This is a genomic window from Alteromonas sp. KUL106, from assembly GCF_009811415.1.
Lineage (GTDB): Bacteria > Pseudomonadota > Gammaproteobacteria > Enterobacterales > Alteromonadaceae > Alteromonas.
In genome coordinates, this window is the sequence record NZ_BLIG01000050.1 from 1 (window position 1) to 57,671 (window position 57,671).

Below are 57,671 nucleotides of genomic sequence, written 5' to 3' on the forward strand. Positions count from 1 at the left end.
TTTGCTAGCTGCCTCTCCCGAAGCGGATGCGTATCTTACAGCGCATCATTTTTTTGTCAACAACTTTTGTTCATTTATTTTAAACTCTGTTTTTTGACATCCTCTACAGTGTTTAGCTTTTGCTGTTCCCTGTTGAGGAGGCGCGCATTCTACGCATTCTTTCTGTGCCGTCAACAGCCTTTTTAGAATAATTATAAAAAAAGCGACCGTTTGGTCGCTTTTTAATCCATCAGCTCATTATGCGTTCAAATACGTTGAAAATTGCTTTATGTAACGCTCAAGAAAGGCAGTTATTCTTTATTATCGCGCTTGAGCATTTGAACATTGCCGCGAAGTTATTCCCGGGTTTTGTCTACCTCTTCACCATGTTGCTTTTTGTCAGCCTTAAAATCTGCATCTTCTTCGTGATCGCCTACCACGTCATCCAACGTTACTTTTTCAACGGTGCGGAAAGTGTTAATAGGTCCCGCCAAAGCATACAAAGCAAATACTAAGAACAGTACTAGTGCAGGTTCTGTTGCTACAACAACAAATATAAGTAGCACTAAGAGAAGGCCAACAAACGGGACTTTGCCGTGCCAGTTAACTTCTTTAAAAGAATTGTATTTAAAGTTACTGACCATAAGCAGGCCAGCTAATCCCGTCACCGCAGCAACTATTAGACCGTAGTCGGTCCCTACGGCATCATACTCAACACCAACCCACACAAGTCCAGATACCACTGCCGCCGCTGCCGGACTTGCAAGACCTTGGAAAAAACGTTTATCAGCAATACCCACTTGTGTATTAAAGCGGGCTAGTCGAAGTGCTGCACCCGCTACATATATAAAAGCGGCTAACCAACCCAACTTACCGAGCTCTGTTAAACCCCAATTATAAGCGACAAGCGCCGGCGCCATTCCAAAAGAAACCATATCGGCCATTGAGTCATACTCGGCACCAAAGTCGCTTTGCGTATTTGTCATTCGCGCCACACGCCCATCTAGGCCATCAAAAATCATAGCTACGAAAATAGCTACCGCCGCAGCTTCAAACCGACCGTTCATTGATGAAACCACAGCAAAGAAACCAGAAAACAACCCTGCTGTTGTTAATAAGTTGGGAAGTAAGTATATCCCTTTACGTTTTTGATCAGACATATGTCCTCGTACTTCTACATATAATTGCGTTAATTATTTCATAGATATGTAAGAACGCATAGCAAAGTAAAAAGTAGCATGCTTCCTTACATACATTCCCTACACACCATCACTCAAAGCGCTGTTAAATATATTCATTCAGACACGTGTGTTTTCTTAAACTAAGTCGGCATACAGCCATCGTTAGATTCGACGTAGGTTTCGATAGCAATTGATCAAGCGCTAATAACTAGGTATACGCCAAGATACCTTAAACAGCTCACCGTTCAGATATCATACAAATCCATGTTGAAATTAAGTACTACTTAAAAGTATTGCATATCAAGATACGCATAGCTTATTAGGTAAGTACTCGAAGCGCAAAGCGCTTCTTATAGAGGAAAGTAGTTATGCGATCACTTCATAAATCGTTTTCTTTACAATCTGTGATGATTCTTTCTACCGCTTTGCTATCAAGTCTGAACGCAAGCACTGCATTTGCCACGTACTTTTATACACAGCAAAGCTATTCTCACTGCGGCTCGTCAACCCAAACCACTGAGCAGACTAATGTGTGTAACTCACCACTGGGTGAGTACAATTATGATTTAGTGGGCGATAAAGTAACACAGCACTCCTTCACAAATAATTCCATCGTTCAAATTGATGGCCTGAATATTAACATGTCTGCCTTTTCTGATACTCACGGTATTACGGGGGAAACTGTCGTTGGTGCCAAGTTAGAAAAAATATCTGATAAATGGGCTTATGGCGTAACAAATAATGACGAGGCGAATTACAAAGGTTATTCCGACCACGCGATTGATAATTTAAATTACTTCTCAAGCGGTAGCAGTAATTCTGAATATTACAGATTTACAAACGTTGAACGGGACTATGATTTTGTTTTGCTATCGTTTGATTCTGCGGTAACGCTAACCGGTGCTAGTTTTTCTTGGTTACACAGCAGTAGTGATAGTCAGGTGTCTGTGGCGGCGCTTAGCAATACCTCGAAATTAACTTCAGGAATAAATACTTGGAGTGATATCGTCGCGGATGCCTTAACGTCAGCTTCGTTTGATATTGAGAGCTGTGAATATTTAGACCATCGTGCAGATTTTTCCTTTACTGAGTCAGCTCAATATTGGTTGGTGGGTGCCTACAACACAGTATTTGGCAATATTGGCGGGAGAGTGGGTAACGATGCGTTTAAACTCGCCAACATTGGTTTCTCTGTTACAGAAACAACGGGCACGCCCGATACAACGGAAGTGTCAGAACCTGGGACTTTTGGCCTACTCATGGCCTGCTCACTCATCGTCATGTGGCGCCGCAAGAAACTTATTTAATAAAATTAGACTTTAGATCACTGACAGGTGGTACAACCTGTCAGTTTTTTTTACTATTATTCATCGCTTCATATCACAAATATAACTTCCACAACAAAAACAACACCTTAAAATTCAGGCATGAATTATGCTTATAGTGAAACATCCAGTTGTAAGGACGTTGAGTATAAATATGCGTAATCTAAGATCATTAATTCCTTTATCGTCACTCTTAATAATACAAAGCTTTACTGTGAATGCTACCAGCCACGATACTTCTTTGAAAGAGAGTTCATACGAGCTTGTATTAAAAAAGTATAGTCAATCTGCTTTGTTATCTCATTCTGGTGTAACTGTTAACGATATCAATGTATCGCTTAGCGGATGGTCTGATACAGGCGACTCCCTAGACCCTGAATCTAAAGATATGATAGTCAAAAGTGCAAACGCCTATAAAGTCGTTGACAAATATGGTTATTACTATGGTTACGGTGTCCTTAATCAAGATGGAGAAGGGAGTACTTCTCCAAATCATTCAGCCGACAACTACTTTTACAATGGCGAAGACAATGCAGATGGTAGAAAGTACGCTGACTTCGATTTCATATTGTTCAGCTTCGACGAAAAAGTCACCCTTGATGCGGTGGGATTTGGTTGGGTCAACAAACAAGGTTATGATCAACAAGTTTCTATTGCAGGTATTAATGATAATCAATTGTTTTCGTTGAAATCGCAAAACAGTACTTGGACTGAGATTATCGATGGAGCGGTATCGAACTCTTTCAATATTACTAAGAAAAACGGCAACTACCAATCGTCAGATTTTGGGTTTACTGAAGGCGCAAAATATTGGTTAGTTGGGGCATATAACGCGGTTTTTGGAACCGTCAACGGCGCCAGTATGTATAATGATGGCCTGAAGATTACATCTATCAACTTCACTAAAGCACTCAATGAAAACACAGAAGTAAGCGAACCAGGTGCCCTTGCACTAATGAGCTTAGGTTTGGGTCTTGTTCTTTATAGACGTAAGCGTCGCGTTTAATGGTTTAAAAACGCTCAGAAAACACGTATCTTTAGAAGGTGGCTTAGGCCACCTTTTTTTTGCTATTTTTAAGCCAGTGGCTAGGCTAAATTTTGAAGGTTTATATGGATTTTTTTTATAATAAAAAGCGTGTTGTGCATCGCGCTATTATCTCTGCAGTTGCTTCATCATTTTTCGCTTTTAACAGTTTCGCTACGACGTCGGAAGACTATGAAAAAGCCCTCACGGCATTTAATCAAAACGAGTATGACGAAGCCTATATTCACCTTAAAAATAGCTTACAAAAAGACCCTGAAAATCTAGCTGCGAAAATACTCATGGGCGAAATACTGCTTATAAACGGCTACCTAACCGCGGCTGAAATGGAGTTTGTAGAAGCACTTGAAATGGGTGCTGACATTAACCTTCTGGCAGAACCGCTGGGTAACACTTGGCTGTTCTTGAACAGATATAAAGAGATTGTCGACTTTGCCGATTTAAACAAACTGTCAGGAGAGGCAGAGCGCGAGTGGCTAATGATTCGTGCAACCGCGTGCATTAGACTGGAAGACGAAGCGTGCGCTTTTCGTGATTACAACACTATTGTTTCACGCACACCTAACTTCGTGCCCGCTATAAATGGCTTAGCCTCTATTGCCCTTCAAAATGAAGACTTATCTAAAGCAACGTCTCTTATCGACAAAGCCATGTCGTTAGAACCAGAAAACGCAATCACATGGCGATTAAAGGGCCAGCTTGCCTATCGACAAGGTGATACCGACGGTGCAACCGCCCATTTACAGAAAGCGCTAACGTTTAACCGCGACGATCCTATTGCCCTGCGTAATCTTGTAGATTTGTACTTAGAAGCGAAAGACTACGATACTGCAAAGCTTTTTGTTGATGAAATTATTGAAGATACGCCCAACGACCCTCTGGCCATACTGCTTAACAGCTGGCTGCAAAGCAGAGATAACCAGCAAGCTATTGATAACGAAAAGCTAAAAGAGCTCAACGATTTCATGTCGCAGCTTGATCCCGAACTGATAACCTCTCAGCCCATGTTGCTGTACATAAGCGGTTTAACCAACTTCTTCAATAACAATATGGAGACAGCAGCAAAAGATTTTAACGCTTATTTGCAACGTGAACCGGAAGACTTGCAAGCTGTATTAATGCTGAGCCAGGTTTATATGGCAACACAGCAAGATAAACAAGCGCTTGCGCTTCTTGAACGTCATCAAGATGCTTTAATGGAAGACCCCGATTCAGCCCTACTTTTGGGTGATTTATTTATTCGCCAAAACAAAGCGTTTAAGGCTGAACGTCTTCTACAAAACCTCGAATATAAGTACCCCAATGAAAACAAGCTGCAGCTTTTCAAAATTAAATTAATGGCAGCTAGAGGTAGGCAGGACGAAGCCCTATCAATTCTCGAAAAGAACTTGCCTACCTACAAAGATAACGCGGGTTTTCTTTTCACTTATTCATTAATGAACTTACAGGCACAGCAGTTTGATAGTGCTTTGAAAGGCGCAAATTTACTAAGTGGGCTTTTTCCTGACGAAGCTGAAGTGTACAACCTGAAAGCAGGTATTTTGATTAGACAGGGTCAATTAGCAGAAGCTAAAGACAATATTGAGAAAGCACTGGCGCAAAATCCTACCCTCTTCCCTGCAAAATTCAATTTGGCAGCTACAGAGAGTCGTTTAGGAAATGTAGATAAGTCTAACCTGCTTGTGGAAGAACTTCTTGCTTTGTCGCCTCAGCATAATGAAACACTAATGCTGAAAGCGTTTAATTTGACCAAAGCAGGCAATGTAGAAGACGCGAAGCAAATTTACCTTGATATATTAACGCTAACCCCGTCGAACGTTGGGGCAAGAGAGCGAGTTTCGTCTTTGTATCAGCAACAAGGCGATGTAAAGAACGCGCTATATCATTTAGACCTGTTAATTAAAGATGATTTTGACAATGCCGATTATCTGCTGCGAAAGGCTGCACTTCAGTTAGGCAATAATCAACGCGCAGATGCAGAGAAAACACTCAGCATTGTAAGAAACTTTATTAACGACGACGCGGGTAAGTTAATTGCGTTTGCTGATCAAGCCCGAAATATTGGCGATAACGACAGCGCTTTAGACGCCATGGCTCGCGCACACGACATAGCCAACACAAGCACATTTGTTACCCTGCGCTATACAAGCCTACTGTTAGATTTGCAGAAGAACGATAAAGCACAGTCACTCTTAGCAACCATTCCTGCAAACCAGCAAGATAACCCCGTCTATCACTTTTTGAAGGGAAGATTAGCTGCAAATAAAGGCAATAATGAAAGCGCAATTAATGCTTTCGAAAAAGCGCTAGACGTAGACTCAACATTTGCACAGGCATTTATTGCGATATACAACTACGCATTGAATGAACAGTTTGTTGATGTATTTTTAAATACCGCACGTGAATTGATTGCTAAGAATGAGAGTGACCTGCTAGCAAAAAACCTACTGGCCCAGTATTTATTCTTTATTCAAGAATTTGACGAATCGACAGCGCTATATAAAGAACTTATCGAAGAGCCCAACTTGCTCAACCCTGCCGAAGCTCTCAACCGCTTGGCAATCATGCACATTGAAACATCGCTGGATACCGCAAAAAACTATGCACGCCAGGCTTACGAATTACAGCCTAATTCGGCCAAAATACTAGACACTTTCGGGTTTATCAAAGCCCTGCAGGGAGATTATGAGGGTAGCTTAAAGATGTTGCGAGACGCGTTTGCTAGGGACGCTAACGACCCCAACATTCGCTATCATTTGGGATACACGCTAGCTAAACTCAATAGAATTGAGGAAGCGAAGAAAGAACTAGAATATGCCGTAAATGTAGAGCGCCCTTTCTTTAAACGCCCTCAAGCTAGAACACTGTTAGAGAGCCTATAAGGCTCTCACGCTCATTGCTAAAGACAGCACGAACAATTGCGTTTGTGCTTTTCCATCTTACCGATACCTGGGTTAAAGGTATTGGTAGGATCTAGCTCTCTGTAAAATCGCTGCAAAGCACTCTCAGCTTCATATAAATGCCCAACATTATGCTCCGCAGGATATTTGGCGCCACGACTATCTAAAAGCGCTAACATGTCGGCTTTGACTTTTTTAGCGTCACTGCCCTTTTTGAGAATGTAATCTTGATGAAAAACATGACAAAAGAAATGCCCGTAATAAAGCGGTTTTTCAACATGTTTAGCAATATGTTCAGGCAACTTTTCTACCCAAAAATCATCATTGCGGCGTAAGGCAATATCTAATGCTAAGATGCCCCCTACTTGATCATGGTGCAGCATTTGATAGCGCACCGCGGCACCCGCAGCGGCGAAACGCAACAAAAACGCCTTAGATGCTTCTTCTTCATTACACGTAATGTAGTCACCATCTAGCTTCTCTTCGTTAAAAAGATTGGCCAAAAATGCTTTTGCCTCTTCAATACCACCATCACTCATTTTAAGGATAAGATGGTGCTCGTATTTGTCGCGGTAGACTCTTAAACTTGGTGGGATCTGGTCAGAAAAAAACTTACTTCCAAACTGCATGATTCTGTCACTTAAATAGCGAGGCATAAAAGGCAGTTTATTCAGTACAGCGTCCGCTCGCCCTTTAAGCGCAAACATTTTAGGTAGTGAATCTGTGCCCAACCGCTGAATACTCAATATCGTATCTTTACCGTACAGATCAGCAATGTCAAACATCTCTCTATGCAGGTATTCGCCCACTTCAGGAACATTTTTAAAGGTCGTCAAGATGTCTTTGCGAATACGGGTAAGCACAGCCGCATCATTTGTACCGATATAAAACGTCTGCTCTCTCTCAGGTACTTCAAAGGTATCTAACCGCACGGCAAAAACAGCGACTTTACCTGCGCACCCGCTGGCTTCAAAAAGCCTTGTTGGATCGGCGTTAAAGCGACTCGGCGTATCGGCTTTCACATCTCGAACTATCTGCTCGTAATCGCTGGCCGACGCTTTCTTACTGGTTTCAGGTAGTGATATTGAAAAGTTACCTGAAGCGAGATTATTGATCATTTCTTCAGGTGTTTCGCCTAAGTCTATCCCCAAATGATTGACCAACTTAAGTTCGCCATTTTTATCTACCTGGGCAAACAGCGATAGCTCGGTATAGGCGGGGCCCCTCTTCACCAAGGCACCACCTGAATTATTTGCAACACCGCCAACAATTGACGCCCCTAAACAAGATGAGCCAATCACCGAATGCGGAGCGCGACCGATAGGCTTCAACATTTTTTCAAGCTTGAACAAGGTTGCCCCTGGGAAACTAAGCACTTGTTTCCCTTTGTTGAGTAATACAATATCGTTCATGGCTAGGGTGTTAATAACCACCACCGGCCTATCGTAATCATCGCCGTTTGGGGTAGAGCCCTCAGTAAGCCCTGTCTTCGCCGCCTGCATAATGATAATACAGTCATGCTCAACGCAAACCTTCAGCACTTCCCAATATTGCAGTAGCGTCTGAGGAAAAAGTACAGCCAGCGCTTCCCCCTCACCAGAACGCCACCCTTTTCTATAGTGCTCAGTTTGACGTTTTCCTATGGCAAGATTGCTTTCCCCGAGTACGCGTTTAAATGCGCTGATAATTGGGGCTGATTGCATGCATAACTCCTAACACTGACACTGAAAATTGCTCTAGAAAGTAAACTAATGGAAAAGACAACGATAAAGCAACAAAAAGGCAATAAAAAGGCACTGCTCCCAGTGCCTTTGATGTAGTTGGATTTAATAGAGATAAATTCCCTTTTTAATTAGCTACTCACCACAAAGAGCCCGCTCTCATCAGCGTCAATGCGAATGGTGGACTCTGGTATCAACTCACCAGCGAGTAATTGGTGCGCGAGTGGGTTTTCCACCTGCACCTGTATCGCCCTTTTAAGCGGACGTGCACCAAACACAGGGTCAAAACCTGCATCCGCCAATTTATCCATGGCTGCAGCGGAAAGCGTGAGCTTATACCCTTTTTCTGCAAGCCTTGCCCGAAGCGAGGCAAGCTGAATTTTTGCGATAGACTTGATTTGCTCTTTCCCTAACGGATGAAATACTACGATATCATCAACGCGGTTGATGAACTCTGGCCTGAAATGCTGCCCAACCACATTCATTACCAGTGATTTCATCTCGTCATACTGATTTTCATTGTGCTTATCCTGAATGATGTCTGAGCCTAGGTTCGACGTCATGATAACCACGGTATTTTTGAAATCTACGGTGCGCCCTTGCCCATCGGTCAGTCTTCCGTCATCTAACACCTGCAGCAGAATGTTAAACACATCAGGGTGGGCCTTCTCAACTTCATCTAACAGGATCACTGAGTATGGTTTGCGACGGACCGCTTCCGTTAGGTAACCGCCTTCCTCATAACCAACGTAGCCGGGAGGCGCCCCCACTAAACGCGCCACAGAATGTTTCTCCATAAATTCGGACATATCAATTCGAATCATGGCGTCTTCGGTATCAAACATAAAACCGGCTAATGCTTTACATAACTCCGTTTTCCCTACCCCGGTTGGGCCTAAGAAAAGAAAGGAGCCAATGGGACGATTAGGGTCAGCGAGTCCCGCTCTGCTACGGCGGATTGCGTTCGATACCGATTGAACCGCTTCTTCTTGACCAACGACACGCTTGTGAAGCACATCTTCCATGCGGAGTAACTTTTCACGCTCGCCTTCCAGCATTCTAGCCACGGGAATCCCCGTCCATCGTGACAATACATCAGCAATTTCTGCGTCAGTCACTTTGTTTTTAAGTAACGTAGTTTCACGAGTTTCATTTTCAGCCGCTTGTTCCAATTTCGCTTCAAGCTCAGGAATACGGCCGTATTGTAGCTCTGACATACGGTTAAGGTCAGACGCTCTTCGGGCAATTTCCAAGTCTAGCTTTGCTTGCTCAAGTTCCCCCTTAATGGTCTGAGTACCCTGCATGGCGTCTTTTTCATCCAGCCAAACTTTTTCAAGCTCTGAATACTTGGTTTCCGCTTGCTCACGCTCTAACTCGATCATCTCAAGACGTTTGTGGCTGGCATCATCCGTTTCTTTAGCTAGCGCCTGCTCTTCAAGCTTTAGTTGAATAATACGGCGTTCTAAGCGGTCCATCTCTTCCGGCTTTGAGTCTATCTGCAAACGAATGCTAGAGGCCGCTTCATCAATAAGGTCAATCGCCTTATCTGGAAGTTGACGGTCGCTGATATAGCGGTGTGACAAACTGGCTGCGGCTACAATTGCTGGGTCAGTTATGTCTACTGAGTGATGAAGTTCGTAACGCTCTTTGAGCCCCCGTAAAATGGCAATGGTGTCTTCCACACTTGGCTCTTCAACCAAAACTTTTTGGAAACGGCGCTCAAGCGCTGCGTCTTTTTCAATATACTGACGATATTCGTCTAGCGTAGTCGCACCCACACAATGAAGCTCGCCGCGGGCTAACGCCGGTTTTAACATATTCCCTGCGTCCATCGCTCCGTCGCCTTTCCCTGCCCCCACCATGGTGTGGAGTTCATCAACGAATAAAATGACACGGCCTTCTTCTTTCGCGAGCTCGTTCAACACCGCTTTCAGACGCTCTTCGAACTCTCCGCGATATTTAGCGCCGGCTACCAACGCGCCCATATCAAGAGCAAGCACGCGTTTGTTTTTAAGACCTTCTGGCACTTCACCGTTAATGATTCGCTGCGCTAAGCCTTCAACAATGGCTGTTTTGCCCACGCCCGGCTCGCCAATAAGCACCGGGTTGTTTTTAGTTCTGCGCTGCAACACTTGAACGGTTCTGCGTATTTCTTCATCACGACCAATAACGGGATCAAGCTTGCCTTGTTCAGCCCGTTCGGTTAAATCTGTGGTGTACTTCTCGAGCGCTTGACGAACATCTTCAGCATTAGGATCTGTAACTTTCTGACCACCACGCATATCATCGATGGCGCTTTCAATCGTGTCTTTGTTTATATTAAGGCTTTTAAGTATTTCACCCAATCGCCCCTTATCTTGAAGCGCCGCCAGTACAAAGATTTCAGATGTGATGTATTCGTCTTTTCTCTGCTGCGCTATTTTGTCGCAAAGGTTAAGTAGCACAACACTATCTTTGCTTAACTGAACGTCACCGCCAATTCCTTCTATACGAGGAATTCTTTCAATTGCCTGGCTTAATGCTGAGCGCAGAGCGTTCACATTGATGTTTGCCTGATCTAGCAGCGGGCGCACTGAGCCTCCCTGCTGATTAAGCATGGCCGTCATTAAATGAACAGGTTCTATATATTGGTGATCTCGTCCTAATGCGAGTGATTGAGCGTCGGATATAGCGATCTGAAATTTACTGGTAAATCTATCTAGTCTCATAATCTCAACCTAAAAGATGAACAATTATTTATGAACTAGTTATGTAGGCAGTGGAATAATGATTCAAGTATTAGCGTCAAAAGTTCGCTAAAAAGATGTAAAAGACTGATGGGAGTTTGATTTAGCGCAATAGTTTAGCGTTTCTTAGTCTGTGATGACCAAGACAAATAAACATTAGCGCATGCCAATAACACTGACCATTCTACCTGTGGTCCGTTTTTGTTGATGCGTCGCTCTTCGGTGAGAGTAAAAGCGGTGCTCGTTTGAGTACGTGCATAAATGACTTTGTGTTATATTTTCTACGCCCGCTTGCTCTAGCTGTGCCTGCGCTATACCGGGTAAGTTCAGTAAATATTTACCGTGGTTGCTACTTGGCGTTACTGCCCCACGAATATGACGAAACAAACCAGCCACGTCTGTGTCGACTTCATAGCACGTTTGACTGATAGCGGGTCCAATCCACGCGATAATTTCTTTCGATGGGCAGTTGAAATATGAAACAGCATTTTTAATGATGTTTGTCTCAAGCCCTTTCCAGCCGGCGTGAACTGCCGCTACTGCTCGCCCTTGCTTGTCACATAATAAGATAGGCACACAGTCAGCGGTCATAACTGCACAGAATTGTGATTTTGACGTCGAAAAAGCAGCATCTGCAGTAGTATCTACAGTTGGCAGAGAAACTACACGGTTGCTGTGAGTTTGCTCTAGCCATGTGATCTTTTCGCTATGAGGCAAAATCTGTCGATTAGCGTTCACCAACAGCAAATCATCGCCCACATGTGCGCCAACGTTTAAGCCCGCAAAATCGCCTATGCTAACGCCACCCGCTCGCGTCGTTGTATAAGCCACCACATTTGGCGGACACGACCACTCGGGAATAACAAGATCAAGCTCCACTGATGTTAATGGTTCTGATTGTGAGTTTTGCATAGGCTAAGCGATCCGTTACAGCATATCCTGTGGATTTTCCTCAGTATCTTTCTTGACTGCTCTCAGCATGTCCTGCATATCCTGAGGTAAAGGCGCTTTCCATGTCATCCATTCCTCTGTTTCAGGATGGAACAGAGAAAGCTGAGCAGCGTGAAGTGCCTGACGTTTAAAACCACGAAGTGCAGTGATAAATTCTTCTGACGCCCCTTTTGGTAAACGAGGTCGGCCACCGTAAACCTGGTCACCCAATAGCGGATGCTTAATGTGGGCCATGTGCACACGAATTTGATGAGTACGGCCAGTCTCAAGCTTCAGACGTAAGTGCGTATACGCTCTAAACTTTTCAATCACGCGGAAATGCGTTACTGCGGGCTTGCCCATTTCGCGAACAGCCATATGCGTGCGTTTTGTCGCGTGTCTTCCTATCGGTTCATCAACGATACCGCCGGCTACCATTGTGCCTAGTGCTATCGCTTCATATTCACGGCTCATTTCTCGACGCTGCAGTTGGTCTACAAGGTGTGTTTGCGCCGGAATAGTTTTCGCAACGACCATTAAGCCAGTTGTATCTTTATCAAGGCGATGCACGATACCTGCGCGAGGAACTTTGTCAATGTCAGGCACATGATTTAAAAGTGCGTTAAGCACGGTACCACTCGGGTTACCTGCACCGGGGTGCACAACCAGGTCGGCGGGTTTATTTATCACTAAGATATGCTCGTCTTCATAAACGATATTTAACGCAATATCTTGCGCTTCGCTTGTGACTTGCACCTCCATTTCGGCACTAACAGTAACGAGCTCGTCCATTTGCATTTTGTGGCGAGGGACGGTGATTACCTCACCATTTACCGCAACATTCCCATCTTGAATCCACGTTTTTAGCTTAGAACGAGAATATTCAGGGAACAAATCAGCCAAAACCTGATCTAACCGTAAACCAAAATGCGTAGCTTCCGTTGAAGCTTCTAGTTGTATTGTGTTCAGCGACTTTGTCATAACACCATTGATTACGTCTAAAAAAGGGTATTATAACAAGGATTCACGCTGTACACTGCCTTGTTTACGTTTTTGTATGGTTTTTCTCACCGTTAGTACGTTAGAATGCAACTAGAGTGTTGTTGTTTAACACATGAGCTTAGACAGCGAAGTACTAAAACTGTTTAGCAGGAAAATAGAATTATTATGAAATCATTTCGTCTACTGGCTCCCGTTTTATTGGGTGCTATGGTGTCTGTCGCAGGATGTAGTTCTTCAGACAATGAAGAAAAAGCCGTTTTAGCTAACATGGGTGCGCAGCAACTGTACGATAGAGCGAAGCAAAGCATGGAAGTGGGTAACTTCAGTGCAGCAGCGCAAACCTTAAGTGCACTAGACTCGCGTTATCCATTCGGTCCGCTTTCTCACCAGGTACAACTCGACTTGATTTATAGCTATTATAAATCAGGTAAGAATGAGGAAACCCTTGCAACTATCGATAGGTTTATTCGTCTAAACCCGAATCATTCAGACGTGGACTACGCTTACTACATGCGCGGATTAACAAACATGGAATCCGACAGTAACTTGTTTCAAGAATTGATGAATATCGACCGCACTGACAGAGATCCCTCTAAATCTCGTCAAGCTTTTGAAGATTTCCGTAGGCTGATTCAGCAATACCCCGATAGTAAGTATGCTGCAGATGCAAAGCAACGTATGGTTCACATTAAAGACCGCTTAGCGCGTTATGAGATTGCCATTGCCCGTTTCTACATGAGACGCCAAGCTTACGTTGCAGCAGCAAATCGAGGACGGTATGTCATTGAGCACTTCCCTAACACAACACAGGTTCAGCAAGCGCTTGAAATTATGGTTTCAAGTTATGAACAACTTGGCCTTGAGGAATTGCGTAATAATGCAATGAAGACGCTTAAACTCAACTACCCAGATAGTGAGTTTATTGGCTAGACGTTATCTTGCCCAAAGAGTGAAACAAAAAACGCACAAAATGTGCGTTTTTTTGTTTCAAGCCATACTGTTAGCGTTCGTCGTTTACTTATCAGGACATGCGAAAATAAAGTAACGATTTACCTGAAAAACAAATGACTGAATGGATTTAATAGACGTGCTAAACCGGAAGTGAAATGTAGTGGTTGATCGACAATACTAAACACCAGGCATCCCTCTTTACCCTCAGCTTTGGGTGTGTGAGTTTTCTCACCGTTCATAAAGATAAAGTCGCCAGTGTCGTAACGGCTAAGACCATCGCTAAATTCACCATCAATAACCAACGTATACTCAGTTCCTCGATGGGTGTGCTCTGGAACGCTGCCACCGCTTCCCATAAATATAAAGTTCGCGACGCCTTGGTTACCTAAATCAACAGGCGCTTGCCAAAGTTTGCCAACCAAACTCGACCAGTTGCCTGTTTTATCGATATACCGGTGTAACGTTCTAGGCAACGTGAACGTTCTGCCGTCTAACTCAATGGTACTCGCGCCAGGTTTCGAATGATGACTCACCGAGGCCGTTACAACGCTCTCAGGCTGTTTATCTGAGGGCAGTGCCGTAATCTGCGCCAGCATATCACCAAATTGAAAAGCCATATCACCGCTGTCATCCAATTTAGCACTCGCCGAGGAAACCATTTGTGCGGCAAGGCTTTCCGTTTCAATCTCGACAAAGCGCTGACATTTTTCACACATGTCACAATGCGCGGATACCATCAGCGATATAGCAGGTGTCAGTGTGCCCTCAACAAAATCAGACAACTGTCGGGCACTAGGGTGAAACTTAATCATTGTCGTTCAGCATAACCTTTAAACGTTGAAGCGCTAGGCGTGTTCTCGACTTTACCGTGCCAAGAGGAATGGAAAGCTCATCAGCGACTTCTTGTTGCGACTTGCCATCAATGTAAATGGCTTCAACTACCGCTTTTTGCTTAGCGGGTAGCGATTCAAACATAAACCCTATTTGCTCAAGTGTAACCTGCTCATCAAGCGACGTTTCATTAGCATCAGCAGTCTGTTCGCAAAGTACCGGCCATAAGTCATCAGAGCATACATCTTCTTTTCTATTCTGAAGCTTACGTAACATATCGAAGCGGATGTTTCTCGCTATCGTGAAAATCCATGTAGAAGGTGAACCTTTTTCAGAATTAAATAAGTGCGCTTTCTGCCACACATTCGACATCGTATCTTGCACCAATTCCATCGCTAGTGCCTCATTGCCCATTTGTTTCAAAGCATAGGAGCGTAGACGCGGCGCAAAGTAGTTAAATACTCTGGCAAATGAACGTTTGCATCGAGCTTCTGCAACCGCTACCAAGTAATCAGACATTTCGGTAGCACACTCTTTTGGTTTGATTGTGCTGTTACTTTGTTCTAGTGGAATTCCAACTAACATAAGATCCGTCCGCTTTTCTGTTTTGGTTGTATCATTCTACGACGTTGTGACTTAAAGCGAAGGCTAATTTCGCCAATATTCGATTACGATTTTGTAATGTAGCTTCAGCAAATTTTCAAGCTACCCAATTAACCCCGAGAGATAATTTAACAAGCTTGTACATTCTCTCTGAGCTAAAAAATGTTGCTTCTGAGACCCATCTACAGGTAGAAGTTCCAACCAGCGATTCAACACCCAACTGGGGCTGTCAAACTTTGGTGCCTCATAAAGTGATGACAATTCTTCATAGTTACCGAATATTTCTTTAAGCCGCTCGTCCATAGGCGCTATTTGTTGAGGTGCCAAATCACACTGCCATTGGGGTATAGGCTTGCAACTTCCTGTGCGAAGACCATCGTGTTCAGCCTCGATGTTGCTGACCTCAACTAAGTGGGAACCAGCAACCTTTATGCCAAGCAATCCATCGTCGAGCATATCGAAGTCAACAACCTGCGCATACGTTCCGATCTTATGTATGTGCTGGTTCGTTTCTTTGTCGCCATTCGCATTGAGCATACACATGACAAAGCCTTTGTTTTCGGCACATGCCTGTTTGACCATGCGCACATATCGCGGCTCAAAAATTCGCAACGCCATTCTACCTTCTGGCAGTAGGTGAGCAGATAAAGGGAATAAAGGAAATCGTTCTACACTCATAATCAACACTTCCAAAAACATGGAATTACTTACGCAAGTGGGTACAAATAGGATCGAATGGGAATTTTTTTCACAGGTAATTTTAAATCCGTGATCTTAGTTACCTCATTTGCTGTAATTTAGTTTTTATAAAATAACATTAACAGACACAAGATCAGGTACTTGCGATTAGCTTTTAAAAAAACGATAAATGCCACACGTTGAAGGCGTCGCTTTTTAGAAGTGAGAGTAATGGTATTTATGATACAAGTAAGGGGTGTCAATGGGCGTCATAGAGCGGTTTTGTAAAATTTACACAGATATATGTCAAATATCTCCAGATGATCTCGACAGCATTTACGCGAACGATGTTGTTTTTATCGATCCTATTACGACACACAGAGGAATTGGAGAAGTAAAACATTACTTTTCAAATCTGCTGGAGCAAGCCGAGAGTTGTAAATTCGATATTGCGGACGTCTTTAATTGCAGTACCGGTAACCCAACACACACTCAGGTCTCACATGTGGTGAATTGGACAATGCACTTGACGTTAAAAGGAAATAACAAGCACATCACGCTAGATGGCACCACACAACTTAATGTTGTCAACGACAGCATTGTTTACCACAAAGACTACTATGACTTGGGCGAAATGGTTTATGAGCACGTACCCATCTTAGGTTTTGTCATAAAGAAGATTAAAGGGAAACTTGCATCGTGAAAACAATATTGATTACTGGCGCGACGTCAGGCATAGGTAAAGCCCTTGCCTTACATTCGGCTGACAAAGGTTATCGCGTTATAGCGTGTGGAAGAAACAAAGAAGCGCTAGATGAACTGAGCCGCCATAATAATATCGACTCGTGTCAGTTTGACGTGACAGACCTTGAAGACGCGCGCCGAGCATTAGCAACGTTGACATTCGATATTGCGGTATTAAATGCGGGTACCTGTGAGTATGTTGATATCGACAGCTTTGAACCTGACATGTTTAGACGGGTGTTTGAACCCAATTTCTTTGGCGTCGTCAATTGTGTGGACGCGCTGCTACCTAAGTTAAAGCAGGGGGACAAGCTTGTCATTGTAGATAGCATGGCGCGGCTGCTTCCCTTTACTAAATCGCAAGCCTACGGGGCGAGCAAGGCCGCGCTACATTACTTTACTAAATCACTAGAAGTTGACCTTCATCACAAGGGCGTAAAAGTTCAGGCAGTATCCCCTGGATTTGTAGAAACGCCTTTAACAGACAAAAATGATTTTGAAATGCCAATGAAAATCAGTGCAGAAGAAGCAGCAGAAGCTATGCTTTCTGGCATTGAGAAGGATAAACAAACGGTATTCTTCCCAAGGATTTTTGGCTTTATTCTACGATTTATGCACATACTGCCCACATCGATACAGAAACGCTTATCTCTGTCGATGCGAAAAAAACAATAAGAGATGAAAGAATGACGAACAAGATTGCCATCATAGGCACCGGAATTTCAGGGCTAACCTGCGCACACCTACTGAATAAGAAACATGACATTACGGTTTACGAATCCAATGATTACATTGGTGGTCACACTGCTACGAAGCAAATTAACGACAACGGTAACGTTCATAGTATTGATACAGGTTTCATTGTTTTTAACGACTGGACCTACCCGAATTTTATAAAACTAATGACACAGCTCGGTGTTGCTTATCAACCGACAGAAATGAGCTTTTCTGTAATGAGCAAAAAAGCTAACCTCGAGTACAATGGCAACAACTTAAATAGTTTATTCGCGCAACGACGCAATATATTACGTCCCAAATTTTGGCGCATCGTTAAAGACATTCTTGCGTTCAACAAAGCATGCAAAGCAATGGTTGCCGAGAAACGTGATACTTCTAATCTCACGCTGGAAGATATCATAAAAGAATTGGGCTTAAGCGAAGACTTTGCTCGGTATTATATCCTGCCTATGTGCGCCGCCATTTGGTCGAGCAGCTTAGAGCAAACCCGGAAATTTCCCCTTACTTTCTTTCTTCAATTTTTTAATAACCATGGTTTGCTCAACATCACTGACCGACCTCAGTGGTACACAATTCAAGGCGGTTCCAGTCAATATATTCCTCCTCTGATTGCACCGTTTGAATCTAAAATAAAGCTTTCATGTGCGGTTGTCTCCGTTGCAAAAGTTGATAATACGTGGGAAGTCACCGATTCAACGGGTGAGACGTGTCAATACGACCATGTGGTTTTTGCCTGCCATAGTGACCAAGCGCTGAAGATGCTAAATAGCCCAAGCGCGCTGCACACAGACATACTCGGCAATATTCCCTATGCTGAAAATGATGTGGTTATGCACAAAGACGTTAACCAACTGCCTAAGAGAAAGCTAGCGTGGGCAAGTTGGAATTACCGATTAAAAGAAGATGTAAGCGAAGAATCAAGACCTGCATCAGTAACCTACAACATGAACATTCTCCAAAGGTTAGAGGTTGAGAATACCTACTGCGTTACGTTGAACAACTCTGCAGAAATTGACCACAACAGCGTATTAGGAACTTATCAATACGCCCATCCTCAGTACAGTGCGGATATGGTCAACGCCCAATCTAGAAGAAGTGAAATTTGCGGTGTGGACAACCTGCATTTTTGCGGTGCCTATTGGTACAACGGATTCCACGAAGATGGCGTTAAAAGCGCACTAGACGTGTGTGCTCGCTTTGGTGAAACGCTGTGACAGAAAGTGCCCTGTATAAAGGAAAGGTTTATCACCAAAGGTTTAAACCTACTCAGCATAAGTTTGACTACGATATATATTTGTTTTGGTTAAAGCTTGAAACCGAAGAACTTGCAACATTATCCCGTGAGCTTCAGTACTTTTCTGCCGAGGGAAAAGCGCGAGTACGTTTCAAACGAGAGGACTATCTGGGTGACCCATCGGTTTCTCTGCGTGAGGCTGTACTGGATAGAATGACTGAATTAAATGAGGGTAGTCGTCTTTCCGGTGACGTTTTTATGCTGGGACAATTACGTATGTGGGGCTGGTATTTCAGCCCAGTTAATTTTTATTACCTTCGCAATTCAGAAGGTAAGTATACACACATGCTAGCCGAGGTGAGCAACACCCCCTGGAACGAGCGACATCATTATCTTGTCAATTTAGACACGCAAGATGACACACCGAAGGCGTTTCACGTATCACCTTTTAACCCAATGGATATGACTTATCAGTGGTCAATTTCTCAGCCTTCAACTAATCTTTCTTTAGCCATGGACTGTGTTAGAAACGACAAAGAGTTCAGCGCGGGTATTAATCTTACTAAATTTACTCTAGATAATGCGAATCTAACTCAAGCACTTAAACGTATACCCAGTATGACGATAAAAACTGTGGCCGGAATTTATTGGCACGCACTTAAACTTTTGCTTAAACGAACGCCACTGTATACACACCCAGAAAAAAGTCAGGAACAATAACAATGTCTTTCGGTGAATCTGTACTACTGACCACATCAGAGGTCTCTTTTGTAGATAAAGTATGTAGAACTTTGTTTTTACAATGCCTAAAACAATTGCCATTTGGCAGTTTGACTATCCAAGAAAATGGCGACGTAATCGCCCAATTTGGTAAAGAAAATGACGACTTGCGAGCAACGGTAAACATTAAAGACGTTAAGGCATACCGTCGCCTTTTACTTGGTGGCAGTGTCGGCGCTGGCGAAGCTTACATGGACGATCTATGGGACAGCGACGAAGTAACTGCAGTGGTAAGAATTTTTGCGCGGAACTTACCCACCCTTGATGAGTGGGAAAATAAATTTAAATGGGTCACTATGCCCATCAACAAAATTCAGCATTTCGCTCGTCGAAACACGAAAGATCAAGCTAAGCGAAATATAGAAGCCCATTACGATCTGGGTAATAAGCTGTATACCCGTTTCCTCGACCCTACTATGATGTATTCAGCAGCCATCTATCCCGATCCTAATGCATCGCTAAACGAAGCCCAGAATTACAAACTAAAAGCTATTTGCGACAAACTACAATTGCAAGAGAGTGATCACCTTGTTGAAATTGGTACTGGTTGGGGCGGCTTGGCGGTCTATGCAGCTAAACACTACGGATGCAAGGTAACCACGACAACGATATCAGAAGAGCAACACGCTTGGGCGAAAGAGTGGATAGAAAGAGAAGGGCTTGAAGACAAGATAACCCTGTTGAAGAAAGATTACCGTCTACTTGAAGGGCAATATGACAAGCTGGTTTCTATTGAAATGATTGAAGCCGTAGGTAAACAGTATTTAGGTAACTTTTTTGAGAAGTGTTCGTCGTTATTAAAGGACGATGGCCTTATGTTGCTACAATCGATTACCATCGACGATAGACGCTATGATAGCTACGCAAACAGTGTAGACTTCATTCAGAAGTATATATTCCCTGGTGGCTTTTTGCCTTCTCAACACCAGCTAAATGCCCATCTAAAAAAATATACCAATATGATGATTCGTGACCTCCACGACATCGGCGTTGATTACGCGAAAACACTTAATCATTGGTATGAAGCATTTATGTCAGCCAAAGACGAATTGCTCAACGATGGATATGATGAGCGATTTATGCGAATGTGGACCTACTATTTAAAATACTGCGAAGGTGGTTTTTTAGAAAGAACCATTAGTACAGTACAGTTGGTGATTTCTAAACCTCATTACCGAGCTGAGCTTGCAAGGGTTTAGCATGAATAGTTGAGTAACACCCAAACAAAAACGGCGCCTTTTTTAGGCGCCGTTTTTTGCTATTTAATACTCACCGCATTTATTTAATCGTCTACCACGGAGATAGGTTTAGATATCATTGGTTTACCCTGATTAATATTTATCTCTACACGACGGTTTTTAGCCCTGTCACTCGACGTCGTGGCGTTCTCCACAATAGGATCGGTATCAGCTTTACCCACCACTGACATCCGGCTCTCATCAAAGCCTGGTGCAGTGCGCATAGCTTCTGCCACAGCAACAGCACGTTGTGACGATAAGTCCCAATTCGAACGATACAGTTCATTTGCGATATGCTGACCATCACTGTGACCTGAAATTTCAATTTCGCCTGGCACATCAGCCAATAACACGCCGATTTTTCTCAATACAGGCTGAAACTGCGGCTGTAAAAAAGCAGAGCCCGCTGAAAACGAACCATTCTCGCGAATACGTATTGTCAGTTGCTGTCCTAGAGATTCCATTTCTAGCGAGCCGTCTAAGATTTGCTTTTCTAGCTGCTGCGCTACTTTTTTCATCAGTTCGGCCATTTGAGACTGATCTGTACTTTGTTCTGCTGAGGAAGATGACTGTGTTGCTGTCTGTTGTGCCTGCCCACCCCTTTGCTCACCGCGCTGCTTTTGTCGCCCACCTGCAGAATCTTCGTTCCCAGCCTGAAACTCAAGCATCTGTTGCGTCATTTCGTTAGTTTGCTGCTGAATGGATTCGATAGGCGTTGGGTCAGGCTTACCTGGACGAAACTCCATGGCAATAACGCTGGTTCCTTTAGGGATGTCTTTCACTTCAATTTTATTTTGGACACCAAAAGCGAACTTCATCGATCCCGCGATCTGTTTGAATTTTAGGACGTCCATTTCTGAAAAAGAAAGTAGAAGTACAAAAAAGCACATAAGCAGGGACATTAAATCTGCGAAGGTTCCCATCCAGGCTGGCAGCCCCTCGGGGGGGCATTTTGGGCATTCTTCTTCAGCCATTACTCATCCTCTGCGCTTCCGCGTTTGCTCGCTGCGAGATAGTTCTTCAACACCCCTTCGATTACACGTGGGTTTTGTCCGTCGGCAATACCAACAATCCCATCAAGAACTAGACTTTGATTGAGTTTTTCTTCGCCTGCACGTACCGCTAGCTTAAACGCGATAGGCAAACAAATTACGTTGGCGAAGAAGGCGCCATAAAGTGTAGTGAGTAGCGCGACCGCCATTGCAGGTCCAATTGCTTTTGGGTCATCCATGTTTGAAAGCATGGCGACCAAACCAATAAGCGTGCCGATCATCCCCATGGCTGGTGCAATATCACCCATGCCTTTGAAAAATGAGGCGCCAAAGTCGTGACGTTCCGTTGTCATGGAAATATCTTTGGCGAGGGTTTCTCGAACCACTTCAATATCGTGGCCGTCTACGAGCATATCAACGCCCTTTTGCATAAATTCGTTGGAGATCTCTGCTTCTTCTAACGCTAGAAACCCGCCTTTTCGCGCAGCGTCCGCCATTTCTACAATTTTCTCGATAAGTTCTTCCGGCGATTCAATTTTAAACATGAATGCCTTTCCAGCAATTTTACCGGCACCGAAAAATTGGCCTAGCGTAAACTGTGACAAAATAACGAACAAGGTGCCCCCAAATACAATAAGTATTGATTGCACGTCGATGAACATGCTCAAGCTGCCGCCCAAAATCATAGCCATAACTATGAAACCAATGGCGCCCAACATACCTATGACGGTTGCTAAATCCACTCACTCTTCCCCATTTAAACGCAGTCAGTGCTGTTACTCTTCAAACATTCTATCGGCAATAGATAGAAATACTAAAACAACATTGTTGAAAAATATCACATTTATTGATCTTTTATCACGGGAGCATGACACTTGAAAGCACGCGCTCACCTTCTTTTAAACGTTGCGAACTAAGGTCATTCATATTTACGCTATTTGCACATTGATATCTATCCTTCAAAGTATGAATAAACGTTACCAACCTTTAGCATCGAATATAGCACAATTTAGCACTATGCAGCTTTTTGAACTGCATGAAAAAAAAGCGATACTTCGGTGTTATTGGCGATATACAGACAAACCATTTGACCCTTGTGCAGCCCTCGGTTAATGTGCGCGGTATACGTATTTTGGCCACTATACAGAGTGTTTTTATGACGACGGAAAAAGTATCAGCGTGTTTCGAAGAAACGTTATCAGAACTAGAAGCGATTGTTAACGAAATGGAAAACGGCGATTTACCGCTGAATAAAGCGTTGGAAAAGTTCGAACGTGGCATCGCACTCTCTCGTCAAGGTCAACAATCGCTTGAAAATGCTGAACAAAAAGTAAAAATATTGCTTAGCGAACAAGGCGAAGAAACACTTCAATCTCTACCTGAAAGTGAACAACCCTAAGCGGTTCATTTTTACATTACAGGCAATCTATGAATTTTTCTGCTTTGCATCAGCAAGTCAAACAACAAACTGACGCATCTCTTCTCACACTCATTGATGAATTACCGAATTACGCGCCACGGTTAAAAGAGGCCATGCGTCATGCACTGCTTGCTGGCGGTAAACGCATGCGCCCCCTGCTCGTTCAAGTGGTGGGCAACACGCTAGACGTTCCCAAGAAAGACCAAATGGCTATAAGCATGGCTATCGAATGCGTGCACGCTTATTCACTTGTTCACGATGACTTACCGGCTATGGATGATGATGACTTGCGCCGCGGTATGCCAACTTGTCATATTGCTTTTGATGAAGCGACCGCTATTCTCGCCGGTGATGCATTGCAAGCACTCGCGTTTAGCGTGTTAGCCGACGCACCGCTAAGCACTTTCGCCGAGTCAAAGCGAAGCCAACTCTTATCTGTATTAGCTAAGAATGCAGGCTATGCAGGTATGTGTGGTGGCCAAGCCATCGACTTAGCCAGTACGGGTAAAACCATCTCGATTGAGGAATTAAAATCGCTCCATAGATTGAAAACCGGTGCCCTGTTACAAGCATGCGTAGAAATGGTAGCTATTGTCAGTGAGGGACTTTTACCTCAGACTAAAATTGACTTAATGGCCTATGCAGCGGATATTGGGTTAGCCTTTCAAGTACAAGACGACATCTTAGATGTTGTGGGCAGTAGCGAAAAATTAGGGAAACCCGCGGGCTCTGACGAAGCACTAGGAAAGAATACCTTCCCAGCTAAGCTTGGCATGGAAGGTGCCAAAAGGGAATTAGAAATGCTTCACGATAATGCCCTTCAAGCACTGGCGCGTTTACCCTACAATACTGACAGTTTAATTGCGTTTAGCGAGCTTTTGGTGAAACGCGACCATTAGCCACGCGCCATGTTGAAAAAGATAATAAGTACATGAGTTTAGATCTCCAACATTACCCAACGCTTGCGCTTGCGCAAACACCTGATAAATTGAGGCAATTGCCACAAGACAAATTACGTGAACTTGCCGATGAGTTGCGTGAGTATTTACTTAATAGCGTAAGCCAGACCAGCGGTCACTTTGCTTCTGGCTTAGGAACAGTAGAACTTACTGTCGCGCTTCACTACGTTTACAATACGCCATTTGACCGCCTGTTGTGGGATGTAGGCCATCAAGCATACCCTCACAAAATTCTAACGGGTCGGGCTGAGCGAATGAGCACTATCCGCCAAAAACATGGTCTACATCCATTCCCATGGCCACCAGAAAGTGAATACGACACCTTTGCTGTAGGTCATTCATCAACGTCTATAAGTGCAGCGCTAGGAATGGCGGTAGCGGCAGAAAAAGAAGGTGCCGGTCGTAAGGTTGTTGCTGTTATTGGCGATGGCGCCATGACAGCAGGTATGGCATTTGAAGCATTAAATCACGCGGGTGATATCAAAAAAGACATGGTTGTTGTACTCAATGACAATGAAATGTCTATTTCTGAAAATGTTGGTGCATTAAATAGCCACCTAGCTCGATTACTTACAGGAAACTTCTTTAACTCTATACGGGACGGCGGCAAAAAATTACTGAGTAACGTGCCACCCATCAAAGAATTTGCAAGCCGCGCTGAAGAGCACATTAAGGGCATGGTTGTACCCGGCACCATATTCGAAGAGCTCGGGTTCAATTACATCGGACCTATCGACGGCCATGACGTTAATGCCGTGGTTGATACTCTTCGAAACATGCGTAAATTTGATGGCCCTCAACTGCTACACGTTGTGACCAAAAAAGGGAAAGGCTACGCGGTCGCAGAAGAAGACCCAATTAAATTTCATGCAGTGCCAAAATTTAATCCCGCCGACAATGCCTTGCCAAAGTCTAAGCCTTCTGCACCTACCTATTCGGCTATTTTCGGTCAGTGGCTATGTGATATGGCAGCGCAAGATCCTAAGCTCATGGCGGTTACTCCGGCTATGCGTGAAGGTTCTGGCATGGTTGAATTTTCCCAGCGTTTTCCTGAGCAATATTTCGACGTTGCCATTGCTGAACAACATGCTGTCACCTTCGGCGCAGGTCTTGCGAAAGACGGGTTGAATGCAGTTGTGGCAATTTATTCCTCGTTCTTACAGCGTGCCTACGATCAGCTTATCCATGATGTGGCCATTCAAGACTTACCGGTATTGTTTGCCATAGACAGAGCTGGCATAGTGGGCGCAGACGGTCCAACTCACCAAGGCGCATTCGACATAGCCTTTCTTCGCTGTATTCCGAATATGGTGGTTATGGCCCCATCCGATGAAAATGAATGTCGCCAAATGCTTTACACGGGTCACAAGCTACAAAAGCCCGCTGCTGTTCGCTACCCTCGAGGTGCTGGCATGGGTGTCACCCCAGATGAAGCCATGACAGAGCTTGAGATTGGCAAATCTCGTCTGTGCCGTGAATCATCGAAAGACAAGTCTGAACGTATTGCTATTCTAAACTTTGGTTGCTTACTGCCCTACGCTCTTGAAGCAGCAGAAACCATTGACGCTACGGTCATCGATATGCGTTTCATTAAACCGCTAGACGGCGACGCGGTTTTAAAAGCAGCTGATGAACACAACGCACTGATCACGTTAGAAGACGGCTGTATTATGGGCGGTGCTGGCAGCGCGGTACTTGAGCACTTGCAGCAAAATGGCGTATTAAAAGCGGTGAAGATGTTAGGACTACCTGATAGTTTTATTCTTCAAGGTACACAGCAAGAAATGTACAAAGAACACGGTTTGGATGCAGAAGGAATTATTGCTGCGGCCAACAGTGTGACCAAAAGTTAGTGGTCTTTGAATTAAAAACCGTTCTCTAGAACGCAAGTGCAACAACTAAGACGTTAATGTAAGAGAAAGGTATATCGCTCAAAAAAGAAAAGCCCGCTAATTGAAGTGACCCCCAATAGTTGGACATTCCAATTACTGGGGGTTTTATGTCGACATACAGTAGAGAGTTCAAACTAGAAGTCGCAACGCAAGCCAACACCAAAGGTTCGCGTCTGCTTTCAAAACAATTTAATGTCAGTTCAAGGCAAATTCGGTATTGGTGTTTAGTGTTTCGCCTTCATGGCGAACATGCTTTTTTGCATAAGCGAAAACCTTACACAAAAGAAGCTCGTCTAGAGATGATTCGAAGTATGAAGCGCGAAGGATGGTCTTTAACTTACACCAGTGCCTTTTTCGATTTGTCTTCTCCCGGAATGTTATCCGAATGGTTTTCTGCTTATAATTCGGGGAAATTAACTCATTCGAAGCCAACCAGAGTAAACATGTCCAAGTCCGCCAAAGCTAAAAACTCGAAAGAAATGAATGAAAAAGAACTAAGAGAAGAGCTTGAATACCTCAGAGCGGAGAATGCTGTCTTAAAAAAGTGGAATGCCTTGGCTCAGGAAAAACAAACAACGAAAAAGCAAAAGTAGTTAGTGAGCTAAAGGCTAAATTTAAACTATCGCATTTACTCAAGGCCAGTGAGCTGCCTAAAAGCGTTTACTATTACCATCGCAACAAAGGCGATAGTAACGGCAAATACGATGCGATAAAGCAGCAAATTACGAGCATATACCATGCTCACAAAGGTCGATATGGTTATAGACGCATAACGTCAACATTACGCAATGCAGGCACACTCATTAACCATAAAACGGTTCAACGCTTGATGCTTCAATTATCACTTAAATCAGTAGTACGACCAAAGCGTTATACGTCTTATCGAGGCACAGTAGGAAAGCATATCGACAATACGCTTAACAGAGACTTTAATGCTTTGAAACCGAATCAAAAATGGGTAACCGATATCACAGAGTTTAAGGTAGCTAATCAACGTGTCTACCTGTCACCAATCATTGACCTGTTTAATCAAGAAGTTATTAGTTATGAGGTTGGCACTTCACCGAGATTAAATCTAGTCACGGATGCGCTAAACAAGGCTATAAAACAATTACAATGGCATGAGCGACCACTCATTCACTCTGACCAAGGTTGGCAATATCAACACCAGATGACCAGAAAAATCATTGCAGACCACAACTTAATACAAAGTATGTCTAGAAAAGGAAATTGCTTAGATAATGCCGTTGCAGAAAACTTCTTCGGCATATTAAAGACGGAAATGTATCACGGCTATGAGTACAAAAGTGTTACTGAGCTGGTAAACGCAATCAAAGAATATATAAAATATTACAATCACAAACGAATTAAGCTGAAACTAAAAGGCCTGAGTCCGATAGCGTATCGAAATCAGGCCTTGGTAGCCGCTTAGAAATGAGTCCAACTTTACGGGGTCACTTCATAATGCGGGCTTTTCTCTATTAAAAAACTTATTGGTGAAGCCTACTGGTTAAGTAAGAGTGATATCGAGTTGACTGACGTAGTATTTACCCCTTATGCACGCCCTTTGCCCCACAGTTTGCTCACTATTAAACGCTGAAAATGAGTTTATAGGGTAAAATGAGGAACTAAAATAATGCTAGCGCAGCAGGCCAGAACACCATCAACAGGTGTAAACAGCCACAGGCCATTGCACCTGCCAGTAAATCGTCAAGCATAATGCCAGTACCACCGTGTAAGCGCTTATCGATAATACCAATTGGCCATGGCTTTAAAATGTCGAAGAGCCTGAACAAACAGAACCCAACTAACAAAGAAGAGGCGCTGATAGGCACGAAAATAAAGGTAACGAACATACCTGCTATTTCGTCCCATACTATCGAGCCATGGTCGTGTACCTGCATGTCATCAGCCGTTTTACCACAAAGGTAAATGCCAACTACAGAGAAGATAAGGGTTAGCGCAATAAATGAGACCAGGGAAATTTGGCTGCATGCGATAAGCAGCGGTAACGCAGCGAGTGAGCCGAATGTACCTGGCATAAATGGAATTAACCCGCTACCAAACCCTAGCGCTAGAAAATGGGTCGGATTTTTCATACTCACTCTAGCGCGAAATTCAGCCTGCATGTAAATTCCTTTCTCTCACGACTTAATTAGCATTGATAGTTAAAAGCTATGCTCGTAACCTGAGGGCGTTACTGGCGTATACTTTTCGCCGTCTTTTAACAGTGAAAGTGTACCGCTGTGCCCGGTCAATTGTCCAATACAGGTTGCTTTAACGTTAGTACTGGCTAGAGAAGTTTCAAGGCTCCCCCGCTGCTCTTCACTGACAGTGAAGATAAGCTCGTAGTCATCTCCTGCAGATAACGCGTACTCTATTGCCAATTCAGCTGACACTGCGCTAGTTAGGGCGCGGGAGAGCGGTAAGCGCTCTACATGGATATTAGCCCCGCAGTTTGACGCTTTGAGAATGTGGCTCAGATCTGAAATTAGGCCATCAGATACATCAATACACGACGTGGCAATACGTCGTATAGCTGTTCCAACGGCAACGCGAGGTGTGGGAAAGTAATGGCGGTTTACTAACACATCCTTGGCTTCGCCACTGACATTGAGTTTATTTTGAAGGATATCTAAGCCTGCTCCGGCGTCGCCCAACGTACCGGTAACATATACCCAATCCCCGGGCTTGCCGCCGCTCCGGGTTAATTCTGAACCTGGCGGAATAAAGCCTTGCGCTGTAATAGTCATGGCCATTGGCCCTTTAACCGTATCGCCACCAATAAGCTGCACAGAATAATATTGAGTGAGCTCATAAAGACCTTTAACAAAGTCATCAAGCCACGGCTCGTCAACTTCAGGGAGAGACAAAGACAGGCTAATCCACGCGGGCTCTGCGCCCATTGCAGCAAGGTCACTTAAGTTAACTGCTACGGTTTTGTATGCCACTGATTTCGCCGGCGCATCTTCTAGGAAATGCACACCCGCGACAAGGGTGTCGGTGGTAACGGCGAGCTGTTGATTTTCAGGAACCGTTGTTACGGCACAGTCATCGCCGATACCTATAACAACGTCTTTACGTCGGTGGCCACTGTTCGAAAAATAGCGGCCGATAAGATCAAATTCTTTCACAGTAATTTAAAACCCTTTAGCGGCATTCCTTGCCGCCACGGTAAGGTTAGTCGCGCTCGTCTTTACGCAGCGTGCGCACTGCTTTATCCAGTGCACCATTAATGAATTTGTGGCTTTCTTCGGCACCAAAAGCCTTAGCAAGCTCAATCGCTTCATTAATAATTACGCGATAAGGTACATCAATGCGCTCAGTCAGTTCCAGCGTCGCAATGCGCAAGATCGCTTTTTCTATGGCGTCTAACTCTTCAGGCAGACGACCAAGATAAGGTTTAATGGTAGTGTCAAGCTTACTTGCGTTGTGTGCAACGCCGCGAAGCAAGGCTTGAAAATACGCCATATCTACCTTTTGCATGTCGTTACTGGTGGCTAGCGCCAGCTCAACCTGCTGAATATCGTTGTGACTCATTTGCCATGAATATATCCCTTGAAGGGCTAATTCACGGGCTTTACGACGAGCTGAAACTTTCACTTAATGTTTACCTTAAAGCTTTTCAACAGCATCGATAACGTTAACCATTTCAAGCGCACCCAATGCAGCTTCTGCACCTTTGTTGCCCGCTTTAGTACCTGAACGCTCGATAGCTTGTTCAATTGAATCTGTTGTGATTACGCCGAATGAAACTGGAATACCGTATTCAAGTGATACTTGCGCAAGGCCTTTATTACTTTCCCCTGCTACAAAATCAAAGTGTGGCGTGCCACCACGAATAACTGCACCTAGTGCAATGATAGCGTCGAATGACTTTTTCTCAGCTAATTTCTTAGCCACGACAGGTAACTCGTAAGCACCAGGAACACGAACGACCGTGATATCATCATCACTCACTTCACCGTGACGATCTAGCGTGTCCAACGCGCCTTCTAGTAAGCTTTCAACAACAAAGCTATTAAAGCGTGCTACTACAATAGCGAACTTCTTACCGGTTGCTCTGATATTACCTTCAATTACCTGCATGGTTTAATTCCTCGAGAAAAAACGGCGCGAAGTATACCACAACTGCGCCCAAACTAAATCGATTGTTTCTTTAACTTCAACTATTCGTAAACTATCACTAGCTTTCACGTAAATAGGAGGGAAGAATTCCTATTGCCCCCAACCTTTATAAAAGCGGTAGCCTAACGAACGAGGAGCGCTTGTCGCCCCTTTGCCATTGGCATTCGTAAAACGTGCTCGCTAATGAGTGCTAATCGTGCACGTATTCGACAACTTCAAGACCGTAGCCCGAAAGTGCGTGATACTTAATAGGTTTACTGAGTAGGCGCATTTTGTGTACACCCATTGATGCAAGAATTTGACTACCCACCCCAATGGTGCGTGATGAGCCCTGCCAATCAGCGCCCGTTGGACGTTCGCCTCTGTCTTCAGCGGCAAATCGACGAACTTGACTCTCAATGTGCTCTTCTTTACCTAATAGCACCAACACGCCGCCTTCTTCTGAAATTTTGCGCATGCCATCTGCCAGCGTCATTGAGCGATGAATACCGCGCGTCGAGCCAAGAAGATCACTAAAGGTATTATGGAGATGCACGCGAACCAGCGTGGGTTCGTCTTCTTTAATATCACCTTTTTTAAGTGCAAAGTGGAGCTGATTGTCAATACTGTCTTTAAATGTGTGGAGTTCGAAATCACCATATTCTGTAGGCATGTTGCACTGGGCAACCTTCTGAATAGTGGTTTCGTTCAGATTGCGGTATTCGATTAAATCAGCAATGGTACCGATTTTAAGATTGTGTTTCGCTGCAAACTTCTCTAACTCTGGGCGACGGGCCATGGTACCGTCTTCATTTAAAATCTCGACAATAACACCAGCCGGCTCCAGACCAGCAAGACGAGGTAAATCTACACCAGCTTCAGTGTGTCCCGCGCGATTTAATACGCCGCCATCTTTGGCAATTAACGGGAAGATATGGCCAGGCTGAACAATGTCTGTCGCTTTTGCATCCTTCGCCACCGCAGCTTTGATTGTTGTGGCGCGATCTGCTGCTGAAATCCCTGTTGTAACGCCGGTCGCCGCTTCAATAGACACTGTAAAGTTGGTAGAGAATTGCGCTTCATTTTTGTCTACCATCAGCGGAAGATTTAACGTACGGCAACGCTCTTGTGTCATTGGCAAACAAACCAAGCCACGCGCATGGGTGACCATAAAATTTATGGCTTCAGGTGTCACGTGCTCTGCCGCCATGATGAGATCGCCTTCGTTTTCTCGGTCCTCATCATCCATCAAGATAACCATTTTGCCTTGGCGGATATCTTCAATTATTTCTTGTGTCGTGTTAAATGCCATATTGTGTGCTTCTTGTAGGGTTATTTTTTTAAAAATCCGTTCTCGGCAAGAAATGCCATATCGATGCCTTTTTTCGTCGGCTCAGCGGCTTTATCGCCCAGCATCAATCGCTCTAAATAGCGCGCAATGACATCGACCTCCAAGTTTACTGCTGTGCCTACTTTGTAACTGCCCATTATTGTTTCCTGCAACGTATGCGGGATGATCCAAAGCATAAACTCTGCGCCATTTACTTCGTTCACGGTCAAGCTAATGCCGTCAACGGTGATACTTCCCTTATGCGCAATATATTTAGCTAACGCTTCAGGCGCTTTGACCCAAAATTCCACATAGTCTTTATGTTTAATTATTTGAGTTACGTGGCCAACTCCATCAACGTGGCCGGAAACAATGTGACCACCTAAACGGTCGCTTGGACGCATGGCTTTTTCAAGGTTCACTGTAGAACCCGCACTGTAATGAGCGAAGCCTGTTAACTTGATGGTCTCTGCAGACACATCGGCGCAGTAATAATCGGGCCCCATGTCTGTCACTGTTAAACAAACACCATTGGTCGCAATACTATCGCCCAAAGCGACATCAGACATATCAAGCGTAGAAGAAGATACCGTTAGGCGAATATCATTGCCTCGGTTATCAAGCTTTTTGATCGTGCCCAACGCTTGAATAATTCCAGTAAACATAAAGTTCCTCTTTAGTCGCCGTAACGACAGGTGTTGCTAACATCAGGACGGAAGATAAGCTTAATATCGTTCCCCACCTGACGGTTTTCAATAAGAGAGAGTGAAATAGATTGATTTAAAGCGGTAAATGCTGGCAGATTGACCATACTTATTCCTTTGTCCCCTAATAGCTTGGGCGCTTGATAACAAATAAGTTCATCCACCAACCCTTCGTGTAACAACGCTCCCGCAAGCCCCGGACCTGCCTCTACCCATACTTCATTATACTGCTTGTCACCTAACGCTGACATCAACTCATGCAAGTCAACCTTGCCGTTTTTTTCCTTAAGAGGAATGTAATGACCAGTTGAAGTATCAGGATGGGCTTGCGATGTTGCAGTGAAGGTAACATGTCCGTCGTTAAACAGGTTAAAGTCGCGGCTTAATGTACTTTTACTGTCTACAACAACGCGAGCCGGTTGACGGATGTGCTCAATGGGATAATCCTCAAAGTTTGCCTCCTGCTCTCTTACTAAAAGGCTCGGGTTATCTGCTGTAACGGTTCCAGAGCCCGTTAATACCACACAACTTTGTGCACGATAGCGCTGCACATCGCGTCTGGCCTCTGGTCCGGTTATCCATTGGCTTACGCCATTTTGAAGCGCTATTTTACCATCAACGCTTATACCTAATTTTACCCTGACAAATGGTTTGCCGGTGAGCATGCGCTTGGTAAAGCCTGGATTAAGCGCGGCTGCTTCAGCAGCCATCACATCGCTAACGACTTCAATTCCTGCCGCTTGCAGCATAGCAATGCCTTTGCCGCATACATTTGGATTTGGGTCAGTCATTGCAATAACAACCCGTGCAACCTGCCCTTCTATGAGTGCCTTTGCACAAGGCGGCGTGCGACCAAAATGACTGCAAGGCTCCAGGGTCACGTAGGCAGTCGCGCCCTTTGCGCCCTCAGAGCGAGCTTTAGCCGCCTGTCGTAACGCGTGTACTTCTGCGTGAGGCGTGCCGGCTTGAATATGATAGCCTTGACCAATGAGTTGGTTACTTTGGTCAACAATCACACATCCAACACGAGGGTTAGGTGAAGTAGTGAATCGCCCTTTTTGAGCGAGTTGAATGGCCTTTGCCATCCAAGAATAATCGATTTTAACCGTATCGTGGTTCACTTGGATTCCTGTTGTAGCCCTAAGTGCCTGATGTCTGGGATATGCCGGACTAATCCCCTAAACGTGCGATCTCTTCTCCAAATTCACGAATGTCTTCGAAAGAGCGATAGACAGAAGCAAACCGAACATAAGCGACTTTGTCGAGTTCTTTGAGGGCTTTCATAATTAAGTTGCCAAGCAATTCGCTGCTCACTTCCCTTTCTCCCGTTGCGCGCAACTGAGATTTGAGTGAGAGGATACACTGTTCAACTTCTTCGGTACTTACTGGGCGCTTCTCTAACGCTCGTTGTAAGCCTGCACGAAGTTTGTCTTCATTGAAGGGTTCACGGGAGCCATCACGCTTAATAACACGAGGCATCACAAGCTCTGCACTTTCAAACGTGGTGAAGCGCTCATGACACACCATGCACTCTCGGCGTCTACGCACTTGTTGCCCTTCTGCAACCAAACGAGAATCAATAACTTTTGTTTCTTGTTCTGAACAAAAAGGGCAAAACATGAATAATCCTTACATATTGCGTACTTAGGTATTTAAACCGAACCTAGACTAGTTAGTCCAGCATTAGTACCAAAGTACGCAATAAAACACAAACCTATTTATTTATAAACAGGGAATTGTGCGCAAAGTGCAACCACTTCGCCTTGTACGCGCTTGATAACTGACTCATCGCCCATGTTATCTAGAATATCGCAAATCCACGTAGCAACCTGCTTAGCCTGCTCTTCTTTAAAACCACGACGAGTAATTGCTGGGCTACCAATACGAAGACCACTGGTCACGAACGGTGAACGCGGGTCATTCGGTACCGAGTTTTTGTTTACCGTGATGTTTGCTGCGCCTAATGCTGCATCAGCGTCTTTACCCGTGATGTCCTTATCGATAAGGTCAAGTAGGAACAGGTGGTTGTCAGTACCGCCAGACACAATTTTATAGCCGCGTTCTTGCATAACCGCTACCATCGCTTTCGCGTTTGCAACAACTTGCTGCTGATAAACTTTAAACTCAGGCTGCAGGGCTTCTTTGAATGCTACCGCTTTAGCTGCGATAACGTGGCAAAGAGGACCGCCTTGATTACCTGGGAAAACAGAGCTATTTAGCTTTTTGTAAATTGCTTCATCGCCACATGATGAAAGGATAAGACCACTGCGCGGACCCGCAAGCGTTTTGTGTGTTGTCGTTGTTACCACATGTGCATGAGGAAGAGGATTTGGATAAACGCCCGCAGCCACAAGACCTGCAACGTGTGCCATATCAACCAGAAGGTAAGCACCTACGCTATCTGCGATTTCACGGAACTTAGCCCAATCAACAACACCTGAATACGCAGAAAAACCGCCAATAATCATCTTCGGCTTATGTTCTTTTGCCAGTGCTTCAACCTGTGCGTAATCGATTTCACCGGTTTCTTTGTTCAAACCGTATTGGACAGCATTATAAGTTTTGCCAGAGAAGTTTACATGAGAACCATGAGTAAGGTGACCACCTTCAGAAAGGCTCATGCCTAATACCGTGTCGCCAGCATCAAGTAACGCCATGAATACTGCAGAGTTTGCTTGTGAACCAGCGTGGGGTTGCACGTTTGCGTAGTCTGCACCAAAGAGCGCTTTCGCGCGATCGATAGCAAGCTGCTCGACAACATCTACATGTTCACAGCCGCCGTAGTAGCGTTTCCCTGGGTATCCTTCCGCGTACTTATTAGTAAGCTGCGAACCCTGTGCTTCCATTACACGTGGGCTACAGTAGTTCTCAGAGGCAATTAGCTCGATGTGATGTTCTTGGCGCTCAACTTCTTTCGCCATTGCATTGGCTAATTCAGGATCGAAGTCAGCTATATTCATTTCGCGAGAAAACATTGGGGGGCTCCTTAACTGCGGTTTTTATATGGCATTACGTATAGATTGCTCAAATTCGAGCCATATTCTAGTCATTTTCGGTTGCTTGTATACCGCTTTATGACCAAATTAATGTAAATGGCGCAGGTTTAACGAAATACCTGCGCTCACGCGAGATCAGACCTGTTTTTCGAGGGCTTTAACACGGTCAAATAAACTGCCAATTTTGGCAAGACGCACGGTATTTTTGCGCCAATCGCGGTTGGTTTGTGCCGGTTGGCCAGATGAATATACACCAGGTTCTGTGATGTCTTGCACAATCATGGTGTAGCCGGTGACCTGAACGTTATCACAAATACTGATATGGCCATTGATTCCCACACCACCGCCAATAATGACATGCTTGCCTATATGGCAACTGCCGGCGATACCAGTAGCACCGCATATGCATGAGTGATCGCCAATTATGCAGTTGTGACCGATTTGTACTTGGTTATCGATAATAACGTTTGTACCTAGTATTGTGTCTTCCATTGCACCGCGGTCGATGCTGCTGCTTGCTCCAATTTGACTATCATCGCCAATACGAACCGAGCCGGTTTGGGGTATTGGGATCCACACGCCTTTATCGTTTGCGTAACCAAAGCCTGCCGCACCAATCACCGTCTGGCTGTGAATCGTTACGCGCTTGCCAATCACTACGTCATGATAAATAGTCACGTTCGGGTGGATAATACAGCCTTCACCAATATGCGTGCCTCTGCGAATCACGGTATTTGCGCCAACGGTCACGCGGTCGCCAAGCACAACGTTCTCTTCAATGATGACGTTGTGACCTAGAGATACATCACTGCCGATGCGGGCAGATGGAGCAATCACTGCTGAGTCCGCAATGCCTGTCGCCACCGCAGGGGTCGTATCAAATAACTGCGCAATTAAGGCAAATGCAGCATGGGGGTTTCGCGCAACTAAGGCTGGAACCGGACTTTCGCCTTTTAAGCTCTCGTGCAGTATTACCGCACCCGCTTGAGTATCTTTTAACTGCGGCTTGTATTTAGGGTTGGTAAGAAACGAAATTTGATGCGAAGCCGCACCAGATAATGTACCCACTGCAGAAATCGTGATATTTCCATCGCCCTGCACTTCCCCACCTACATGTTTGGCAAGCTCATCCAAACTGTATGTGCGTTTATTCATAGCGGTCATCTTAATTACCTGTTCAAAGATATGCATGTGTTGAGTTTACCGCTCTGGGGCCGTTCTTTTTCGTTTTAAGCTTCCCCAGAAGCACATGTTTACTCACTTTTATGAAATTAAGTTTACATCAAATCGTCTTGCCAACCGACGCATAAATCAATCTTTTTAGTGTGAGCGCTCAAAATATCATCAAGCACGAAAACACCCAGCGTAAATGGCAAGGGCCTCTTGACCTTTGCTGTACATTTTTACAGCGGCAGGCGCACCATTTATACCAGTCCGCATAGATATTACCCACTTAGTAAGACTTAACATGTTCGTTATCGCGGCATGTTACTGCAGGTTTAGTGGGTCGACATCAAAGTGACACAACAAACACCAATAGCCCCTAGCACAAACGACCCTGTTACGAGTAGAATATGGCGCAAATAGGACGTGTTGAACTTTACCGCCGATTTCTGTGCATTACAGTTCAACACGGCTTATATACTTTTTAATTTTCACCGCTTTCTCAGCGAGGATAAGCATGGCTCAATACGTTTACAGTATGCACCGCGTGGGCAAGATCGTCCCACCAAACAGACACATTCTAAAAAACATTTCACTTAGCTTTTTCCCCGGCGCCAAAATTGGTGTGCTAGGTCTAAACGGCGCAGGTAAATCAACCTTGCTTCGCATTATGGCCGGTGTCGATACCGATATTGAAGGTGAAGCACGTCCTCAGCCTGGGCTTAAAGTAGGTTACCTTCCTCAGGAGCCTCAGCTTGATGAAAGCAAAGATGTCCGCGGCAATATCGAAGAAGCAGTAGCTGACGTGAAATACGCATTGACTCGACTTGACGAAGTGTACGCGGCGTACGCAGAAGCGGATGCCGATTTCGATGCTCTTGCAAAAGAACAAGGTGAGCTAGAAGCGGTTATCCAGGCTAAAGACGGTCACAACTTAGAAAATGCGCTAGAGCGCGCAGCCGATGCACTTCGTCTTCCACCATGGGATGCCGACGTGAGCAAGTTATCCGGTGGTGAACGCCGCCGCGTAGCACTATGCCGCCTGCTTCTCGAGAAGCCTGAAATGTTGCTTCTTGACGAACCAACTAACCACTTGGATGCAGAATCAGTAGCATGGCTGGAGCGCTTCCTTCATGACTATGAAGGTACTGTAGTTGCGATTACCCACGATAGATATTTCCTTGACAACGTAGCGGGTTGGATTCTAGAACTTGACCGCGGTGAGGGTATTCCATGGGAAGGTAACTACTCTTCGTGGTTGGAACAAAAAGAAAACCGACTAGAGCAAGAAGAACGCACCGAAACGGCCCGTATGAAGAGCATGAAACAGGAACTTGAGTGGGTGCGCTCAAATCCAAAAGGTCGTCATGCCAAGAGTAAGGCGCGTATGGCCCGCTTTGAAGAACTATCTACCAGCGATTATCAAAAGCGTAACGAAACCAATGAGCTTTTCATCCCACCAGGTGAACGCTTGGGTGACAAGGTTATTGAAGTAAGTAACCTTAAAAAGTCTTATGGCGACCGCGTACTTATCGATGACTTAACGTTTAAAGTGCCCAAGGGTGCCATTGTAGGTATCGTTGGTCCTAACGGCGCAGGTAAATCAACCTTATTCAGAATGCTTACCGGTGCTGAGCAACCTGATTCAGGAACCATTGACCTAGGTGAAACTGTTCAGATTGCCGCCGTGGAACAGTTCCGCGACCACATGAACGAAAATAACACCGTGTGGAAAGAGATTTCTGACGAGCAGGACATTATTCGCATTGGTAACTTTGAGATTAACAGCCGCGCATACTGCAGCCGATTTAACTTTAAAGGTACCGATCAGCAGAAGTTTATCAAAGACTTGTCAGGTGGTGAGCGCAACCGTGTACACCTTGCAAAACTGCTTAAAGCAGGCGGCAACGTGTTGCTGCTGGATGAGCCAACCAACGACCTAGACGTAGAAACACTTCGCGCCTTAGAAAACGCATTGTTGGAGTTCCCTGGCTGCGCAATGGTTATTTCGCACGACCGTTGGTTCCTAGACCGTGTTGCCACACACATCATGGACTATCGCGACGAAGGGAATATTAACTTCTTCGAAGGTAACTACTCAGACTACGAGAGTTGGTTAAAGCAAGAGTTCGGTCAGGATATTGTTGAGCCGCACCGCCTTAAATATAAGCGTATGGCTAAGTAACAAGAAATCAACACGCCCTAGGTATACCGAAAATAACACCAAGGGCCTTAATCATAAATTAAGGCCCTTTTTATTTAACGGCTTTCATTGCGAACGAGCGTAATTTAGCCAATACTGACAGCGTATACGTATAGCAGGTGAAAAATTAATGACCGATAAGCGCCAATTTCAACGTGTGTCGCTAAATGTAAATGGCAGACTGACCCACAACGATATTAGTATCGATGTGATAGTGAGTGATGTTTCACTGCAGGGCATCAAGCTTCTGGCCACAGAAACAGCGCTGTTGAACCTACCTTTCGATAGCCACGAACCTTATGTCGCTACGTTCATGGCAAACGAAGACAGCCCCGTGATTACACTTTATATTTCGCAGTTATACCGCCATGCTGATAGTCGAAAAGAGAGGGTATCGCTCGGTTGTAAAGTCGAGCGCATGGATGTAGACAGCATTAGTGCCCTTCGCCGTCTAATTACCTTAAACAGCGAAGACGCCAGCATTGAAGAAAAAGATTTAAACGCATTAGTTAATGCAGTTTATCAAGAAGCGCATTAATAGATACGCCTTTTCATAAGTATCTGCTACACAAGTCCCGCTTGCCTGGTTGTCACGTCATTGTGCATTATGGTTTTACGCCTTCCGCAAAGCTTGGGGGATTCCGGCACAGACGAATAGCCCTACTCTAGCGCATCGAGCGCTTCAGATAGCCTTGCCACCGGCACCACTGTCATGCCATTGATAGGCTGTTTTGGTGCATTCGCTTTTGGTACGATAGCGCGTTTAAAGCCATGTTTGGCCGCCTCAACAATGCGTTCGATACCATTTGGAACAGGACGTATCTCACCAGCCAAGCCCACTTCTCCAAATACTATCAATTCTTTAGGTAGTGAACGGTTTCTAAAGCTAGAAATCATAGCCAATAATAGCGCAAGGTCAGCACTTGTCTCTGAAACCCGAACGCCACCAACCACGTTTACGAAGACATCTTGATCGTTCATCTGTACGTTACCATGACGATGGAGCACGGCTAAAAGCATTGAAAGACGATTCTGGTCGAGGCCAACCGCGATACGTCGAGGGTTGGACATCTGCGAGTAATCAACCAGGGCTTGTATTTCCACCAACAAAGGCCGCGTGCCTTCCCAAATGACCATTACGCTAGACCCAGGCGTTTCATTGTCACCTCGGCTTAAAAAAATGGCAGAGGGATTACTGACTTCTTTTAACCCTTTTTCTGTCATAGCAAATACGCCAAGTTCATTGACCGCGCCAAAACGGTTTTTATGACTGCGTAAAGTACGGTATCGCCCGTCGCTTTCCCCCTCCAGCATCATGGAGCTATCAATACAGTGCTCAAGCACCTTAGGGCCGGCTAAGTTTCCGTCCTTAGTCACATGACCAACGATAAACATGGCGATATGATTTTGCTTAGCGAAGCGCGTCAAATATGCCGCGCTTTCTCGCACTTGTGAGACGCTCCCCGGCGCAGATTGGACATCTGAAACGTGCATAACTTGAATTGAGTCGATAACCATAATCTTAGGCTTTTTCGTGAGCGCTAAATCACAAATAGTTTCCACGTTGGTTTCGGCTAACATCATCAATTTGTCATCAGGAAGATTTAATCGCTTTGCGCGCATGGCCACTTGCTGAAGTGACTCTTCCCCTGTGACATAGAGAGCGGTTTCATGTTTCGCCATCTGACACATAACTTGAAGCAAAAGTGTGCTCTTACCCGCACCAGGCGACCCACCAATAAGCATAGCTGCGCCAGGAACTATTCCGCCACCGAGCACTCTATCAAGTTCTTTAAACGTTGACGTAAATCGCGGCAGCGACGCTAAGTCTATCGTGTTCAGAGTTTCAATTTTTGCCGCGGTTTGTCCTGCATATCCTGACGTTGTTTGTCGAGCGACACTTTTGGCACTTGCGACGACAAACTCACTTATCGTGTTCCACGCTTTACACTCTGAGCATTGCCCTTGCCATCGAGGGAACTCTGCGCCGCAATCAGAACACACATAAGCAGTTTTACGTTTTGCCATATTTCAGTATTATCCAATGCCTAAAAAGGGTATTCTAACATGCCATACAAGGGAATTAATCAGAAACCTAAACCTAAGTTTTACTTACAGATTACGCCGAAAGTATTAACCGTTTTCGGGTTAATGTGTTTTGCTGATTGGCCGATAAAAACTAGAATAGTGAAAATTAAGAGTAAAGTTGCGCCTTCATGAGTCAAGATTTAAAGCAATACGCTGACATAATTGAACAATTAAAACCTATGGTTAATGAACCTGAGTTTAATCAAGTGTTGCTTCAAATAGCTTCGGATGTGCCGAAAGAGAAACGCTTCTTGATAAAAATGGAAGTGAAGCGTTTAGCCAAACCTTGTATGCGCACTATTGATTTGAGAGGGCATGTAGATGGCAAATGCAGAAAGTATGTGCATGAAGGACGAAGCCACTATATGGACGACATTGCTGTTGATAAGTTTGAAGAGCAACTGCGGGTATTCGGGCGTTACACCTATGGCGTATACGAAGCAGTTCAAAACACGGAAAACAACTTCCGTTTATTAAGGGAAAAAGAGTTAGCGCAAGAAATCGCTAATAAAGATAACCCTTCAGCGCAAAAGCGCTCCGCCGTTTTAGAGCAATTCAAAGTCCCCACTGTCAACCTTTTAGATTATAGCCAGCGCAATACAGAGCGAATGAACTTTGCGGTAGCTGTTGAAATTGTAAATAGCGCAAATCAATCAATGCGAGGATTGAGCGTTGATATCTCTCTTGAAGGGCTACAGATAAAGCTCTCGAAAGATGCGTTTTTTAAAACTGGCGAAAAACTCTTTATCTATTTCAGAGGGTTAGAAAATGAGTTTGCCATGGACAAGAAAAATGGCATCGCTTATACGCTTGTTAAAATAATTACAAAGAACGATATTAACTACCTGGCGTTACAGAGAGACCAAGACGTTCCAAACCCTGCTTTTGATAAGTTTCTAGAAAGCTTTATACACGGCAACAAGCGCCGCTATAAAGTGAACATGAACAATACGTTGGAAGCAATCACAAGCAAAACGTGTGAGCAGTTTTTCTCCCCACGCAGCCCCACGCTTCCTGTATTCATCGACGCTGTTAACAATGCGCTAATACCGCGTTTTGCCATGGCCAACGAGGTAAACAGAGAAATCGTCCAGTATTGGCAAGATGAAGAAGACAACTGCCGATTGAATTTTCTTTTGACACAGGAGCGGCTTCTTCGGCTTCTCGATAAGTCTGAAGAAATGCGTGAAATGTTTGTTTTCAGCTTTACGCATTTACACGGTGATAAAGTATATTTTTACTCTGCCTCCTTCGAAGAGCTTATGCAGAAAGATATGCTATTTCGTGTGTTTTTAGGTTTTGGCTCTAGAAAAGCAAGTTGGCGAGTCTATAAAGTAACGCTCACCGACATGAACCCTGAACAAGCCCATATTCCTCTCTCCATTCCGGATTCAGTTGGAAACAAGGTTAAAAAGCTCAACTCACCGCCTTCAGCGAGATTGATGTCGAAACTTAAAAACTTGCAGTTTTTGGCACATATCACAGACGTCACGTCTGTAACTGCCCAAGAAACATACAGCGAGTTTAAATTCAATCGCGGCGATCTAACCCATTTGCGTCACTTCGGGCACCCTCGTAACCGCGCTCCATCCGATATCCAAATTGTGCGTTTCAAGTATGAAGAGCAGCGCATAGAAAGCCGCTATCAACTGAGAACACAAGTTGAAGCACGCTTCAATAATGAGGATACGGTACACAAGGGTGTCAGCGAAGATATTTCCGTGCATGGTCTGGGGCTCAGAATAGAGTTGAGCAAGGAATACAAAGGAAACTTAGAAGGTAAAGTGGAAGTCGCCTTCCCTCGCCTCCAAGAAATTTCAAATTCTTTCGACGTTATGCACCTGCAATATGAAATCATCTACCACAATGTTGATAAGAATATTTTGCATTTAAAGACGATGCCTGGTGATGAGGGAAAGTCCGCCCGTACTTTTTTTGAAGAGTTGATTAGAAAGAACAAAGCCAAATTAAAAGTAGAAAGTGACGAAGAAACGGTGCCTGGTATTGGTCAGGCACTTCGCTGCATTAATGCGAGAAATGCCACGTCTCTATCATTTTTGATGAGTAAAGAAGGCGTTCGCTATACGCCTCAGGCCTGCATTATCGGCAAGCAAGATGAACGGATAACAAACTTAACGACACAATACGCTGAACGAGGAAAAGTTAACTTAGAATTCTTGTTTAGAGATCGAAAACAAGACTCTCCTTTTGTTCAAAGCGGGATAAAAGCCGTCAAGCTTGAAAATATGCCGCTACGGCAGGAGCTTTTTGTCTCGTTTGATGCGTCTCAAAAAGACCCCCGCATGGCAATAATTCCGCGCTATTCAGACAAGTTTGAAAGTAACGAACAACGTCGTGCTTTTATAAGAGATGCGATGACACGGGGCCAGTTCATAGCAATCCATGTGATGTTAACCACCACAGGGAAACCTGATATGAGCTTACTTCAAACTGAAATAAACTATGTCACCATGTACGCTGTGCATCGCGCTCGTGAACTAGAGAAAAAATTATGGAGCTTTGCTGCATGCTCTCACCTTGTCGATGTGACAGATGAAGTGCTCATAAGACACGGCTTCTCAAGAGAAGATATTACCGCAAATAAGACCCTGAAAAGCGTGACATCTGAACAAATTGTTTTAAACAATGCATAGCGGCACGCGTTAATTTCGAGTTGGTTTATCTCGCTCTAGGTATCGGTCAATGGAGGGTTAGCATTATAAGCTCCCCCTCCAGTGACGTTCGATTGAAAAAATCGATAAACGCGGGAAAACAACGACACAGTTAATTATCTATACGGACTGGTATTATTTATCTAAAAAGTAAAGCAAGCTGTGCAGGCTACCGATACGTATTGCTACATCCGCTTTTTCATTTACCAATGGTTTGCCATGGCATGCCACACCTAATGCGGACTGCGCCATCATAACTAAATCGTTAGCGCCATCGCCCATAGCAACTGTTTGAGATAATGGAATATCCCACTTCTCTGCGAGTGTCTTCACTGTTCTGGCTTTTACGTCGGCGTTAACTATTTCACCTTCAACTTTTCCAGTGAGCTTCTCCCCCTCAACGGCGAGTATGTTGGATATGGCAAAGTCGAGTCCTAGCCTTTGCTTTAGATGATCAGCAAAGTAAGTGAAGCCACCCGACGCAATGGCGAGTTTCCAATTGGACTTTTTAAGCTCAGAAAGTAAACGTTGAATGCCTGGCATAATAGGTATGCTATCGCGAATCTTATCAAGATGAGAAACAGGCACGCCCTCTAGGCACGCGACGCGGTGAATCAAACTGTCATTAAACGCAATTTCTCCACGCATCGCTTTCGCCGTCACCTCGGCAACCTGCTCTCCTACCCCAGCCAGCTTTGCAATTTCATCGATACACTCTATTTCAATCACCGTGCTATCCATATCCATCACCAGCAAGCCTGGCTTAGACAGAGAAGGACGCGACAGCTGGAGCCCAATATCCACGTTGAAAGCGGAAGAAACGTCTCCTAGCAGCGGTTTAACATTTTCCAGGTCTGCGTGATTAACCACGCCTCGAATTTCGATAACGTCATCACCTAAACACTGATGAAGATGATGAAAAGATAAACTTGATGCGTTAAACACGTCTGTTAATTTGTTTAATACGCCTTTAACAATGTAAGGCGTAACGGCTTGCCCGATTATGGTTAACGTGTGTGTATAGGCGGTATTGTTATGAGAAGCATTGACACACTGTGAAAGCGAAGATGCTGTGTGCTGGTCATTGACGTTAAGATTCGAGAAAAGCGTGTTATTCATGGTGAAAACAGAAACTGCAAATATAAGCAAATGGTGCGCTAATGCTAACCAATTAGGCTAACTAATAAAATATCATCTTTAAAATTATTTAGAATTCCCCTACTGTTAGTGAAACGCTAAGACTTTATGGACATTTGAATTGGAAGACGTGCTGAGTAAAGCAGCTATTTATAGTAAAAGTGACGCGCATTCTTTATATACAGTGCTAAAAAGACTTTTCCACACATTAATTGTCACCACAGTGCTAGCACTTATTGTGGTGTTACTGTTGTTGTTTCAGCAATATCAAAGCGACTGGCTGACTGTTCAAACCCGCTATTCGGGAGAAAGCATAGCAAGGCAATATGCGAAACTTTTACAGCCAGCATTCGGTGGTAAAGAAGTATCAAACTCGGCGTTAAGCTCAGGTGCGGATATTTCTCAACATCAAATCGACGATATAGAGGCGGTTGCTTCAGTCTTAGTTGAAGAACCGCATATATTGGCCCTATCGGTTTTTGATAAAGACGGGCGTTATATTGCGCCTCTGCCGAAGATAGACAGTGTGGTTGCGCTAAGCCAATCTCAGAATGTTACGCCACTGACTTATGTTGGTACAATTGAAAGTGACGATGGGAACTTACTGGGTTACGTAACTATCCATATCGATACTCAAGCGGTGTTAGAAAGTCCGCTCACACTTCGTTATCAACTGGCTCTGATTGCAGGTATTTTGGTGTTTCTGGCGCTTGTTTTTGGTATTTATCTTACGCGAGCATTTTACAAGTCCCGTCCTTGGTTCATCCAAGTCATAGAATCCAAAAAAAAGCACGTCAACCTCAAGAAATAGTTGATACGACCTCAATGTATATGCAAGGCCGCTAGTCCTCGATCCCAAATAGACGCAAGTAGTTAGTGGTAGTCGTGGCTATTACCTCTGAACGTTTTACGCTGTAGATTTCGCTTATCACATCAACTACGTCCGTGAGATAACGGGGCTCATTTGGCTCCCCTTGACGCCCGCACATTGGCATGTCTGGCGCATCCGTTTCTAAAAGTAGCCGATCTACGTGGTGTTCTAACAAATACGCTAAAGTATTACGCGTTTTTTTCGCGCGCTCATAGGTAATTGTTCCACCAATGCCTAAGTAAAAACCGCGCTCAAGATATCCCTTCGCGACCTCAACACTGCCAGAAAAAGCATGAATAACACCACTCCCTTGGTAATGACTTTGCTTGAAACTCTCCAGTAATAAATGATGGCTTTTTCTGTGATGTACGATAACGGGTAATGACATTCGCTCTGCTAGCGTTAAATGGGCATGAAAAACCTTCTGCTGCAACGTTATAGGTATATCAATGTGTCCATCCACTCCCGTTTCGCCAATTGCTTTCACCGAGGGGTGACAGTCTTGCGCTGCGCTCTCAAGTTCAGACAATTGATGAGACAGCGCCTTATCTGACGAAAGGCAATCGCTTGAGTTTAGGAAATAAGGATGAAGCCCCAGTGCACAATCAATAGGGAGCATGTGGTGATATTGGTCACTGATCTTATGGAGCGCACGCCAAGATTCTGGATGTATACTTGGCGCCATAATTCGCGTGAGACCTGCAGATTTTGCGCTATCCAGGACCTTTTCTAGATTTTTGTGGGAGGCGAGTAAATCGAGATGACAATGGCTATCTATCATGACATAAACGCCCCCAGTTGACTTGCATTTAACTTAAAGGTGACACACTCATCGCTTAGGGCATCAAACGCTGTGTTATCCAGGCACCGTCTTCTGTTTTATTATATTCAAACCGATCGTGAAGCCTGTCTTCCCCACCTTGCCAAAATTCAATTTGATAAGGCACGATTCGAAAGCCTCCCCAGAAATCCGGTACCGGTAATTCCTTGTTAGCAAACTTATCTTTTAGCTGCTTGAACTGAGTAAGCAAAAGCTCTCTGCTGCTTATGGGCTTGCTTTGCTTAGACGCATATGCGGCGAGTTGACTGTCTTTGGGGCGAGAAAAGAAATAGGCGGCATTTTCAGAAACAGAAAGTTTTTCAACGCTGCCACACACGCGAACCTGACGTTCCATAAAAAACCATGGAAAGTGACACGATACCTTGGGATTAGCCGCGAGCTCTTGCGCTTTGCGGCTGCCTAGATTTGTGAAAAACACAAAGCCTTTATCGCTGACATCTTTCAACAAAACGATACGCTGAGAAGGCTGGCCGCTGGCATCAACAGTGGCAACTGTCATGGCTGTGGGATCAGGGATGCCCGCATCGATGGCGTCTTTCAACCATTTGTCGAAAAGAATAAACGGGCTTGAAGTGATATCTGACTCACTCAAACTGCCCTTTGAGTACTGCCTGCGCATATCTGAAATTGCCATCGACCGCTCCTGAAAAGAAGTTGTTCTACTTGCCAATGCTGTTGTTAATGCTCACAACTGCGATTTTGCCTAAAAAGTTATCCAAAATGCTTGGAAAAGCTACGTTCTAGTAACACGTAAGTTAGAATTAACTCGCGTTTTTAAGACAATACAGGCGTAGACTAGAAGTTACTGTCGTCGCCATAACCGAGTGAGCGCAGAGCACGCTCATCGTCAGCCCAACCTTGTTTAACTTTAACCCAAAGCTCTAGAAAGACTTTATTATCGAATAGGTTTTCCATATCTTTACGCGCTTGCTCACCGATGGTTTTCAAATGCTTACCACCTTTACCGATGATCATGCGTTTTTGCGTTTCACGCTCTACTAAAATGAGCCCACTGATACGGTAAACACCGTTTTCAGCCATTTTGAATTGCTCTATTTCCACCGTAGTAGAATACGGCAATTCATCGCCTGTGAAGCGCATGAGCTTCTCGCGAATGATTTCGGCCGCCATAAAACGGCTTGAACGATCAGTGATGTAGTCTTCTGGAAAAAAGAACTCGCTTTTAGGTAGCGATTTCGCAACCAACTCTCGAATTTCGTCAACCATTTTTCCCTGTTTAGCACTGATTGGGATCATGTGTTCAAACGTGTGCTTTTCACCAAGCTTCTTAAGGTGAACCATAAAGTTTTCTTTATCTTCAACCTTATCCATCTTGTTTACGATAAGGTAGCAAGGCAGGTTTGCTTGCTTAACTTTGTTTAATACCATCTCATCATCGGCATTAAAACGGTCGCCTTCTACTACAAATAGGACAAGGCCAACTTCAGCTAAAGAACTCGATGCCGCGCGGTTCATGTAACGATTAATTGCACGTTTTTCGTCTTGGTGCAGCCCCGGGGTATCGACGTAAATCGCTTGATACTCGCCATCGGTGTCGATACCTAAAATACGGTGGCGAGTAGTTTGCGGCTTGCGTGACGTAATGCTTACCTTTTGCCCTAGTAAGCGATTCAATAGGGTTGATTTGCCCACATTAGGGCGGCCCACTATGGCAACTAGGCCACAGCGAGTTTGAATATCAGGCATTTCTGGCAAATTCGACTTATCATACGTTGTCATCAAGCTTCTCCAGTGTTAAACGAGCAGCTTCTTGTTCTGCTTTACGGCGGCTATTGCCAGACGCCACGACGGCTTCAGGTAGACTGTCCACCTTACAACTCACTTCAAACGTTTGCGCATGGTCTTTGCCTGAAATAGACAGCACTTCATACGTTGGCAGCGCTTGTTTGCGCCCTTGCAGAAATTCTTGAAGCCGTGTTTTACTGTCCTTGGGGTGCGCATTAGGATCGAGCTTGTTTATGCGGGTTTCCCATAAACGATCGATCACGCTACGCACCTCATCCATGCCTGAATCAAGATAAATAGCGCCTAAAATCGCTTCAACAGCATCCGCTAGAATTGAACTTCTGCGATGACCGCCGCTTTTTAGCTCACCAGGGCCCAAGTTAAGCAGTTCACCCACACTGGCTTCCTTTGCTAATTCTGCCAATGTTTCACCCTTGACCAGCGTAGAGCGCATTCGCGTCAGTTTGCCCTCTGGTACCGTTGGAAAACGTTTAAACAGCGTTTCACCAACAATCATGCCCAAGATCGCGTCACCTAAAAACTCCAGGCGTTCATTGTGTTGTTTAGCCGCACTGCGATGAGTGAGTGCTTGTTCCAACAACGCTTCATCGGTAAAAGTGTAACCTATCGCCTTGTATAGACGACGATATTTATCAATTCCCTGCATTAATGAATGCCACCTACTCGCTCAAATCGAACACCTGTTGGTACCCACGTTGGAAGGAAGTCTGACGGGCTGCGTTCAAATTCAAATGAAATCCAAATGGCCACCGCTTTCCCAACCAAGTTCGCATCTGGCACAAACCCCCAGAAACGGCTGTCGCGGCTGTTGTCACGGTTATCGCCTAACACGAAATACTGACCTTCTGGCACAATCCATTCGTTGCTGCGTGTTCCAGGTTGGGTATAAAAATTAACCGGCGATATCTCACGCACTGGGTGGCGTAAAATATCATGCTCTACCGTGCCTAAATCTTCGGTGTAACGCATAAGTTGCGCCATGTCTTGTACGAATTCACCGCGCTCTTGGAATGTAAGCGGTACGGCGTTTAATTTAGGGCAGTTGTTACCTGACTCACACTTAGGTTTGATATAAACCTGCTTGTTTTGGTAAACCACGGTATCGCCCGGCAAACCAATTACCCGCTTGATGTAGTCAATTGATGGGTCTTCAGGATATTTGAAAACCACCACGTCGCCGCGCTCTGGCACACCGGTTTCAATTAGTTTACTTCTGAATACCGGATCTTTTACGCCGTAGGCAAACTTTTCAACCAGAATGAAATCACCAACCAATAAGGTGGGCATCATTGAACCTGACGGTATTTGAAATGGCTCATACAAAAACGAGCGCAAAACCAAAACAAACGCAATAACAGGGAAAATCTGTTGCGAGGTGTCAACGAGGTAAGGCAGTTGAGGATCTTCTCCGTAGCCCGCCCCTTCTGCGGTAGCCGCAGCCTGTAAACGTGCTTTTCGCTTTGGCGCAAACACTAGGCTATCCACTAGCCAAATCAATCCTGTTATTAAGGTGAGTGCCACCAAAATCAAGGAGAAGTAATTTGCCATTATTTGCCCACCTTCAACACTGCAAGGAACGCATCTTGTGGCAACTCAACATTACCCACTTGCTTCATTCGCTTTTTACCTTCTTTTTGCTTTTGAAGTAGTTTTTTCTTACGACTTACGTCACCGCCGTAACACTTCGCGATAACGTTTTTACGTAACTGTTTAACTGTACTTCTTGCAACAATATGGTTACCAATAGCCGCCTGAATGGCGATATCGAACATTTGACGTGGAATAAGTTCGCGAAGCTTTTCTACTAGCTCACGACCTCGGCCTTGAGAGTTCTCTCTGTGCGTAATTACCGCTAATGCGTCGACACGCTCACCGTTAATAAGAATATCAACACGCACCATGTCTGAGGTTTGGAAACGCTTGAAGTTGTAATCAAGCGATGCGAAACCACGGCTGGTCGATTTCAAACGGTCAAAGAAATCGAGTACTACTTCTGCCATTGGCAGTTCATACGTTACCGCCACCTGCTTGCCATGGTACGTCATGTTGGTTTGCATACCGCGCTTTTCAATACACAGGGTAATTACGTTACCTAGGTATTCTTGTGGCACAAGAATATTGGCTTCAACCATGGGCTCACGTATTTCCGCAATATCGTTGACCGGAGGCAGTTTAGCTGGGCTATCAACCGTGAGCGTCTCGCCCTTGGTCGTTTCTACTTCGTAAATTACCGTTGGCGCAGTAGTGATAAGACCCAAGTCATATTCACGTTCTAAACGCTCTTGAATGATTTCCATGTGCAGCATGCCAAGGAAACCGATGCGGAACCCAAAACCGAGGGCAGCAGAGCTTTCCGGCTCATAGAATAGTGAAGCGTCGTTCAGGCTTAGTTTAGCGAGAGCATCACGGAAATCTTCATAATCGTCTGAGCTAATCGGGAAAATACCTGCATAAACCTGAGGCTTAACCTTTTTAAAGCCCGGCAGCATTGCATCAGCTGGGTCACGCGCCAACGTAATGGTGTCGCCCACTGGCGCGCCTTGAATATCTTTGATACCTGCAATGATAAAGCCTACTTCACCGGCTCTTAATGTGCCTGTATCGAGTGGCTTAGGCGTAAATACACCAATTTTATCCACCTGATGCGTTTGACCATTCGACATGATTTGAATTTTGTCTTTCTTAGTCAACTGACCTTCGACAATACGTACCAGTGAAACAACACCTTGGTAGTTGTCGAACCATGAATCGATAATGAGCGCTTTAAGTGGCGCTTCGCGATCGCCGCCTGGCGGTGGTATTTTGTTTACAATGACTTCAAGTACATCTTCAATACCAATACCTGTTTTCGCTGAACAACGCACAGCGTCAAGTGCATCGATACCTACAATATCTTCAATTTCTTCTGCAACACGGTCTGGTTCGGCCTGAGGCAGGTCGATTTTGTTTAACACAGGTACCACTTCCATATCCATTTCAATGGCGGTATAGCAGTTTGCCAGTGTTTGCGCTTCTACACCCTGTCCAGCATCAACCACCAACAGTGCACCTTCACAGGCTGCAAGTGAACGAGATACTTCATAGGTAAAGTCAACGTGTCCGGGTGTGTCGATGAAGTTAAGCTGATAGGTTTCACCATTGCGCGCTTCGTAATTCAGCGTCACGCTTTGCGCTTTGATAGTAATACCGCGCTCTTTTTCTAGGTCCATTGAGTCGAGAACCTGCTCAGCCATTTCACGATCTGTGAGCCCTCCACAGTGCTGAATGAGTCGGTCTGACAGCGTAGACTTACCGTGGTCAATGTGGGCGATAATACTGAAATTACGAATGTGCGATTGTTGCATAATGCTGGAAATTACCTGCAGAAAAATTCATTAAACAAAAAATGCTGCTTCTCCTAAAAAGGCTTATACGCAGCGCGTGCGGATTTTACCCATTTCTTGAGCGAAAAGCGAATCGGCATGCAGAAAATTAGCAGCCCGTAGTAAAAGAGAGTGTAAATTGTAAAAAACAAAGATGACCAAAGACGTTGTTGTTTTCTAACACCACATTAGACCGCGCTATTTAACTCCTGTAATCGAAGCTCGCTGGCAGTCACAACGCCGCCGCGCCATCAACACATCAAGTGACGAAACCCGTTTATTGTTTATCATCACTTGCGCCTAGCAAGACCGGACGATACTTTGCACTTTCGACTCGACGTAACTTGTACGCAATGAGTCTGTAGACAAGGTAAGTAACCATGGCGCTGGGAACAGTTGCCCATAGTTCATGAACGATGCCACCGCTTTCCAGCGCTGCCATAAACGCCGAATATGCCCCAATAAAAGTAAGCAAAGGTAATAGGTATAACCAGGCAGACGCACTTAAAACCCCCGCTTCCGGAATCCCTACAATAACCTTTTGTCCCACCTTAACGGTCATTGGGGTTCTTAACGTCAACTGCTGAGTTTTGGGCGCAATGGCTCGAGAGATCACGCCTGTGCCACAATCACTCTGCGCTTCACACGCGTTACACGTCGATTTGATTGCGGCTTCAACGGTAACGCTATCTCCCTCAACCGCAATCACCCATGCTGTCTCTTTAATCATTTCTGTCGTTACTAATTGTTTACTGGCCTTAATGAGTTGGCTATTGCGTTAGCGGTTTGTAGTGGTATCTCACCAACGACGGTAACTTGCGCACTGCCATCTGTTAGCGTTAAAAAGGTACTCACTTCGTTGCGCAGCGCTAACGTCTCGCCTAGCGCATCGTCTGCTGGCTGAACATACACAGAGACATCTACGAGTCCATCTGAGAAAAGTTTATACTCAACGACTTGCCCTGTTAATGCCAGTCGTCTTGTATCTTGCTTTATTTCTCTCATCCCCGTTGGCAGATAAGTTACATCCCAGTTGTGCGCGCGCGCCGGCGCGTTGCTCAAGGCCATAGGCGGGGGTAAAGATGCAGAATTAATGCGTGAAAAGTACTCGGCTGGCGACTGTGATATCGCGAATGCGGTCACTTGAATCTGCTCTAGAAGCCCACCTTGTAGGTCAAGCATATTTAACTTTAACAGCATGCCTGAAGATTCGTCTAACCAAAGTTGGTAGCCGAAGCGCGTGTTGTCTCGACTGACGATGCGAATTTGCTGAGCAGAGCGACCTGCTACCCTCGCTCTTCCCACCGCCACAAATTCATAGCCCTCTATAAGCTGCTCGGGGTGGTAAAGAAGTGCGCTAGGAATAGGTCCGTTTATATGTTTTGAACGCAAGCTGTAGGGTTGAACATCTGGTTCAAATACGCTCACCACGTCGTTGACGCGAATTAACTCTCGGCCAGGACCATTTTGCAGATTCAGTTGTTCCAACTCGGAACCGTCATCCATTATGCCGTGACGCCACAGATAGGGAATAGTTTCCTTGCCTGCAACAGTTTGAACAAATGACACCTGAAAATTGGCATTAGTAATAATATTTTGTAATTCAGCGAGCCATTGACTTGCCGATTGTGGCACTTCTGCTCGCTGACGCGCATCACTCTGTTCATCACGTTGGCGTTCGTTGCGTGTCTGCTCCTCCCTATCCCGTTGAGAGCCTTCTTTATTCGCGTCCTGACCGCCTAAGTCCGTTGTCGAAGATTGAGCAGGGGTAGCCGATATTTGCAATCCTAGGGTGGAAGGGGTCAACTGGGCTAACGCAGGTTGAATAACCGTGCCCGAAATGAAAAAAAGTGCAACAAAAGAACGACAGCGCATTTTTCCCGCCTTAAAACAAAAATACCAGCAGTATATGCTGGTATGATAAAAATATGAAACCCTATCCCTTATTTGTGAGGCGTTAACAAACGTGTGTTTCCACACGTTGTTCACTCACTTGATGGGCATAAGACCAATGCATCAAAATCATTGATGCATTACTTCTTCATGAACGCGCGCTATGGACGCTGCTGTTCGCTAGTTTCAATCTCTTCTTCTTGTGCCTGCTTGAGCTTAATTTGCTGCTCATGGTCCGCAATAAGCGCATTTATCTTGCGCTTTTTCTCCAGCACTTCATTCATGTCGTTACGCGGTAACATACGAGTTTGTTCCAAACTCACTGGCGCTAATCCCCCTTGAGGAGCGATTGTCGGCGCAGTCATAAAGGGCTCTGCCGGCGAGTCTTGATTCGTGTACTGAACACCGAAGATAACGGCAACGGCCACTGAAGCTGCAACCGCAAACTGGCCAGATTGCTTCGCAAAAGGCACCACGTTTCCAATCAATGGAATTGAAGACCAACGTGAGCGTTTAGGCGCCACTATCGCGGGCTCGCTTTCGAGTGCCGCTGCTACGCTTGCTGTGATATCTAGCTGTGGAGCAACGCTCACTTCTTTGCGCATTGCACCGCGATATACATGGTATCTTTTCCATTTGGCCTGAAGGGCCTCATCGTTCTTAATTGCATCGATGATATCATTGCCTTCTATCTCACCATCCATGAATGCGGACAATTTTTCTTGCTGTTGCGTCATATATTCATTTCCAGATCAATGTGATCATTAACTACCCTAACACAGCTGTTAGTCATCTTGTAAAAAAGAAAGTTCATCTTTTTTTGATTTTCTTTTTCATTAATTTTCTAACAACGGCTGAATAACTTTATCTATCGCTTCCCGCGCCCTGAAAATGCGAGATCTCACGGTGCCAACTGGGCACGACATTACGCTCGCAATTTCTTCGTAGCTCAACCCTTCAATTTCACGGAGCGTTATAGCCATACGCAAATCGTCGGGCAGCTTCTCTACGACTTTAAAAAGTGTTTCTTCTAATTCTTCAGAGAGCAAACTTCTCTCTGGCGTTGACTGCTCTTTAAGTGCGTCGCTGCCTTCATAAAAATCAGCTTCATCAGCATCAACGTCGCTAGCCGGTGGCTTACGACCTTGAGACACAAGATAGTTCTTGGCGCTATTTACCGCAATGCGATAAAGCCAGGTGTAAAATGCACTGTCGCCACGAAAATTAGGTAAGGCACGATATGCTTTGATAAACGCCTCTTGCGTTACATCAGCTACGTCACCGGTGTTTTTTACATAACGAGAAACGAGATGCATCACTTTGTGCTGGTAACGAGTTACCAACAAATTAAACGCATTTTTATCGCCACGCTGTACTTTTTCGACCAGCTGCTGGTCGGTTATCTGCTCGCTCATTCGAGCCGTTACTCCCTACTTCAACTACACAATAGCTCTAACAAGCACGTGTGTAGACGCGTTCTTTTCTCAAAAGTTCGATAAAAGCATTAAATATTTGAAAAAATGCTTAAGACGGAGGCCAAGAATGATTGTGTTTTGCTATTCATCCTTTAGACTTGCCGAACCTTTGCTCGTTTGGATTGATATAAAAATACATGAAATCTGTATCGTCTTCACTAACTTCCACATCAAATGCAATTGAACATCGTTGTGACGTATTGATTATTGGGAGCGGCGCGGCAGGATTAAGCCTTGCACTCAAGCTTGCCGATCATTGTCAGGTTATCGTGCTTAGCAAGAGTGATAGAAACGAAGGCTCTACCCGTTATGCCCAAGGTGGTATTGCGGCGGTATTTGATGAGCAAGACTCGATTGATGCTCATGTCACTGACACTTTAGCGGCCGGTGCAGGACTATGCGAGGAGCCAGCGGTGAGATTTACCGCAGAGCGAGCCAAGTCATCTCTAGAATGGCTAATCGGTTATGGCGTACCGTTCGATACAGAAAAAAGTGAATCAGGTGAAGAGCGCTTTCACTTAACCCGTGAAGGCGGACATAGCCATCGACGCATTCTTCATGCTGCTGATGCCACCGGTGAAGCACTTCAAATCACCCTCAACGATGCCGTATCAACACATCCAAATATTCATGTGTTTGAACGGTACAATGCAATTGATCTTATTCCATCTAGAGAAGAGAAAAACAGTGTTGTGGGCGCATACGTCTGGAACAGACAACAAGAACATGTTGAGGTTATTCGCGCACCGTTTGTTGCCTTAGCAACGGGCGGCGGCAGTAAAGTATATCAATATACGTCTAACCCAGATGTGTCCAGCGGTGATGGCATTGCAATGGCGTGGCGCGCAGGCTGTCGCGTAGCAAATATGGAATTCAACCAATTTCATCCCACTTGCCTATATCATCCGCAAGCGCGTAACTTTTTGATTACTGAAGCGCTGCGTGGTGAGGGCGCTAATCTTTGTCATGCGGATGGCACGCGCTTCATGCATAAATTTGATGAGCGTGGCGACCTTGCGCCTCGCGATGTCGTGGCCCGGGCAATCGACTTCGAGATGAAGCGACTCGGTGCCGATTGCATGTATCTTGATATCAGCCACAAGCCGGCGGATTTTATCGTTAAGCATTTTCCCAACATATATCGTAAATGCCGGTCATTGGGTATTGATATTACTCGTGAACCCATTCCCGTTGTTCCTGCCGCTCACTATAGCTGCGGTGGTGTTATTACCGACTTTAATGCAAAAACAGATTTAAATAATGTTTATGCAATTGGTGAAGTCGCTTACACGGGCCTTCACGGTGCAAACCGCATGGCATCCAACTCACTATTAGAATGTGTGGTTTTTGCAAGTGCTGCCGCTGAAGATATTCTTAAGAAACTGCCGAGTGCCGACTGTAAAGAATCCATCGCACCGTGGGATGAAAGTCAGGTATCTAACTCCGATGAAGAGGTTATCATACAGCACAACTGGCACGAACTCAGATTATTCATGTGGGATTACGTCGGTATTGTTCGTACTGATAAACGCCTTGAGCGGGCCATGCGACGCATTAAGTTGTTAGAGCAAGAAATCACCGAATATTATTCACACTTTAGAGTGAGCAATAACTTATTGGAATTGCGTAATCTCGTTACTGTGGCGGAACTTATCGTGCGTTGCGCAATGGAAAGAAAAGAGAGTCGTGGACTACACTTCAATCTAGACCACCCTGAGCAACTTGATGATCCCAAGCCGACGATACTTACGCCAAGAAAGTCGCTTTCAGGAAGCGACGTGGGTTCATTAATAACCCAAGATAGCTTTTACGATGCCCAGTAATATAATTTGACAGTTACATGATTTGAAAGCTGCCCCCATTGATTTATCCTCGGGAACGTTCATTCAGCTTGGTCCCAAGATAAATGTAAATCCTTGAAAAAAGAGAGCATGAAATCATGCTCGCTTTTTAAATGTAAACCCAATGGGTCAGCCCCCCTTCGTAAAAGACTCTCCCTTACTTTACAAGAGGTTGATTAATGCGAATCTGCATTGATAATGCTTTGCCTCACCCTACGCAATACATGGCGCTAGCCACTGCGCAGCGTTATTTAAAGCTTGGCACTAAATACCACGTTTGCTGACAAATGCAGAGAAATATCAGCACTGTCTGTTACATCGATGGATGCATGAGTCGGTGTTTTGCAATGCTGGTGAATATGAATTTCGTTAGGTAAAAAAACAGGCTTTTTAAAGCGACAATTCACCTCTTTTACCACGAGTAACTCGGCATGTTCTTGATGACTGACAAACGCAGACACTGCCCGTGATAGTGTCCACATACCATGGGCTATAGGCTTTTTAAACCCGAAAGCTCTTGCTGAAATACTCGACAGATGAATAGGATTGTAATCGCCGGACAATTTCGCGTAGCGACGACCCGTATTTGCGTGCGCAATGAGCTCAGCGATAAGTTCCCTATCTTGGGTATCACATTCTTCATGGATTTCCTTTTTGGCGGTATAAGGCGCAACATGGACTGCTTTTATGATTACCAAATAGCTGCTTATGGCTCGATAAACAAGTTGTCCAGACTGACGCGCCTCTAGCATGACATCCACCTCCCACCCGCGGCTGTGAGGACGTACATCGTTAAAACGCACGCGACATTCAAAAGGTTCGCTTAAATCGAAATGTTCAATGACCGACACTTTATTTGCCGCATGAATAAGGCCTAGTAAAGGGAATGGACTTTTTTTATCTAGTAGACATTGCATCTGCAAAGGAAGTGATAACATTTGCAGATAAAGAGGATGCGGATGCGCACTCACCGGCCAGTCCACTTCGTGGCAAAACGAGCAGTAGTGCGCGTTGTCGATATTGAGTGTCTTTGTGTAGATGCGTTGCGGCAATGTAGGCGGCTTAAATTGCATTAACTGTCGTGCATCCACGCGCTTGAATAACGCTTTTGTATACTCACGAAACATCTATTAATTCCTTGAATTCGTTGCTCTTCTAGCAAAAATAATCGCTCTTGCTAAGCGCCGATAGTCTGCTTCGCAGCATTCACCTTTTAAGATCCAACCCAGATGGCTGTAGTCTTTTTCAAACCATTTACGCTTGTGACGAAGTACTTTGATACAAAGCCCCCAGGTAAAAAGCTGTGAGCTGTGATGGATTTTCATGGCTGTACCCGCCGTTTTTGCTTCATATA

General features: G+C 44.8%; 53 protein-coding genes (1 of these 53 running past the window's edge). 19 read left to right on the forward strand and 34 right to left on the reverse strand.

The window, feature by feature from the left end:
- Nucleotides 1–335: 335 nt before the first annotated feature.
- Complete coding sequence (gene pssA / locus GVO63_RS17205; RefSeq protein ID WP_159581516.1) at nt 336–1,139, reverse strand: CDP-diacylglycerol--serine O-phosphatidyltransferase; 804 nt, start codon at nt 1,137–1,139, stop codon at nt 336–338.
- A 389-nt stretch (nt 1,140–1,528) separates the two neighbouring features.
- Here pssA and xdp1 (GVO63_RS17210) point away from each other — a divergent pair, with 389 nt between their 5' ends.
- From xdp1 (GVO63_RS17210) to prsT, 3 genes are all read left to right on the forward strand, one after another.
- Complete coding sequence (gene xdp1 / locus GVO63_RS17210) at nt 1,529–2,467, forward strand: exosortase-dependent surface protein XDP1 (protein WP_159581518.1); 939 nt, start codon at nt 1,529–1,531, stop codon at nt 2,465–2,467.
- A gap of 172 nt (nt 2,468–2,639) precedes the next feature.
- Nucleotides 2,640–3,491 (forward strand): exosortase-dependent surface protein XDP1, encoded by an 852-nt coding sequence (gene xdp1, locus GVO63_RS17215; protein WP_159581520.1) that lies wholly within the window; start codon nt 2,640–2,642, stop codon nt 3,489–3,491.
- Nucleotides 3,492–3,595: 104 nt separating this feature from the next.
- Nucleotides 3,596–6,409, forward strand: coding sequence for an XrtA/PEP-CTERM system TPR-repeat protein PrsT (gene prsT / locus GVO63_RS17220; protein ID WP_159495244.1), 2,814 nt, complete (start codon nt 3,596–3,598; stop codon nt 6,407–6,409).
- Nucleotides 6,410–6,426: 17 nt separating this feature from the next.
- Here prsT and dld read toward each other — a convergent pair whose 3' ends face one another.
- From dld to rluD, 4 genes are all read right to left on the reverse strand, one after another.
- Nucleotides 6,427–8,130 carry a D-lactate dehydrogenase gene (dld, locus tag GVO63_RS17225; RefSeq protein ID WP_159581522.1) on the reverse strand — a complete coding sequence of 568 codons (1,704 nt, stop codon included), beginning with the start codon at nt 8,128–8,130 and terminating at the stop codon, nt 6,427–6,429.
- A 149-nt stretch (nt 8,131–8,279) separates the two neighbouring features.
- Complete coding sequence (clpB, locus tag GVO63_RS17230) at nt 8,280–10,856, reverse strand: ATP-dependent chaperone ClpB (RefSeq protein ID WP_159495242.1); 2,577 nt, start codon at nt 10,854–10,856, stop codon at nt 8,280–8,282.
- A 174-nt stretch (nt 10,857–11,030) separates the two neighbouring features.
- Nucleotides 11,031–11,786: a peptidoglycan editing factor PgeF gene (gene pgeF, locus GVO63_RS17235; RefSeq protein WP_159581524.1), complete on the reverse strand. Its 756-nt coding sequence runs from the start codon at nt 11,784–11,786 to the stop codon at nt 11,031–11,033.
- A gap of 15 nt (nt 11,787–11,801) precedes the next feature.
- On the reverse strand, nt 11,802–12,785 hold the full coding sequence (gene rluD / locus GVO63_RS17240; RefSeq protein WP_159581526.1) for a 23S rRNA pseudouridine(1911/1915/1917) synthase RluD: 984 nt from the start codon (nt 12,783–12,785) through the stop codon (nt 11,802–11,804).
- A 186-nt stretch (nt 12,786–12,971) separates the two neighbouring features.
- Here rluD and GVO63_RS17245 point away from each other — a divergent pair, with 186 nt between their 5' ends.
- A complete protein-coding gene (locus GVO63_RS17245; RefSeq protein WP_159495239.1) occupies nt 12,972–13,736 on the forward strand; it encodes an outer membrane protein assembly factor BamD in 765 nt (254 codons plus the stop codon).
- Between the two features lie 119 nt (nt 13,737–13,855).
- Here GVO63_RS17245 and GVO63_RS17250 read toward each other — a convergent pair whose 3' ends face one another.
- The 3 genes from GVO63_RS17250 to GVO63_RS17260 form a co-directional block, all read right to left on the reverse strand.
- Nucleotides 13,856–14,569 carry a ChrR family anti-sigma-E factor gene (locus GVO63_RS17250; protein WP_159581528.1) on the reverse strand — a complete coding sequence of 238 codons (714 nt, stop codon included), beginning with the start codon at nt 14,567–14,569 and terminating at the stop codon, nt 13,856–13,858.
- Nucleotides 14,562–15,173: a sigma-70 family RNA polymerase sigma factor gene (locus tag GVO63_RS17255; RefSeq protein ID WP_159495237.1), complete on the reverse strand. Its 612-nt coding sequence runs from the start codon at nt 15,171–15,173 to the stop codon at nt 14,562–14,564. The genes GVO63_RS17250 and GVO63_RS17255 overlap by 8 nt, the downstream gene beginning before the upstream one ends.
- A 120-nt stretch (nt 15,174–15,293) precedes the next feature.
- Nucleotides 15,294–15,869 carry an LON peptidase substrate-binding domain-containing protein gene (locus GVO63_RS17260; RefSeq protein WP_159495236.1) on the reverse strand — a complete coding sequence of 192 codons (576 nt, stop codon included), beginning with the start codon at nt 15,867–15,869 and terminating at the stop codon, nt 15,294–15,296.
- A gap of 262 nt (nt 15,870–16,131) precedes the next feature.
- Between GVO63_RS17260 and GVO63_RS17265 the strand changes: the two genes are divergently transcribed.
- Genes GVO63_RS17265 through GVO63_RS17285 form a run of 5 tightly spaced genes read left to right on the forward strand, consistent with a single transcriptional unit; the run spans nt 16,132 to nt 20,564 of the window.
- Nucleotides 16,132–16,572: a nuclear transport factor 2 family protein gene (locus tag GVO63_RS17265; RefSeq protein ID WP_159495235.1), complete on the forward strand. Its 441-nt coding sequence runs from the start codon at nt 16,132–16,134 to the stop codon at nt 16,570–16,572.
- Entirely contained in the window at nt 16,569–17,288 is a 720-nt protein-coding gene (locus tag GVO63_RS17270; protein ID WP_159495234.1) for an SDR family NAD(P)-dependent oxidoreductase, read from the forward strand. Before GVO63_RS17265 ends, GVO63_RS17270 begins: the two co-directional genes overlap by 4 nt.
- An 11-nt stretch (nt 17,289–17,299) precedes the next feature.
- Nucleotides 17,300–18,565, forward strand: coding sequence for an NAD(P)/FAD-dependent oxidoreductase (locus GVO63_RS17275; protein WP_159581530.1), 1,266 nt, complete (start codon nt 17,300–17,302; stop codon nt 18,563–18,565).
- A complete protein-coding gene (locus tag GVO63_RS17280) occupies nt 18,562–19,305 on the forward strand; it encodes a DUF1365 domain-containing protein (protein ID WP_159495232.1) in 744 nt (247 codons plus the stop codon). The genes GVO63_RS17275 and GVO63_RS17280 overlap by 4 nt, the downstream gene beginning before the upstream one ends.
- 2 nt (nt 19,306–19,307) lie before the next feature.
- The gene (locus GVO63_RS17285; RefSeq protein ID WP_159495231.1) at nt 19,308–20,564 is read left to right on the forward strand and encodes a cyclopropane-fatty-acyl-phospholipid synthase family protein; all 1,257 of its coding nucleotides are present in this window, start codon (nt 19,308–19,310) and stop codon (nt 20,562–20,564) included.
- Nucleotides 20,565–20,647: 83 nt separating this feature from the next.
- On the opposite strand, the gene GVO63_RS17290 is transcribed toward GVO63_RS17285, so the two are convergent.
- Nucleotides 20,648–21,577 carry a flagellar motor protein MotB gene (locus GVO63_RS17290; RefSeq protein ID WP_159495230.1) on the reverse strand — a complete coding sequence of 310 codons (930 nt, stop codon included), beginning with the start codon at nt 21,575–21,577 and terminating at the stop codon, nt 20,648–20,650.
- Entirely contained in the window at nt 21,577–22,338 is a 762-nt protein-coding gene (gene pomA / locus GVO63_RS17295; RefSeq protein WP_159495229.1) for a flagellar motor protein PomA, read from the reverse strand. The genes GVO63_RS17290 and pomA overlap by 1 nt, the downstream gene beginning before the upstream one ends.
- A 413-nt stretch (nt 22,339–22,751) precedes the next feature.
- Between pomA and GVO63_RS17300 the strand changes: the two genes are divergently transcribed.
- The 5 genes from GVO63_RS17300 (at nt 22,752) to GVO63_RS17320 (ending at nt 27,298) form a co-directional block, all read left to right on the forward strand.
- Entirely contained in the window at nt 22,752–22,994 is a 243-nt protein-coding gene (locus GVO63_RS17300) for an exodeoxyribonuclease VII small subunit (protein WP_159581584.1), read from the forward strand.
- Nucleotides 22,995–23,023: 29 nt separating this feature from the next.
- On the forward strand, nt 23,024–23,914 hold the full coding sequence (locus GVO63_RS17305; RefSeq protein WP_159495228.1) for a farnesyl diphosphate synthase: 891 nt from the start codon (nt 23,024–23,026) through the stop codon (nt 23,912–23,914).
- 32 nt (nt 23,915–23,946) lie between these two features.
- Nucleotides 23,947–25,827, forward strand: a complete 1,881-nt coding sequence (gene dxs / locus GVO63_RS17310; RefSeq protein ID WP_159495227.1) for a 1-deoxy-D-xylulose-5-phosphate synthase — start codon at nt 23,947–23,949, stop codon at nt 25,825–25,827.
- Between the two features lie 146 nt (nt 25,828–25,973).
- A complete protein-coding gene (locus GVO63_RS17315) occupies nt 25,974–26,459 on the forward strand; it encodes a transposase (protein ID WP_159581532.1) in 486 nt (161 codons plus the stop codon).
- Entirely contained in the window at nt 26,411–27,298 is an 888-nt protein-coding gene (locus tag GVO63_RS17320) for an IS3 family transposase (protein ID WP_159581534.1), read from the forward strand. The genes GVO63_RS17315 and GVO63_RS17320 overlap by 49 nt, the downstream gene beginning before the upstream one ends.
- Nucleotides 27,299–27,494: 196 nt before the next feature.
- Here GVO63_RS17320 and GVO63_RS17325 read toward each other — a convergent pair whose 3' ends face one another.
- From GVO63_RS17325 to lpxD, 10 genes are all read right to left on the reverse strand, one after another.
- Entirely contained in the window at nt 27,495–27,995 is a 501-nt protein-coding gene (locus tag GVO63_RS17325) for a phosphatidylglycerophosphatase A (protein ID WP_159495226.1), read from the reverse strand.
- A 39-nt stretch (nt 27,996–28,034) separates the two neighbouring features.
- Nucleotides 28,035–29,000: a thiamine-phosphate kinase gene (gene thiL, locus GVO63_RS17330; RefSeq protein WP_159581536.1), complete on the reverse strand. Its 966-nt coding sequence runs from the start codon at nt 28,998–29,000 to the stop codon at nt 28,035–28,037.
- A 46-nt stretch (nt 29,001–29,046) separates the two neighbouring features.
- Nucleotides 29,047–29,469, reverse strand: a complete 423-nt coding sequence (gene nusB, locus GVO63_RS17335) for a transcription antitermination factor NusB (RefSeq protein WP_105931720.1) — start codon at nt 29,467–29,469, stop codon at nt 29,047–29,049.
- Between the two features lie 12 nt (nt 29,470–29,481).
- Nucleotides 29,482–29,955, reverse strand: a complete 474-nt coding sequence (ribE, locus tag GVO63_RS17340; protein WP_159495224.1) for a 6,7-dimethyl-8-ribityllumazine synthase — start codon at nt 29,953–29,955, stop codon at nt 29,482–29,484.
- Between the two features lie 229 nt (nt 29,956–30,184).
- Nucleotides 30,185–31,285, reverse strand: a complete 1,101-nt coding sequence (ribBA, locus tag GVO63_RS17345; protein WP_159495223.1) for a bifunctional 3,4-dihydroxy-2-butanone-4-phosphate synthase/GTP cyclohydrolase II — start codon at nt 31,283–31,285, stop codon at nt 30,185–30,187.
- A 20-nt stretch (nt 31,286–31,305) separates the two neighbouring features.
- Nucleotides 31,306–31,968 (reverse strand): riboflavin synthase, encoded by a 663-nt coding sequence (locus GVO63_RS17350; RefSeq protein WP_159495222.1) that lies wholly within the window; start codon nt 31,966–31,968, stop codon nt 31,306–31,308.
- Between the two features lie 11 nt (nt 31,969–31,979).
- Nucleotides 31,980–33,128 carry a bifunctional diaminohydroxyphosphoribosylaminopyrimidine deaminase/5-amino-6-(5-phosphoribosylamino)uracil reductase RibD gene (gene ribD / locus GVO63_RS17355; RefSeq protein ID WP_159581538.1) on the reverse strand — a complete coding sequence of 383 codons (1,149 nt, stop codon included), beginning with the start codon at nt 33,126–33,128 and terminating at the stop codon, nt 31,980–31,982.
- Nucleotides 33,129–33,177: 49 nt separating this feature from the next.
- Entirely contained in the window at nt 33,178–33,627 is a 450-nt protein-coding gene (gene nrdR, locus GVO63_RS17360) for a transcriptional regulator NrdR (protein WP_159495220.1), read from the reverse strand.
- 98 nt (nt 33,628–33,725) lie between these two features.
- Nucleotides 33,726–34,982, reverse strand: coding sequence for a serine hydroxymethyltransferase (gene glyA / locus GVO63_RS17365; protein WP_159495219.1), 1,257 nt, complete (start codon nt 34,980–34,982; stop codon nt 33,726–33,728).
- 156 nt (nt 34,983–35,138) lie between these two features.
- Nucleotides 35,139–36,167: a UDP-3-O-(3-hydroxymyristoyl)glucosamine N-acyltransferase gene (gene lpxD / locus GVO63_RS17370; protein ID WP_159495248.1), complete on the reverse strand. Its 1,029-nt coding sequence runs from the start codon at nt 36,165–36,167 to the stop codon at nt 35,139–35,141.
- Between the two features lie 517 nt (nt 36,168–36,684).
- Here lpxD and ettA point away from each other — a divergent pair.
- Nucleotides 36,685–38,352: an energy-dependent translational throttle protein EttA gene (gene ettA, locus GVO63_RS17375; protein ID WP_159494890.1), complete on the forward strand. Its 1,668-nt coding sequence runs from the start codon at nt 36,685–36,687 to the stop codon at nt 38,350–38,352.
- Nucleotides 38,353–38,500: 148 nt separating this feature from the next.
- On the forward strand, nt 38,501–38,908 hold the full coding sequence (locus tag GVO63_RS17380; RefSeq protein WP_159581540.1) for a PilZ domain-containing protein: 408 nt from the start codon (nt 38,501–38,503) through the stop codon (nt 38,906–38,908).
- Nucleotides 38,909–39,030: 122 nt separating this feature from the next.
- Here GVO63_RS17380 and radA read toward each other — a convergent pair whose 3' ends face one another.
- Nucleotides 39,031–40,398 carry a DNA repair protein RadA gene (gene radA, locus GVO63_RS17385; RefSeq protein ID WP_159494892.1) on the reverse strand — a complete coding sequence of 456 codons (1,368 nt, stop codon included), beginning with the start codon at nt 40,396–40,398 and terminating at the stop codon, nt 39,031–39,033.
- 188 nt (nt 40,399–40,586) lie between these two features.
- On the opposite strand from radA, the gene GVO63_RS17390 reads away from it, so the two are divergent.
- Nucleotides 40,587–43,112, forward strand: coding sequence for a PilZ domain-containing protein (locus GVO63_RS17390; protein WP_159494893.1), 2,526 nt, complete (start codon nt 40,587–40,589; stop codon nt 43,110–43,112).
- Between the two features lie 153 nt (nt 43,113–43,265).
- On the opposite strand, the gene serB is transcribed toward GVO63_RS17390, so the two are convergent.
- Nucleotides 43,266–44,249, reverse strand: coding sequence for a phosphoserine phosphatase SerB (serB, locus tag GVO63_RS17395; RefSeq protein ID WP_159494894.1), 984 nt, complete (start codon nt 44,247–44,249; stop codon nt 43,266–43,268).
- A 148-nt stretch (nt 44,250–44,397) separates the two neighbouring features.
- On the opposite strand from serB, the gene GVO63_RS17400 reads away from it, so the two are divergent.
- The gene (locus GVO63_RS17400) at nt 44,398–45,078 is read left to right on the forward strand and encodes a hypothetical protein (protein ID WP_236552203.1); all 681 of its coding nucleotides are present in this window, start codon (nt 44,398–44,400) and stop codon (nt 45,076–45,078) included.
- A 31-nt stretch (nt 45,079–45,109) separates the two neighbouring features.
- On the opposite strand, the gene GVO63_RS17405 is transcribed toward GVO63_RS17400, so the two are convergent.
- The 10 genes from GVO63_RS17405 to rpoE all read right to left on the reverse strand — a co-directional run bounded on the left by GVO63_RS17405 (nt 45,110) and on the right by rpoE (nt 54,416).
- Entirely contained in the window at nt 45,110–45,919 is an 810-nt protein-coding gene (locus GVO63_RS17405) for a TatD family hydrolase (RefSeq protein ID WP_159494896.1), read from the reverse strand.
- Between the two features lie 55 nt (nt 45,920–45,974).
- A complete protein-coding gene (gene pdxH / locus GVO63_RS17410; RefSeq protein ID WP_159494897.1) occupies nt 45,975–46,613 on the reverse strand; it encodes a pyridoxamine 5'-phosphate oxidase in 639 nt (212 codons plus the stop codon).
- A 161-nt stretch (nt 46,614–46,774) separates the two neighbouring features.
- Nucleotides 46,775–47,686 carry a GTPase Era gene (era, locus tag GVO63_RS17415; RefSeq protein WP_159494929.1) on the reverse strand — a complete coding sequence of 304 codons (912 nt, stop codon included), beginning with the start codon at nt 47,684–47,686 and terminating at the stop codon, nt 46,775–46,777.
- Between the two features lie 19 nt (nt 47,687–47,705).
- The gene (gene rnc / locus GVO63_RS17420; protein ID WP_159494898.1) at nt 47,706–48,392 is read right to left on the reverse strand and encodes a ribonuclease III; all 687 of its coding nucleotides are present in this window, start codon (nt 48,390–48,392) and stop codon (nt 47,706–47,708) included.
- Nucleotides 48,392–49,294: a signal peptidase I gene (gene lepB, locus GVO63_RS17425; protein WP_159494899.1), complete on the reverse strand. Its 903-nt coding sequence runs from the start codon at nt 49,292–49,294 to the stop codon at nt 48,392–48,394. Before lepB ends, rnc begins: the two co-directional genes overlap by 1 nt.
- Nucleotides 49,294–51,090, reverse strand: coding sequence for a translation elongation factor 4 (gene lepA, locus GVO63_RS17430; protein WP_159494900.1), 1,797 nt, complete (start codon nt 51,088–51,090; stop codon nt 49,294–49,296). The genes lepB and lepA overlap by 1 nt, the downstream gene beginning before the upstream one ends.
- Nucleotides 51,091–51,385: 295 nt before the next feature.
- Entirely contained in the window at nt 51,386–51,838 is a 453-nt protein-coding gene (locus tag GVO63_RS17435) for a SoxR reducing system RseC family protein (protein WP_159494901.1), read from the reverse strand.
- Between the two features lie 11 nt (nt 51,839–51,849).
- Entirely contained in the window at nt 51,850–52,983 is a 1,134-nt protein-coding gene (locus tag GVO63_RS17440) for a MucB/RseB C-terminal domain-containing protein (protein WP_159494902.1), read from the reverse strand.
- Nucleotides 52,984–53,162: 179 nt separating this feature from the next.
- Nucleotides 53,163–53,738, reverse strand: a complete 576-nt coding sequence (locus GVO63_RS17445) for a sigma-E factor negative regulatory protein (RefSeq protein ID WP_159494903.1) — start codon at nt 53,736–53,738, stop codon at nt 53,163–53,165.
- A 99-nt stretch (nt 53,739–53,837) separates the two neighbouring features.
- Nucleotides 53,838–54,416 carry an RNA polymerase sigma factor RpoE gene (gene rpoE, locus GVO63_RS17450; protein WP_159494904.1) on the reverse strand — a complete coding sequence of 193 codons (579 nt, stop codon included), beginning with the start codon at nt 54,414–54,416 and terminating at the stop codon, nt 53,838–53,840.
- Nucleotides 54,417–54,613: 197 nt separating this feature from the next.
- On the opposite strand from rpoE, the gene nadB reads away from it, so the two are divergent.
- On the forward strand, nt 54,614–56,299 hold the full coding sequence (gene nadB / locus GVO63_RS17455; protein ID WP_159494905.1) for an L-aspartate oxidase: 1,686 nt from the start codon (nt 54,614–54,616) through the stop codon (nt 56,297–56,299).
- Nucleotides 56,300–56,568: 269 nt separating this feature from the next.
- Here nadB and GVO63_RS17460 read toward each other — a convergent pair whose 3' ends face one another.
- Both GVO63_RS17460 and GVO63_RS17465 read right to left on the reverse strand, forming a co-directional pair.
- Complete coding sequence (locus GVO63_RS17460; RefSeq protein WP_159494906.1) at nt 56,569–57,444, reverse strand: MaoC/PaaZ C-terminal domain-containing protein; 876 nt, start codon at nt 57,442–57,444, stop codon at nt 56,569–56,571.
- 3 nt (nt 57,445–57,447) lie between these two features.
- Nucleotides 57,448–57,671, reverse strand: partial view of a hypothetical protein gene (locus GVO63_RS17465; protein ID WP_159494907.1) — the 3' end only. It continues 259 nt past the right edge of the window; only the last 224 of its 483 coding nucleotides appear in the window; its start codon lies off the right edge, out of view; it ends in the stop codon at nt 57,448–57,450.

What these genes read in the sequence shown, in the direction of transcription:
- serB (WP_159494894.1), bottom strand. Translation starts at nt 44,249, where the DNA reads ATGAATAACACGCTTTTCTCGAATCTTAACGTCAATGACCAGCACACA.
- GVO63_RS17460 (WP_159494906.1), bottom strand. Translation starts at nt 57,444, where the DNA reads ATGTTTCGTGAGTATACAAAAGCGTTATTCAAGCGCGTGGATGCACGA.
- GVO63_RS17315 (WP_159581532.1), top strand. Translation starts at nt 25,974, where the DNA reads ATGTCGACATACAGTAGAGAGTTCAAACTAGAAGTCGCAACGCAAGCC.
- xdp1 (WP_159581520.1), top strand. Translation starts at nt 2,640, where the DNA reads ATGCGTAATCTAAGATCATTAATTCCTTTATCGTCACTCTTAATAATA.
- GVO63_RS17390 (WP_159494893.1), top strand. Translation starts at nt 40,587, where the DNA reads ATGAGTCAAGATTTAAAGCAATACGCTGACATAATTGAACAATTAAAA.
- nrdR (WP_159495220.1), bottom strand. Translation starts at nt 33,627, where the DNA reads ATGTTTTGCCCTTTTTGTTCAGAACAAGAAACAAAAGTTATTGATTCT.
- pssA (WP_159581516.1), bottom strand. Translation starts at nt 1,139, where the DNA reads ATGTCTGATCAAAAACGTAAAGGGATATACTTACTTCCCAACTTATTA.
- xdp1 (WP_159581518.1), top strand. Translation starts at nt 1,529, where the DNA reads ATGCGATCACTTCATAAATCGTTTTCTTTACAATCTGTGATGATTCTT.
- GVO63_RS17380 (WP_159581540.1), top strand. Translation starts at nt 38,501, where the DNA reads ATGACCGATAAGCGCCAATTTCAACGTGTGTCGCTAAATGTAAATGGC.
- GVO63_RS17285 (WP_159495231.1), top strand. Translation starts at nt 19,308, where the DNA reads ATGTCTTTCGGTGAATCTGTACTACTGACCACATCAGAGGTCTCTTTT.
- lepB (WP_159494899.1), bottom strand. Translation starts at nt 49,294, where the DNA reads ATGGCAAATTACTTCTCCTTGATTTTGGTGGCACTCACCTTAATAACA.
- GVO63_RS17435 (WP_159494901.1), bottom strand. Translation starts at nt 51,838, where the DNA reads ATGATTAAAGAGACAGCATGGGTGATTGCGGTTGAGGGAGATAGCGTT.
- nadB (WP_159494905.1), top strand. Translation starts at nt 54,614, where the DNA reads ATGAAATCTGTATCGTCTTCACTAACTTCCACATCAAATGCAATTGAA.
- GVO63_RS17440 (WP_159494902.1), bottom strand. Translation starts at nt 52,983, where the DNA reads ATGCGCTGTCGTTCTTTTGTTGCACTTTTTTTCATTTCGGGCACGGTT.
- lepA (WP_159494900.1), bottom strand. Translation starts at nt 51,090, where the DNA reads ATGCAACAATCGCACATTCGTAATTTCAGTATTATCGCCCACATTGAC.
- dxs (WP_159495227.1), top strand. Translation starts at nt 23,947, where the DNA reads ATGAGTTTAGATCTCCAACATTACCCAACGCTTGCGCTTGCGCAAACA.
- GVO63_RS17260 (WP_159495236.1), bottom strand. Translation starts at nt 15,869, where the DNA reads ATGAGTGTAGAACGATTTCCTTTATTCCCTTTATCTGCTCACCTACTG.
- prsT (WP_159495244.1), top strand. Translation starts at nt 3,596, where the DNA reads ATGGATTTTTTTTATAATAAAAAGCGTGTTGTGCATCGCGCTATTATC.
- era (WP_159494929.1), bottom strand. Translation starts at nt 47,686, where the DNA reads ATGCCTGATATTCAAACTCGCTGTGGCCTAGTTGCCATAGTGGGCCGC.
- GVO63_RS17445 (WP_159494903.1), bottom strand. Translation starts at nt 53,738, where the DNA reads ATGACGCAACAGCAAGAAAAATTGTCCGCATTCATGGATGGTGAGATA.
- pgeF (WP_159581524.1), bottom strand. Translation starts at nt 11,786, where the DNA reads ATGCAAAACTCACAATCAGAACCATTAACATCAGTGGAGCTTGATCTT.
- GVO63_RS17255 (WP_159495237.1), bottom strand. Translation starts at nt 15,173, where the DNA reads ATGTTAGTTGGAATTCCACTAGAACAAAGTAACAGCACAATCAAACCA.
- GVO63_RS17305 (WP_159495228.1), top strand. Translation starts at nt 23,024, where the DNA reads ATGAATTTTTCTGCTTTGCATCAGCAAGTCAAACAACAAACTGACGCA.
- clpB (WP_159495242.1), bottom strand. Translation starts at nt 10,856, where the DNA reads ATGAGACTAGATAGATTTACCAGTAAATTTCAGATCGCTATATCCGAC.
- dld (WP_159581522.1), bottom strand. Translation starts at nt 8,130, where the DNA reads ATGCAATCAGCCCCAATTATCAGCGCATTTAAACGCGTACTCGGGGAA.
- GVO63_RS17275 (WP_159581530.1), top strand. Translation starts at nt 17,300, where the DNA reads ATGACGAACAAGATTGCCATCATAGGCACCGGAATTTCAGGGCTAACC.
- rluD (WP_159581526.1), bottom strand. Translation starts at nt 12,785, where the DNA reads ATGACAAAGTCGCTGAACACAATACAACTAGAAGCTTCAACGGAAGCT.
- radA (WP_159494892.1), bottom strand. Translation starts at nt 40,398, where the DNA reads ATGGCAAAACGTAAAACTGCTTATGTGTGTTCTGATTGCGGCGCAGAG.
- GVO63_RS17405 (WP_159494896.1), bottom strand. Translation starts at nt 45,919, where the DNA reads ATGATAGATAGCCATTGTCATCTCGATTTACTCGCCTCCCACAAAAAT.
- GVO63_RS17265 (WP_159495235.1), top strand. Translation starts at nt 16,132, where the DNA reads ATGGGCGTCATAGAGCGGTTTTGTAAAATTTACACAGATATATGTCAA.
- GVO63_RS17290 (WP_159495230.1), bottom strand. Translation starts at nt 21,577, where the DNA reads ATGGCTGAAGAAGAATGCCCAAAATGCCCCCCCGAGGGGCTGCCAGCC.
- ribBA (WP_159495223.1), bottom strand. Translation starts at nt 31,285, where the DNA reads ATGGCATTTAACACGACACAAGAAATAATTGAAGATATCCGCCAAGGC.
- GVO63_RS17245 (WP_159495239.1), top strand. Translation starts at nt 12,972, where the DNA reads ATGAAATCATTTCGTCTACTGGCTCCCGTTTTATTGGGTGCTATGGTG.
- rpoE (WP_159494904.1), bottom strand. Translation starts at nt 54,416, where the DNA reads ATGAGCGAGCAGATAACCGACCAGCAGCTGGTCGAAAAAGTACAGCGT.
- GVO63_RS17325 (WP_159495226.1), bottom strand. Translation starts at nt 27,995, where the DNA reads ATGCAGGCTGAATTTCGCGCTAGAGTGAGTATGAAAAATCCGACCCAT.
- GVO63_RS17250 (WP_159581528.1), bottom strand. Translation starts at nt 14,569, where the DNA reads ATGATTAAGTTTCACCCTAGTGCCCGACAGTTGTCTGATTTTGTTGAG.
- pdxH (WP_159494897.1), bottom strand. Translation starts at nt 46,613, where the DNA reads ATGGCAATTTCAGATATGCGCAGGCAGTACTCAAAGGGCAGTTTGAGT.
- ribE (WP_159495224.1), bottom strand. Translation starts at nt 29,955, where the DNA reads ATGCAGGTAATTGAAGGTAATATCAGAGCAACCGGTAAGAAGTTCGCT.
- rnc (WP_159494898.1), bottom strand. Translation starts at nt 48,392, where the DNA reads ATGCAGGGAATTGATAAATATCGTCGTCTATACAAGGCGATAGGTTAC.
- GVO63_RS17350 (WP_159495222.1), bottom strand. Translation starts at nt 31,968, where the DNA reads ATGTTTACTGGAATTATTCAAGCGTTGGGCACGATCAAAAAGCTTGAT.
- lpxD (WP_159495248.1), bottom strand. Translation starts at nt 36,167, where the DNA reads ATGACCGCTATGAATAAACGCACATACAGTTTGGATGAGCTTGCCAAA.
- glyA (WP_159495219.1), bottom strand. Translation starts at nt 34,982, where the DNA reads ATGTTTTCTCGCGAAATGAATATAGCTGACTTCGATCCTGAATTAGCC.
- ettA (WP_159494890.1), top strand. Translation starts at nt 36,685, where the DNA reads ATGGCTCAATACGTTTACAGTATGCACCGCGTGGGCAAGATCGTCCCA.
- GVO63_RS17300 (WP_159581584.1), top strand. Translation starts at nt 22,752, where the DNA reads ATGACGACGGAAAAAGTATCAGCGTGTTTCGAAGAAACGTTATCAGAA.